This window comes from Mycobacterium appelbergii (assembly GCF_032883035.1).
Classification (GTDB): domain Bacteria; phylum Actinomycetota; class Actinomycetes; order Mycobacteriales; family Mycobacteriaceae; genus Mycobacterium; species Mycobacterium appelbergii.
In genome coordinates, this window is sequence record NZ_JAMQTH010000003.1 from 457263 (window position 1) to 513518 (window position 56256).

Annotated in this window: 59 protein-coding genes (2 of these 59 running past the window's edge); 28 read left to right on the top strand and 31 right to left on the bottom strand. The window is 66.3% G+C overall.

Going from position 1 to position 56256, the window contains the following annotated elements:
• Positions 1-763: the 5' portion of a FadR/GntR family transcriptional regulator gene (locus M1247_RS09535; protein WP_317156029.1), read on the bottom strand. It extends 5 nt beyond the left edge of the window; 763 of the gene's 768 nt are visible here — the first part of the coding sequence; it begins with the start codon at positions 761-763; its stop codon lies off the left edge, out of view.
• A 104-nt stretch (positions 764-867) separates the two neighbouring features.
• On the opposite strand from M1247_RS09535, the gene M1247_RS09540 reads away from it, so the two are divergent.
• A complete protein-coding gene (locus M1247_RS09540; RefSeq protein ID WP_317156030.1) occupies positions 868-1794 on the top strand; it encodes a proline iminopeptidase-family hydrolase in 927 nt (308 codons plus the stop codon).
• A gap of 31 nt (positions 1795-1825) precedes the next feature.
• Entirely contained in the window at positions 1826-3226 is a 1401-nt protein-coding gene (locus M1247_RS09545; RefSeq protein WP_317156031.1) for an APC family permease, read from the top strand.
• A gap of 7 nt (positions 3227-3233) precedes the next feature.
• Here the strand turns inward: M1247_RS09545 and M1247_RS09550 are convergent, their stop codons facing one another.
• The 4 genes from M1247_RS09550 to M1247_RS09565 all read right to left on the bottom strand — a co-directional run bounded on the left by M1247_RS09550 (position 3234) and on the right by M1247_RS09565 (position 6606).
• A complete protein-coding gene (locus tag M1247_RS09550) occupies positions 3234-3974 on the bottom strand; it encodes an SDR family oxidoreductase (protein WP_317156032.1) in 741 nt (246 codons plus the stop codon).
• A 129-nt stretch (positions 3975-4103) separates the two neighbouring features.
• Entirely contained in the window at positions 4104-5303 is a 1200-nt protein-coding gene (locus M1247_RS09555; protein ID WP_317156033.1) for a winged helix-turn-helix domain-containing protein, read from the bottom strand.
• A gap of 14 nt (positions 5304-5317) precedes the next feature.
• A complete protein-coding gene (locus M1247_RS09560; RefSeq protein WP_317156034.1) occupies positions 5318-5809 on the bottom strand; it encodes a dihydrofolate reductase in 492 nt (163 codons plus the stop codon).
• Positions 5806-6606, bottom strand: a complete 801-nt coding sequence (locus M1247_RS09565; protein ID WP_317156035.1) for a thymidylate synthase — start codon at positions 6604-6606, stop codon at positions 5806-5808. The genes M1247_RS09560 and M1247_RS09565 overlap by 4 nt, the downstream gene beginning before the upstream one ends.
• Positions 6607-6647: 41 nt before the next feature.
• Here M1247_RS09565 and M1247_RS09570 point away from each other — a divergent pair, with 41 nt between their 5' ends.
• Positions 6648-7385, top strand: a complete 738-nt coding sequence (locus M1247_RS09570) for a dienelactone hydrolase family protein (protein WP_317156036.1) — start codon at positions 6648-6650, stop codon at positions 7383-7385.
• Between the two features lie 58 nt (positions 7386-7443).
• Positions 7444-8361 (top strand): HpcH/HpaI aldolase/citrate lyase family protein, encoded by a 918-nt coding sequence (locus M1247_RS09575; protein ID WP_458695203.1) that lies wholly within the window; start codon positions 7444-7446, stop codon positions 8359-8361.
• Here M1247_RS09575 and M1247_RS09580 read toward each other — a convergent pair.
• The 9 genes from M1247_RS09580 to M1247_RS09620 all read right to left on the bottom strand — a co-directional run bounded on the left by M1247_RS09580 (position 8355) and on the right by M1247_RS09620 (position 16995).
• Complete coding sequence (locus M1247_RS09580) at positions 8355-8810, bottom strand: hypothetical protein (RefSeq protein ID WP_317156037.1); 456 nt, start codon at positions 8808-8810, stop codon at positions 8355-8357. The genes M1247_RS09575 and M1247_RS09580 overlap by 7 nt on opposite strands.
• A 13-nt stretch (positions 8811-8823) precedes the next feature.
• A complete protein-coding gene (locus M1247_RS09585; RefSeq protein WP_317156038.1) occupies positions 8824-9279 on the bottom strand; it encodes a flavodoxin family protein in 456 nt (151 codons plus the stop codon).
• 2 nt (positions 9280-9281) lie between these two features.
• Positions 9282-9752, bottom strand: coding sequence for a hypothetical protein (locus M1247_RS09590; protein WP_317156039.1), 471 nt, complete (start codon positions 9750-9752; stop codon positions 9282-9284).
• Entirely contained in the window at positions 9749-10486 is a 738-nt protein-coding gene (gene dapB, locus M1247_RS09595) for a 4-hydroxy-tetrahydrodipicolinate reductase (RefSeq protein ID WP_317156189.1), read from the bottom strand. Before dapB ends, M1247_RS09590 begins: the two co-directional genes overlap by 4 nt.
• Positions 10487-10744: 258 nt before the next feature.
• Positions 10745-12466: an L-lactate permease gene (locus M1247_RS09600; RefSeq protein ID WP_317156040.1), complete on the bottom strand. Its 1722-nt coding sequence runs from the start codon at positions 12464-12466 to the stop codon at positions 10745-10747.
• Entirely contained in the window at positions 12459-12785 is a 327-nt protein-coding gene (locus M1247_RS09605; RefSeq protein WP_317156041.1) for a hypothetical protein, read from the bottom strand. The genes M1247_RS09600 and M1247_RS09605 overlap by 8 nt, the downstream gene beginning before the upstream one ends.
• A 108-nt stretch (positions 12786-12893) precedes the next feature.
• Positions 12894-13682, bottom strand: a complete 789-nt coding sequence (locus M1247_RS09610; RefSeq protein ID WP_317156042.1) for an IclR family transcriptional regulator — start codon at positions 13680-13682, stop codon at positions 12894-12896.
• Positions 13683-14278: 596 nt separating this feature from the next.
• Positions 14279-15715 (bottom strand): M81 family metallopeptidase, encoded by a 1437-nt coding sequence (locus M1247_RS09615; protein ID WP_317156043.1) that lies wholly within the window; start codon positions 15713-15715, stop codon positions 14279-14281.
• On the bottom strand, positions 15712-16995 hold the full coding sequence (locus M1247_RS09620; RefSeq protein ID WP_317156044.1) for an MFS transporter: 1284 nt from the start codon (positions 16993-16995) through the stop codon (positions 15712-15714). The genes M1247_RS09615 and M1247_RS09620 overlap by 4 nt, the downstream gene beginning before the upstream one ends.
• A gap of 92 nt (positions 16996-17087) precedes the next feature.
• Between M1247_RS09620 and M1247_RS09625 the strand changes: the two genes are divergently transcribed.
• Entirely contained in the window at positions 17088-18101 is a 1014-nt protein-coding gene (locus tag M1247_RS09625; RefSeq protein WP_317156045.1) for an Lrp/AsnC family transcriptional regulator, read from the top strand.
• 25 nt (positions 18102-18126) lie between these two features.
• Here the strand turns inward: M1247_RS09625 and M1247_RS09630 are convergent, their stop codons facing one another.
• A complete protein-coding gene (locus tag M1247_RS09630) occupies positions 18127-18822 on the bottom strand; it encodes a FadR/GntR family transcriptional regulator (RefSeq protein ID WP_317156046.1) in 696 nt (231 codons plus the stop codon).
• Positions 18823-18983: 161 nt separating this feature from the next.
• On the opposite strand from M1247_RS09630, the gene M1247_RS09635 reads away from it, so the two are divergent.
• From M1247_RS09635 to M1247_RS09650, 4 genes are all read left to right on the top strand, one after another.
• Positions 18984-20357 carry an SLC13 family permease gene (locus M1247_RS09635; RefSeq protein ID WP_317156047.1) on the top strand — a complete coding sequence of 458 codons (1374 nt, stop codon included), beginning with the start codon at positions 18984-18986 and terminating at the stop codon, positions 20355-20357.
• A gap of 191 nt (positions 20358-20548) precedes the next feature.
• Positions 20549-21781: a CaiB/BaiF CoA transferase family protein gene (locus tag M1247_RS09640; protein WP_317156048.1), complete on the top strand. Its 1233-nt coding sequence runs from the start codon at positions 20549-20551 to the stop codon at positions 21779-21781.
• Complete coding sequence (locus M1247_RS09645; RefSeq protein WP_317156049.1) at positions 21778-23295, top strand: carboxyl transferase domain-containing protein; 1518 nt, start codon at positions 21778-21780, stop codon at positions 23293-23295. The genes M1247_RS09640 and M1247_RS09645 overlap by 4 nt, the downstream gene beginning before the upstream one ends.
• Positions 23296-23325: 30 nt before the next feature.
• A complete protein-coding gene (locus M1247_RS09650; protein WP_317156050.1) occupies positions 23326-24087 on the top strand; it encodes an META domain-containing protein in 762 nt (253 codons plus the stop codon).
• Between the two features lie 11 nt (positions 24088-24098).
• Here the strand turns inward: M1247_RS09650 and aldR are convergent, their stop codons facing one another.
• Positions 24099-24614 carry an HTH-type transcriptional regulator AldR gene (aldR, locus tag M1247_RS09655; RefSeq protein WP_317156051.1) on the bottom strand — a complete coding sequence of 172 codons (516 nt, stop codon included), beginning with the start codon at positions 24612-24614 and terminating at the stop codon, positions 24099-24101.
• Between the two features lie 93 nt (positions 24615-24707).
• Here aldR and ald point away from each other — a divergent pair, with 93 nt between their 5' ends.
• From ald to M1247_RS09670, 3 genes are all read left to right on the top strand, one after another.
• Positions 24708-25823, top strand: coding sequence for an alanine dehydrogenase (gene ald / locus M1247_RS09660; protein ID WP_317156052.1), 1116 nt, complete (start codon positions 24708-24710; stop codon positions 25821-25823).
• 52 nt (positions 25824-25875) lie between these two features.
• The gene (locus M1247_RS09665) at positions 25876-26430 is read left to right on the top strand and encodes a DUF4334 domain-containing protein (RefSeq protein ID WP_317156053.1); all 555 of its coding nucleotides are present in this window, start codon (positions 25876-25878) and stop codon (positions 26428-26430) included.
• Positions 26431-26532: 102 nt separating this feature from the next.
• Positions 26533-26976 carry an Hsp20/alpha crystallin family protein gene (locus M1247_RS09670; protein ID WP_317156054.1) on the top strand — a complete coding sequence of 148 codons (444 nt, stop codon included), beginning with the start codon at positions 26533-26535 and terminating at the stop codon, positions 26974-26976.
• Position 26977: 1 nt separating this feature from the next.
• Here M1247_RS09670 and bla read toward each other — a convergent pair whose 3' ends face one another.
• From bla to M1247_RS09700, 6 genes are all read right to left on the bottom strand, one after another.
• Positions 26978-27874, bottom strand: a complete 897-nt coding sequence (bla, locus tag M1247_RS09675; protein WP_317156055.1) for a class A beta-lactamase — start codon at positions 27872-27874, stop codon at positions 26978-26980.
• A 41-nt stretch (positions 27875-27915) separates the two neighbouring features.
• Positions 27916-29247, bottom strand: coding sequence for a M16 family metallopeptidase (locus tag M1247_RS09680; RefSeq protein ID WP_317156190.1), 1332 nt, complete (start codon positions 29245-29247; stop codon positions 27916-27918).
• Entirely contained in the window at positions 29225-31483 is a 2259-nt protein-coding gene (locus M1247_RS09685; RefSeq protein WP_317156056.1) for a polyribonucleotide nucleotidyltransferase, read from the bottom strand. The genes M1247_RS09680 and M1247_RS09685 overlap by 23 nt, the downstream gene beginning before the upstream one ends.
• Positions 31484-31791: 308 nt before the next feature.
• Complete coding sequence (gene lppU / locus M1247_RS09690; RefSeq protein WP_317156057.1) at positions 31792-32292, bottom strand: LppU family putative lipoprotein; 501 nt, start codon at positions 32290-32292, stop codon at positions 31792-31794.
• A gap of 10 nt (positions 32293-32302) precedes the next feature.
• The gene (gene rpsO, locus M1247_RS09695) at positions 32303-32572 is read right to left on the bottom strand and encodes a 30S ribosomal protein S15 (RefSeq protein ID WP_317156058.1); all 270 of its coding nucleotides are present in this window, start codon (positions 32570-32572) and stop codon (positions 32303-32305) included.
• A gap of 104 nt (positions 32573-32676) precedes the next feature.
• Positions 32677-33663 carry a bifunctional riboflavin kinase/FAD synthetase gene (locus M1247_RS09700; RefSeq protein WP_317156059.1) on the bottom strand — a complete coding sequence of 329 codons (987 nt, stop codon included), beginning with the start codon at positions 33661-33663 and terminating at the stop codon, positions 32677-32679.
• Positions 33664-33736: 73 nt separating this feature from the next.
• Here M1247_RS09700 and mntR point away from each other — a divergent pair, with 73 nt between their 5' ends.
• The 3 genes from mntR to M1247_RS09715 all read left to right on the top strand — a co-directional run bounded on the left by mntR (position 33737) and on the right by M1247_RS09715 (position 36962).
• Positions 33737-34441 carry a manganese-binding transcriptional regulator MntR gene (gene mntR, locus M1247_RS09705; protein WP_317156060.1) on the top strand — a complete coding sequence of 235 codons (705 nt, stop codon included), beginning with the start codon at positions 33737-33739 and terminating at the stop codon, positions 34439-34441.
• Between the two features lie 137 nt (positions 34442-34578).
• A complete protein-coding gene (locus M1247_RS09710) occupies positions 34579-35748 on the top strand; it encodes an LLM class flavin-dependent oxidoreductase (RefSeq protein WP_317156061.1) in 1170 nt (389 codons plus the stop codon).
• Entirely contained in the window at positions 35745-36962 is a 1218-nt protein-coding gene (locus M1247_RS09715) for an SfnB family sulfur acquisition oxidoreductase (RefSeq protein WP_317156062.1), read from the top strand. The genes M1247_RS09710 and M1247_RS09715 overlap by 4 nt, the downstream gene beginning before the upstream one ends.
• A gap of 10 nt (positions 36963-36972) precedes the next feature.
• Here the strand turns inward: M1247_RS09715 and truB are convergent, their stop codons facing one another.
• From truB to M1247_RS09730, 3 genes are read right to left on the bottom strand one after another with little or no spacing between them, the layout of a single operon-like run.
• Complete coding sequence (gene truB, locus M1247_RS09720) at positions 36973-37860, bottom strand: tRNA pseudouridine(55) synthase TruB (RefSeq protein WP_317156063.1); 888 nt, start codon at positions 37858-37860, stop codon at positions 36973-36975.
• Positions 37857-38522 (bottom strand): 4'-phosphopantetheinyl transferase PptT, encoded by a 666-nt coding sequence (gene pptT, locus M1247_RS09725; RefSeq protein ID WP_317156064.1) that lies wholly within the window; start codon positions 38520-38522, stop codon positions 37857-37859. Before pptT ends, truB begins: the two co-directional genes overlap by 4 nt.
• A complete protein-coding gene (locus tag M1247_RS09730; RefSeq protein WP_317156065.1) occupies positions 38519-39481 on the bottom strand; it encodes an ACP phosphodiesterase PptH in 963 nt (320 codons plus the stop codon). Before M1247_RS09730 ends, pptT begins: the two co-directional genes overlap by 4 nt.
• Positions 39482-39639: 158 nt before the next feature.
• Between M1247_RS09730 and M1247_RS09735 the strand changes: the two genes are divergently transcribed.
• Positions 39640-40224: a DUF3558 domain-containing protein gene (locus M1247_RS09735; RefSeq protein ID WP_317156066.1), complete on the top strand. Its 585-nt coding sequence runs from the start codon at positions 39640-39642 to the stop codon at positions 40222-40224.
• 29 nt (positions 40225-40253) lie between these two features.
• Complete coding sequence (locus tag M1247_RS09740) at positions 40254-41906, top strand: CocE/NonD family hydrolase (protein WP_317156067.1); 1653 nt, start codon at positions 40254-40256, stop codon at positions 41904-41906.
• A gap of 51 nt (positions 41907-41957) precedes the next feature.
• Here M1247_RS09740 and M1247_RS09745 read toward each other — a convergent pair whose 3' ends face one another.
• Positions 41958-42506 carry a DUF1802 family protein gene (locus tag M1247_RS09745; protein ID WP_317156068.1) on the bottom strand — a complete coding sequence of 183 codons (549 nt, stop codon included), beginning with the start codon at positions 42504-42506 and terminating at the stop codon, positions 41958-41960.
• Complete coding sequence (locus M1247_RS09750) at positions 42503-42769, bottom strand: DUF2277 domain-containing protein (protein ID WP_317156069.1); 267 nt, start codon at positions 42767-42769, stop codon at positions 42503-42505. The genes M1247_RS09745 and M1247_RS09750 overlap by 4 nt, the downstream gene beginning before the upstream one ends.
• A gap of 22 nt (positions 42770-42791) precedes the next feature.
• Here M1247_RS09750 and M1247_RS09755 point away from each other — a divergent pair, with 22 nt between their 5' ends.
• Positions 42792-43643 (top strand): enoyl-CoA hydratase, encoded by an 852-nt coding sequence (locus M1247_RS09755; RefSeq protein ID WP_317156070.1) that lies wholly within the window; start codon positions 42792-42794, stop codon positions 43641-43643.
• On the opposite strand, the gene M1247_RS09760 is transcribed toward M1247_RS09755, so the two are convergent.
• From M1247_RS09760 to M1247_RS09770, 3 genes are read right to left on the bottom strand one after another with little or no spacing between them, the layout of a single operon-like run.
• Positions 43640-44473, bottom strand: a complete 834-nt coding sequence (locus M1247_RS09760; protein ID WP_317156071.1) for a sugar phosphate isomerase/epimerase family protein — start codon at positions 44471-44473, stop codon at positions 43640-43642. The two genes, M1247_RS09755 and M1247_RS09760, sit on opposite strands and share 4 nt — an antisense overlap.
• On the bottom strand, positions 44473-45672 hold the full coding sequence (locus M1247_RS09765; protein ID WP_317156072.1) for a dihydrodipicolinate synthase family protein: 1200 nt from the start codon (positions 45670-45672) through the stop codon (positions 44473-44475). Before M1247_RS09765 ends, M1247_RS09760 begins: the two co-directional genes overlap by 1 nt.
• A complete protein-coding gene (locus tag M1247_RS09770; RefSeq protein WP_317156073.1) occupies positions 45669-46811 on the bottom strand; it encodes a Gfo/Idh/MocA family protein in 1143 nt (380 codons plus the stop codon). The genes M1247_RS09765 and M1247_RS09770 overlap by 4 nt, the downstream gene beginning before the upstream one ends.
• 176 nt (positions 46812-46987) lie before the next feature.
• Between M1247_RS09770 and M1247_RS09775 the strand changes: the two genes are divergently transcribed.
• The 4 genes from M1247_RS09775 (at position 46988) to M1247_RS09790 (ending at position 50906) form a co-directional block, all read left to right on the top strand.
• Positions 46988-48016: a LacI family DNA-binding transcriptional regulator gene (locus tag M1247_RS09775; protein WP_317156074.1), complete on the top strand. Its 1029-nt coding sequence runs from the start codon at positions 46988-46990 to the stop codon at positions 48014-48016.
• Between the two features lie 122 nt (positions 48017-48138).
• The gene (locus M1247_RS09780) at positions 48139-49017 is read left to right on the top strand and encodes an ABC transporter permease (RefSeq protein WP_317156075.1); all 879 of its coding nucleotides are present in this window, start codon (positions 48139-48141) and stop codon (positions 49015-49017) included.
• A gap of 27 nt (positions 49018-49044) precedes the next feature.
• Positions 49045-50070: an ABC transporter substrate-binding protein gene (locus M1247_RS09785; RefSeq protein ID WP_317156076.1), complete on the top strand. Its 1026-nt coding sequence runs from the start codon at positions 49045-49047 to the stop codon at positions 50068-50070.
• 14 nt (positions 50071-50084) lie between these two features.
• Positions 50085-50906, top strand: coding sequence for an ABC transporter ATP-binding protein (locus tag M1247_RS09790; protein WP_317156077.1), 822 nt, complete (start codon positions 50085-50087; stop codon positions 50904-50906).
• 9 nt (positions 50907-50915) lie between these two features.
• Here the strand turns inward: M1247_RS09790 and M1247_RS09795 are convergent, their stop codons facing one another.
• Positions 50916-51359, bottom strand: a complete 444-nt coding sequence (locus tag M1247_RS09795) for a MerR family transcriptional regulator (RefSeq protein WP_317156078.1) — start codon at positions 51357-51359, stop codon at positions 50916-50918.
• Between the two features lie 45 nt (positions 51360-51404).
• On the opposite strand from M1247_RS09795, the gene M1247_RS09800 reads away from it, so the two are divergent.
• From M1247_RS09800 to M1247_RS09825, 6 genes are all read left to right on the top strand, one after another.
• Positions 51405-52025: a class I SAM-dependent methyltransferase gene (locus tag M1247_RS09800; RefSeq protein ID WP_317156079.1), complete on the top strand. Its 621-nt coding sequence runs from the start codon at positions 51405-51407 to the stop codon at positions 52023-52025.
• A gap of 259 nt (positions 52026-52284) precedes the next feature.
• On the top strand, positions 52285-52707 hold the full coding sequence (locus tag M1247_RS09805; protein ID WP_317156191.1) for an acyl-CoA thioesterase: 423 nt from the start codon (positions 52285-52287) through the stop codon (positions 52705-52707).
• 55 nt (positions 52708-52762) lie between these two features.
• On the top strand, positions 52763-53209 hold the full coding sequence (locus M1247_RS09810) for a MaoC family dehydratase (protein ID WP_317156080.1): 447 nt from the start codon (positions 52763-52765) through the stop codon (positions 53207-53209).
• A complete protein-coding gene (locus tag M1247_RS09815) occupies positions 53206-53952 on the top strand; it encodes an SDR family oxidoreductase (protein WP_317156081.1) in 747 nt (248 codons plus the stop codon). Before M1247_RS09810 ends, M1247_RS09815 begins: the two co-directional genes overlap by 4 nt.
• A 28-nt stretch (positions 53953-53980) precedes the next feature.
• A complete protein-coding gene (locus M1247_RS09820; protein ID WP_317156082.1) occupies positions 53981-55198 on the top strand; it encodes an acetyl-CoA C-acetyltransferase in 1218 nt (405 codons plus the stop codon).
• A 4-nt stretch (positions 55199-55202) separates the two neighbouring features.
• On the top strand, positions 55203-56256 hold the 5' portion of the coding sequence (locus tag M1247_RS09825) for a CaiB/BaiF CoA transferase family protein (protein ID WP_317156083.1). Its footprint extends 233 nt past the window's final position; 1054 of the gene's 1287 nt are visible here — the first part of the coding sequence; the start codon lies at positions 55203-55205; its stop codon lies off the right edge, out of view.

The following is a 56256-nucleotide window of genomic DNA, read 5'->3' on the forward strand; positions in this document are numbered from 1 at the left end:
CGGTGAGCACCCCGGCCCGGCGCATCGCGGCGGAGATGTGTTCGAAGTCGATTGCGACGTGGGCGCGGGCCAACGCTTCGGCGTCATCCCCGCGCCCATCGGCGATCGCATCGACGAGCTGGTCGTGGTCATGCAGCGCGCGCAGTTCCATTTGGCGCATGGTCGCGGTCTCGCCCCACAGGTGCGCGGGTGCGCCGATGCTCACCGAGGCCTCCAGCTCCAGCAATACCTGTTTGAGGACGGCGTTGTGCGCGGCGTCCATGATCGCGAGATGCAGCGCGCCGTCGGCCTGCTGCGCGGACAACCCGCTCTCGGCGGCCCGGTATGCCTCCAGGCACTCGCGCAGCACCGCGACGTCGCGGTCTGACCGAGATTCCGCCGCGGCCCGGCAGACCGCGCCGTGCAGCCGGCAGATGGCATCGCACCGGTCCCGGAGTTCATCGATACGCATGGTCAGTGTGCGTCCCACCGCCGCGGTGGACGATTCCGGCCATTGCTGCAGTACGTAGGATCCCCCGCCACGACCCCGCCGGGTTTCGACCAGACCGAGCTCGACGAGCCTGGCCAGCGCGGCCCGCACCGCCATCCGGCCGACCCGCAGCGACCCCGCGAGGTCACGTTCTGCCGGCAACCGGGCGCCCGGCAGATACTCGCCGATCGCGATCGCTGTGACCAGCCGGTCGGTGATCTCGTCGACCCGCGACGGGGACTCGAGCTCGCGGTCCAGCAGGCCGCGCGTGCCCGTACCGCGCACCTGGGTCATCGCGTGGCCCTCCTCTTCCCCGTGCCTCCTCTTGTGGCAACACAGTATCGACATCAATTGTTAAAAACTCATTAATGGTCTTGCGGTGAGACCTTTAACGTTTCATGCTGGCCACCATGCCGAGTTCCACCCACCTGGTGCCGTTCCGCGGACACAAGACCTGGGTCCAGGTCACCACGCCCGAAATCGCACGTGACGCCGCCCTTCCGTTGTTCGTCTTGCACGGCGGTCCCGGGATGGCGCACAACTACGTCGCCAACATCGCCGCGCTGGCCGACGAAACCGGCCGCACGGTCATCCACTACGACCAGCTGGGCTGCGGCAACAGCACCCACCTGCCCGACGCGCCGCGCGACTTCTGGACCCCGGAGCTGTTTGTCGACGAGTTCGACGCGGTGCGGACCGCCCTGGGCATCGGGCAGTTCCACCTGCTCGGACAGTCCTGGGGCGGCATGTTGGGAGCCGAGATCGCGGTGCGGCGCCCGGCAGAGCTGGCGTCGTTGGCCATCTGCAACTCACCGGCGTCGATGCAACTGTGGGTGGAAGGCGCCGCCACACTGCGAGCTCAGCTGCCCGCGGAAACGCTGGCCGCGCTCGATCGCCACGAGGCGGCGGGCACCGTCACCGACCCCGAGTATCTGGCCGCAACCCACGAGTTCTACCGGCGCCACGTGTGCCGCGTCGAGCCGACGCCTGCCGACTTCGCCGACAGTGAGGCACAGATGGAGGCCGAGCCGACGGTGTACCACACCATGAACGGCCCCAACGAGTTCCACGTCATCGGCACGTTGCGCAACTGGAGCATCATCGACCGGCTGTCAGCCATCACCGCACCGGTTCTGGTGGTCGCCGGCGAATACGACGAAGCCACCCCCGCCACCTGGCAGCCCTTTGTGGACCACATTCCCGACGTGCGCAGCCATGTGTTCCCTGACAGCAGTCACTGCACCCACCTGGAGAAACCCGAGGAATTCCGCGCTGTGATCGCCGACTTCCTGCACGCGCAGGATCTGGCCGCCGCCCGGGTCTGAACCCACTTCCCACCGACCCGACAGGATCGCCATGGCCACCACGTCCACCCCGCTCACCACCGGTGAGGGGCAGCGCACCCTCGAATCATTCGGCTACAAACAGGAACTCGATCGTTCCGTCTCCACTGCCGACCTGATCGTCTACGGCCTGATCTTCATGGTGCCGATCGCGCCATGGACCATCTTCGGCACCGTCTACAACAGTTCAGCGGGCATGGTCCCGCTGGTTTACCTGATCGGTGTCGTCGCGATGGTGTTCACCGCCCTGGCCTATGCCCAGATGGCCAAGTCGTTCCCGTTGGCGGGTTCGGTGTTCTCCTACGTCGGCCGCGGTATCCATCCCGGTGTCGGCTTCTTCGCAGGCTGGGCCATCCTGCTGGACTACCTGCTGATCCCGACCCTGCTCTACGTCTTCGCCGCCGAATCGATGGTAGGTCTGTTCCCCGGCACGCCACGGTGGGTCTGGGCCATCGTGTTCGTCCTGGTCAACACGATCATCAACCTGCTCGGGGTTGGGTCGCTGAAGATCGTCAACCGCGTGTTCCTCGCCATGGAACTGGTGTTCGTGGTGCTGTTCGTGATCATCGCGGTGCGTGCCATCAACGGCCAGACCCTGCCCGACATCGGGTGGAGCACGACGCCGATCTGGAACTCCGAGGCGATCAGCGCGCCACTGATCGCCGCCGCATTGTCGATCGCGGTGCTGAGTTTCCTCGGCTTCGACGGCATCTCGACACTCGCTGAGGAATCTACTGGTAAGAAGAATCCGGCCGGGCGCGCGATGATCACCGCCCTGTTCGTGGTCGGGTTCCTGTTCATCACCCAGACCTGGCTGGCCAGCCTGCTCGCCGGCGGCCGGGAATCGTTCAGCGACGACGAGGCGGGCAACGCCTTCTTCCTACTGGTGCAGGCCGCGTCGAGCACCGGCTGGATGAACGCGTTCTTCGTCGTCAACGTGCTTGCCGTCGGGTTCGCGAACGCCATGGCGGCCCAGGCTGCCACCAGCCGGTTGCTGTATTCGATGAGCCGCGACCGTCAACTGCCTGCGTTCCTGTCCACCATCAGCTCACGCAAGGTGCCGATCGCCGCGATCCTGGTGGTCAGCGCCTTGAGCCTGGTGCTGGTGCTGTTCTTCGTCGGGCAGATCGGATTGATCTCCTCCTTGGTGAACTTCGGCGCGCTGTTCGGCTTCTGTCTGCTGCACGTCTCGGTGGCCTGGTACTACCTGGTGCGCAAGAAGTCGAGGAATTACCTGCTGCACCTGGCGGTGCCGCTGATCGGCTTCCTGATCATCGGTTACGTCTTGTTCAACGCCGATGCGCTGGCGAAGATCGGCGGTATCGTGTGGCTGGTCATCGGCGCGATCGTGTTCGCCACCAACGTCTTCCGAGGCCGTGGCGTGCCTGATCTGGCGGAGGAACCCGCCGCTTAGCAGGTGGTTACGCGGTGCGTCCGATGAGGTAATCGGAGCCGCCGACGTAGACGATTCCCGGATGGTAGGGCGACTGGGCCGCGCCGACGATTGCCGTGGCGAACTCGTCGACGGTCGGTAGCGGTGCATGGCTGCGACGAGCATCGACGACGGTGGGGTCGCGACACTCAAGGAGCCTGACGATGATCGTTCCGTCGATCATGTCGCCGGATACCACGGTGAAATGGACGCGGCGTTTGTCGAACTCGTGCCGCATGCCGTACAGCGCCGTCTCGCCGGCCCGCTTGCTCGCGGCGATCGGTCCATAGCCCTTCGGCACCGCCTTGTTGGGATAGAAATGCGCCTGGTGGCTGGTGACGAACACGATGCGGCCTCCGGCCGGCATGAGGGGCAGGGCCAGTTCGACGAGGCGGCGTTGGGCATCGCGGTTGAGCCGCATCGCGTAGCCGGGATCGGCCCCGCGTTCCAGGCCACCGGACGCATTGAGCACCAACACATCCAGCCGGCCGTGACGCCTGCCGATCTCGGCGATCATCGCGGCGGTGGCGGCTTCGTCTGAGATATCCCCCGCGATGGTCGAGGCGGCTCCCCCGGCGGCCCGGATGTCGTCGGCGACAGCGTCCGCCCGCTTGGCCTTTTCGCGGTAGTTCACGATGACGTGGGTGCCGGCAGCGCCGAGTTGACGTGCAACCTCGGCGCCAATGCCACGGGATGCACCGGTCACCAAGGCGATGTGTGGGTCGTGCATATCGGGTCCTTTCGCCGATCGCAACGGCGAAGTATCCGACTGCTCCGCCGTGCGAGCCGTATAGGGCCCAACCGTACACCGAATTTAAGAAAAATAAGAGATATTTAAGGTAACGATGAGGTAGCGGTGCTATCCCAAAACGGCCCGCAACGCCCCCACCAGGTCGCCCGCATCCCCGACCGTCACATCGTCGACGTCCAACCAGGACGCCATCGAGCGCAGCTGCACGGCCAGCGCGGCCGCAACCCGCGACGGGTCCTGACCGTCCTCGGTGAACGCCCCCACCACACGCAGTGCGGTGTCCGTGCGTTTGAGGTCGACCCGCCCGACGAGTTCCCCATCGAGCAAAAATGGCCACACGTAGTAGCCGAACCGGCGCTTCGCCGCAGGCGTGTAGATCTCGATGCGGTAGTGGAAATCGAAAAGCCGCTCGACGCGGGGCCGGAAGAAGATCAGCGGATCGAACGGGCACAGCAGCGCCGTCCCCCGGTCTCGGCGCGGAATCGTTTGCCCCGCCCGAAGATAAGCGGGGGTACCGTCGATTTCCACCGGCTCCAGTTCGCCATCGGCGACCAGCTTGGCGATCGCGGGTTTGACCTGCTTGGCCGCGAGCCGGAAATAGTCGCGAATGTCGGCCTCGGTGCCGACGCCGAGCGCAGTCGCGGCGCGCAGTGTCAACTCCCGGACAGCCTCGTCGTCGTCCACCTCGCGAGCCAGCACCTCGGCAGGCAACACGTTCTCGGTGAGGTCGTAGTGCCGGGCGAAGCCGACGCGCGTGGCCGTCGTCAAGACACCGGAGGCGAACAGCGCCTCCGCCACCCACTTGGTGTCGCTGCGGTCCCACCACGGGCCCTTACGACCGCGCGGTTCGGACTCCAGATGCGCCTCGATCTGGCCGGCGGTCGACGGGCCGACGTCGGCCACCACGGCGACGATGTCCGCGGCCAGTTTGGTGTTGTTCTTGACAATCTCCGTGCCCCACCGCCCATGGGTGTACTCGCGCATGCGCCAGCGCAGCAACGGCCAGTCATCGACAGCCATCAGCGCCGCCTCGTGCGCCCAGTACTCCACCAGCAACCGCGGCGACCGCGCGGTGTGTGCCCAGGCTGCCCGCTCCAGGATGCCGCGGTCATACGGCCCGAGCCTGCTGAACACCGGGGCATAGTGCGCCCGGACCGCCACCGAAACGGAATCCAGCTGCAGCACCTGAATCCGGGAGATCAGCCGCCGCAGGTGCGCGCGTGTCACGGCACCCGCCGGTTTGGGTTCATGAAACCCCTGGGCGGCGACGGCGATGCGACGGGCTTGCGCAGTTGTGAGGGTAGCCACCCTGCCATCGTTCCCTAACCCACCGACAAACCGGCCCGGCGTGTGTAGCTGCAGAACCGGTAGCGCAACCCCGAGCGGCTGGTGAGCCACTCCCCCATGGTCACCGACCAGGACGAGTCGAGCGTCGGTGCCACCGCATCCCGGTCACCGGGCGCAAGTTCGACGTCGATCTCGGTGACCTCGCAGCGATCGGCCAGCGGCAGCGTCAGGGCATAGATCTGTGCGCCGCCGATGACCCAACCGTGCAGGTCGTCGGGCAGTTCGGTGACCACCTCTGCACCCTCGGCCTGATATCCGGCGTCGTGCGTCACCACGACATTGCGCCGGCCCGGCAGGGGCCGAACGCTGCCCGGCAACGATTCCCACGTCAGCCGGCCCATCACCACGGTCTGCCCGAGGGTGAGTTCCTTGAACCGGGCCTGGTCCTCGGGTAGCCGCCACGGGATGCCACCGTCGCGGCCGATGACACCGGCGCTGGACTGCGCCCAGATCAGCCCGACGCTCATACAGCGACGGGGGCTTTGATTGCCGGATGCGGATCGTAGTTCACAATCGCGACATCCTCGTAGGTGTAATCGAAGATCGAATCACGCGGTGCCAGAACAAGTTCGGGGTACGGCCGGGGCTCCCGGCCAAGTTGCAACGCCACCTGCTCGACGTGGTTGTCGTAGATGTGGCAGTCGCCGCCGGTCCAGACGAACTCGCCGACCTCCAGACCGGCCTGCGCAGCCATCATGTGCGTCAGCAACGCGTAACTCGCAATGTTGAACGGCACGCCGAGGAACAGGTCCGCGCTGCGCTGATACAGCTGGCAGGACAGTCTGCCGTCGGCCACATAGAACTGGAAGAACGCATGGCACGGCGGCAGCGCCATCTGCGGGATCTCCCCCACGTTCCACGCCGACACGATGTTGCGACGCGAGTCCGGATCGCGCTTGAGCATGTCCAGCGCGCCCGCGACCTGGTCTATGTGCTCACCCGACGGGGTCGGCCACGATCGCCACTGCACGCCGTATATAGGCCCCAGATCACCTGTCTCGCTGGCCCATTCATCCCAGATCGTGACCCCGTGCTCCTGCAGCCAGCGGACGTTGGAATCCCCCCGCAGGAACCACAGCAGCTCGTAGATCACCGACTTGGTGTGCACCTTCTTGGTGGTGATCAAGGGAAAGCCCTCGGCCAGGTCGTAACGCATCTGATGGCCGAACAGGCTCCGCGTGCCGGTGCCGGTGCGGTCGGATTTCGGCGTCCCACGTTCGGTCACCAGGCGGAGCAGATCCTCGTAAGGCGTCGCGATCGGCACTCACCCAGCTTACGGGCAGCGGTAAGAGTAGAACGGAAGCCATGCCCATCATCAAGGACACCATCACCACGCCCGACGGCGCCTGCCCCGTCACCCTGGCCACTCCGGACGGTACCGGCCCGTGGCCGGGCGTTGTCATGTATCCCGACGCGGGCGGCGCCCGCGCCACGTTCGACGATATGGCCGCGCAGTTGGCCGATGAGGGCTACGCGGTGCTGGTGCCCGACATCTATTACCGCGACGCAGGCTGGAAGCCGTTCGAGATGGCGACCGTGTTCAGCGACCAGAGCGAGCGCACCCGGCTGTTCTCGATGATCCAGAAGGTGACCCCCGACATCATGGCCGCCGACGCGGCGGTGTTCTTCGACTATCTCCAGGCCCGCCCCGAAGTCGTCGGCGAGAAATTCGGCACCACCGGGTACTGCATGGGCGGGCGCACGTCGCTGGTCGTCGCCGGACGCGTGCCTGATCGCGTAGCGGCCGCGATGTCCTTCCACGGCGGCGGGCTGGCCTCCGACGATCCGGGCAGCCCCCATCTCTTGGCGGACAAGATCCAGGCCGCGGTGTACGTCGGCGGCGCGGAAGGTGACGCGTCCTTCACCCCCGCCCAGGCCGAAACCCTGGACAAGGCCCTCACCGCCGCCGGTGTCGAACACACCATCGAAACCTATGCCGCCGGGCACGGTTTCGCGGTGCCCGACAACGCGCCCTACGACGCGACCGCTGCCCAACAGCACTGGGAGGCCATGGAGAGCTTCTTCGGCGCCAGGCTGGGCTAGACGGGTTTCGCCGACCCGGCCGTCGCGGGCCGGCGGCCGGTAGGCGACGATTGACGCCGTGTACGACCAGACCGGCAATCAACCGGACCCCAGCGCGGCGCCCGGATTCCGTATCGACCCCGTCCTGGCGCGGAGCTGGCTGCTCGTGAACGGCGCGCAGTACGAGCGTTTCGGCCCGGCGGCGCATTCCCGCGCCGACATCGTTCTGCTCGACATCGAGGACGCGGTCGCACCCAAGGACAAGGAAGCCGCGCGCGAGCACGTGACGCGGTGGCTCGGCGAGGGCAACACCGACTGGGTGCGGGTCAACGGTTTCGGCACCCCCTGGTGGGCCGACGACCTCGAGATGCTCTCCGGTACTTCGGTCGGCGGGATCATGCTGGCCATGGTCGAATCCGTCGACCACGTCACCGAGACCGCCAACCGGCTGCCCAATGTGCCGATCGTGGCGCTGGTGGAGACCGCGCGCGGGCTGGAGCGGATCACCGAGATCGCCGCGGCCAAGGGGACGTTCCGGCTGGCTTTCGGCATCGGTGATTTCCGCCGCGACACCGGGTTCGGCGACAATCCGGCGACGTTGGCCTACGCCCGCTCGAGGTTCACGATCGCCGCCAAGGCGGCCCACCTGCCCAGCGCGATCGACGGCCCCACTGTGGGCTCCAGCGCACTGCGACTGTCGGAGGCGACCGCGGTATCCGCCGAGTTCGGCATGACCGGCAAGATCTGTCTGACCCCCGACCAGTGCCCCACCATCAACGAGGGGCTTTCGCCGTCACAGGACGAGATCAGCTGGGCCAGAGAGTTCTTCGCCGAATTCCAGCGCGACGGTGGCGAAATCCGCAATGGCTCAGACCTGCCGCGCATCGCGCGCGCCAACAAGATTCTCGATCTGGCCAAGGCCTACGGCATTCACGAAACCGATTTCAGCGACGATCCCGACCACGTGCCCGCGCCGTCGGACACCTATCACTACTGATCGTCGTTGCGGTGCAGGAACGTACGCACCGCCCGTAACACCCCACGGCCCGCGTACACGCCCGCAGCCACCGACAGCACGATCATCGCGATGAACATCACCGTCCAGTTGGCGCGACTGTGGCTGACGTTCCACCAGATGAAGGTGAACAGCAGGGCACAGATGAACACCACGATGTCGCGCCAGTTTCCGCCGTACGACATCGCCGCCTGGCGTAGTTCGCGGCTTCGCTCTCCGGCCGTGATCAGTTCGTCGATGCGCGTATCGATGCTGGCCTGCAGCCGCTCTCGCCGCTCGACCTGCTCGGCCGGGATCCGGTCCAGCAGATCCATGTCCTTGGCGATCAACGCCCGCACGTCCGGTGGTTTGAGATTGCCTGCGACGACACCCAACATGGCGCCACCGGCGATGGGAGCCGCACCCAACGCGAGTTCGGCGATTCCTGGCATCCGTCCCCCTCTGTCACTCCATCAGCGTTGCGGCGAGCGTGCCGCCCAACTCGTACGCGCGCTCGCGGATCCCGGCCTCGAGAGCTCCGGTGACCTCCAGCACGTCGGCCGCCTTGGCCAGCGCGAGTCCGGTGGCAATGCCGTCCACCGCGCGCACCGCCCCGGCAGTGTCATTGTTGCCGTGTACCCATAATCCATACGGCCGACCGGCCACATGGTCAAGGCTCGGGTAGTACACGGTGTCGAAGAAGTGTTTGAGCGCACCGCTCATGTAGCCAAAATTGGCTGTGGTGCCGAACAGATACCCATCGGCGTCCAACATGTCCGGGATGGTTGCCGCAAGTGCCGGGCGGACGAGTACCTCCACCCCGGTGACGTCGGGGTCACGCGTCCCGCCCAGCACCGCTTCAAGCAGCTCCCTGGTTGCCGGCGACGGCGTGTGATGTACCACCAGGAGCGTCTTGCTCATCGTCAGCCCCTGGCCTGTTCCTGCATCCGCACGGCGGTGCGCATGGTGTCGCGGGCGCGGCTGCGGTCACCGGCGTAGTCGTAAGCGCGGGCCAGCCGATACCAGCGCACCCAGTTGTCGGGGTCTTGTTCGAGCTCACTTTTCACGGTCACGAACAGCGCGTCCGCGGCGTCGCGTTCGATGCGTCCGGACGGCCTGCGCGGCAGCGCACTGACGTCGAGCTCCAACCCCTGTTCGCGGGCCAGGCGGGCGAGCCGCTGATGCGCCAGCCCCGCCCGCAACGTGGCGACCAGAACCCAGACGCCGATCAACGGGAAGACCAGCAGAGCGAGTCCCAGTCCGATCGCCGCCGGCCGGCCCGAGGTGATGAACACCAGTGCGGCGCGGCCAAGCATGAGGAAGTAGGCGATCAGCGCCAGGCACATGAAGCCGATCAGCAGTTGGATGCGCAGCGACCGCGCGCTGTCTGTCACGACAGATCGAGCAGCGGCTCAATGCCGATCGTGAGCCCTGGACGCTCGTGCACCTTGCGCACGGCCAGCAGCACGCCGGGCACAAACGAGCTGCGGTCGAGGCTGTCGTGACGGATGGTCAGTGTCTCGCCCTGCGTGCCGAAGAGCACCTCCTGATGGGCGATCAGACCGGCCAGCCGCACGGAGTGCACCCGCACCCCGTCGACATCAGCGCCGCGTGCACCTTCCAGCCCGGTACTGGTGGCATCGGGGTTCGGCGGCAGCCCTTTTCGGGCCTCGGCGATGAGTTTGGCGGTACGTGCCGCAGTGCCCGACGGCGCATCCGCCTTGTGCGGGTGGTGCAATTCGATGACCTCGACGGATTCGAAAAATCGTGCGGCCTGTTTGGCGAAGTGCATCGAGAGGACGGCGCCGATCGCGAAGTTCGGCGCGATCAGCACCGCCGAGCCGGGCTTGTCCTTGAGCCAGCCCTCGACCTGTGCGATGCGCTCCCAGGTGAATCCGGTGGTGCCGACGACGGCGTGAATCCCGTTGTCGATCAGGAATTTCAGGTTGTCCATCACCACGTCGGGATGAGTGAAGTCGATGACCACCTGGGTCGCCGATTCGGTGAGCAGATTGAGCGCGTCACCCGCGTCGACACCGGCCGACAACGTCAGATCTTCGGCGGATTCGACCGCCTGCACCATCGTCGCGCCGACCTTGCCCTTTGCCCCAAGAACGCCAACTCGCATACCGGGGAGCCTACTGCCCGCCGCCCACCCGGCATTCGCGCTGGTCATGAAAAACCTTGGTCTTCACTGTCCCATCTCACCCGGCTCCGGACGATACTGCCAGCGATCCTAGCCAAAATCCTGCCTGAAACTTGAATGCGCACCGGCCTCAGGCGCGCGAAAGCGTCCTTCCCGCAAGGAATGAGGAGATTCTCCGGGATCCATGACCCTCATGGAGGTCGGCTGCCTCGTCGACGCCGACATCCGCGGGGCCGGGGCTCACGGCAGCATCCAGGAAAGCACCGGGGTGGACTGCAGATAGACGAGCACACACATCACCAGCAGGAAGCAAAGTGACCATCCGATCACCTTGCGGAACAGGTCGCCCTCCTTACCGGGCATCGCCGTAGCGGCTGCGGCGATCGCAAGATTCTGCGGCGAGATCATCTTGCCGAGCACGCCGCCGGAGCTGTTACCCGCCGCAACCAGCACCTCACTGAGTCCGGCCTGCTGGGCGGCCGCGACCTGCAGAGTGCCGAACAGCGCATTCGAGGAGGTGTCCGAGCCGGTCACCGCGACGCCCAGCCAGCCGAGTACCGGCGAGAGAAACGCGAAAAAGCTGCCGGTTCGGGCGATCCACTGGCCGATCGTGATCGTCTGGCCCGAGAAGTTCATCACGTACGCCAGCGCGAGGACCGCGGCCACGGTGAGGATGGCCCACTTGAGCTGGTTCAGAGTCGCACCGAACGCCCGCGCCGCCGCAACAGGGCTGAGCCCCAATACCGCCACCGTGATCAAACCGGAAATCAGCAACAGTGTTCCGGCCGAGGACAGCCAGCCGAACGCGAACGTCACGCCCGCCGGCGGCTCCCCGGAAGCCATGACGATGTTCAGGCCCGGCCAGGGAAACTTGACCGCACCCACGCTCAGCAGCTTCTGGACCGCGCTGATCTGCGCGACGGAGAACACCGCGATGATGATCAGGTAGGGCGCATACGCTTTCAGAACTTCCCTTCCGGAGTCGGGCGGCGGCTCGGCACCCTCGGCCGAGCCGCCGCCCGATCCCGTGGTCATCTCGGGGGTGGTGCCATCACCCCGACCGGACTCCGCGGCGTGAGCCGACGACGAGACGGTGGCGACGCGGTCCTGCCCGTTGCCCCCACGTACCCGCTCCACCGCGAGCTCCTCGGCCGGCTGCCAGAACCGCAGCAGGACAACCAGTACGCCCGCGGAGGCAAGCGAGGCGATGATGTCGGTGAGTTCCACCGAAAGGTAGTTGGCGGAGGTGAACTGCGCGATGGCGAACACGACGCCGCAGACGAGCGCGGGCAGCCAGCACTGCCGTACTCCACGGCGGCCGTCGACGAGCAGGACGAGCACCAACGGCACGAACAGCGCGAGGACGGGGGTCTGCCTGCCGACGGTCGCGGCCAGCTCGCCCACCGGCAGCCCGGTGATCTTCGCCAGCGTCGTGATCGGCACCGCGATAGCGCCGAACGCGACGGGGGCGGTATTCGCCACCAGCGCTACCGTCGCGGCCTTCATCGGCGAGAATCCCATCGCGATGAGCATGACGGCACTGATGGCCACCGGTGTCCCGAAGCCGGCCAGGGCTTCCATCAACGCGCCGAAGCAGAACGCGATGATGATCGCCTGGATCCGCTGGTCGGTCGATACCGCGCCGAAGGAACGGCGCAGCACGTCGAAATGGCCGGTCGTCACCGTCATGTTGTAGATCCAGATGGCCGTCACGACAATCCACATGATCGGGAAGATCCCGAAGACTGCGCCCTCTGCGGCGCTGCTGAACGCCTGGCCGACGGGCATGCCGTACACAGCGACCGCCACCACCAGCGAGACTGCGAGCGCGATCAATCCGGCCCATTGTGCTTTCATCCGCACCACACCGAGCAGGACGAAGATCGTCAGCAGGGGCAGCAGGGCGAACAGGGCTGACAACCCGAGCGAGTTGGCCACGGGATCGACGATCTGCTCATACATGGTTGGAGCCTCTCGACGAGATGGGATCGACACCGCGGATTTCCGCGTCGATGAGTTGGACGGGATGCAACAGCGGCACGCGGCAGGCGCAGGCCGCAACGACCGCGGCGACTTCAGCGGTGCACTCCGGGAGCGCCACCAACGCCGGAATCACGCGGTGTCCGGTGATCCCGTCGCACTCGTAGGCCTTGAGCCGGGTCAGATCGGTGACGATCCGGTCGGGTGCGAGATCGCGACAGAGTAGTTCGGCCATGCCGCGGACGAGATCCACCCGGCCAGGCGTAGTCCCCGTCGACACGATGACGTACCAACCTTCCATGATCCGGAATTTAACTATCGACCAATGGAAGAATCCTCGTCGCGAAACGGTGTGTCAACCGTCACAAATCACCAAAATTCTGACGGAAGTATGAACTGACAGTCGGGCTCAGGCCGACGGATCGTCCTGCAGGTCGCGCACGAGGCACTCCGCTACCCGAAGCAGGATTGGAGCGATCTCGACCACCCGCGACGCTGTGATGCGTCCCGACGGTCCCGACACTGATACCGCCGACAGCGTGGGCGCGCCGGGCAGCGGAACAGCAACGCACCGAACCCCGATTTCCTGCTCACCATCGTCCACCGCCCAACCCTGCTCCCGTATCTCGGCGAGTTCAGCGAGGAACGCCCCTCTGTCGGTGTGCGTACGCGCCGTGTTGGCAGGCATCCCGGTGCGCACCAACAAGTCACAGACCTGATCGTCGGTCAGCTGCGAGAGGAGCGCTTTGCCGACACCGGTGCTGTGAGCCGCGACCCGGCGACCCACCTCGGTGAACATTCGCATCGAATGTGCGGATGGCACCTGGGCCACGTAAACGACGGAATCAGCTTCCAGCACAGCCATGTTGGCCGTTTCGCCGATTTCGGCCACCAACGTCGCGAGTCGTGGTCCCGCCCAGGCACCGCCGAGGGTCCGGGTGGCCGATTGCCCCAGCCGAATGAGCCGCGGGCCGAGCGCGTAACGGCGAGAGGTCTCCTGCCGGACGTAGCCGTTGTGTGCGAGCGACCTCAAGAGCCGGTGGATGGTGGGCAGTGGAAGACCAGTGACTTCTTCGAGCTCGGCCAGCCGCATCGCACCGCCTGCATCAGCCAGGTGTTCCAGCAGCGCCAGTGCACGGTCCACCGACTGCACGCCGCTGCCGCCCCGACCGTCAGCCACGGTGCCGCCCTGCCTCATCCCGCCATGTGGAAGGTGCTCATTGATAGTTGATCGCCGACCTCGAGAAGTTAACTTCCGTATTATAGCAGCTAACTTCCGCATTACGGAATTATTTTCGCCGCAGGTCTCATGTGCCATGCCCGGTAACCAGTGCCCCGACACATTTCAACCAGCGGCCCACCGCTTCTCCTGAAAATCAGGGCGGCCAACGGACGTCCGGCGCCATCGACCAGGCGGTGGATCTTGCTGGTCAACCCGCCGCGGGAGCAACCGATGCCGCGGGCCTGCCGCTCGACTGGCCGGATTCGTGAACCTCGACCCGGCCCCGGTGTCCGGCCCGAGGTTCGCATGAGGCGATGAGCGCGGACGCTCGTGGCATCCCCCGACACCCACCGAATCGATGGCCCCGGCGTCGACAACCGCGGCCAGCAACCGTCCCGGTGCGTAGCTATACCGGGGAGTATTCATGCATACGCGCTCTACAGCGAGGTATGCATTTGCTTCCCATTGCAATCGCCGACCTGGCCTTCTGCCCCAAGAACGCCAACTCGCATGATGGGGAGCCTGCTGCCCACCGCCCACCTGGCATTCGCGCTGGTCACGAAAAATTTCGGTCAGCGCCCGCCGGGAGTGATCCTGACCTCCGACGGTAGCCGTGTCCAGGGCAGGTCAGCTGGATCGGCGGCCATGAGCCCGGGAGCCTTTGCGACCAGGATGTGCGCTGCCATCGGTGCGAAGTCTCCGCGGAAATGCACGGAGCTCTTGACCACGATGATGCGCTGTCGTTCAGGCTCGATCCCGACCATCCGGAACAGGTTTCGGTCGAACATCTGGGTCCGCCCAGTGGTGACGCCGATACGCACCGACCCGCTGCGCAGGCACACCGAGGGCCCCAGGTCGATGAGGTTGCCGTGCATCATGGGGCCGTCGAAACGGCAACGGCCATCGGACAAGTGCTCGACCACGAATTTTCCGTGCACGGGGCTGTCACCTGGCACGGCAGGATCCCCGCAGAGATCGAGGGTGATTGTCGCACCGACTCCGGCAGTGTGTGCCGCCGCGACCGCCTCTGGATCGGTGAGCAGGCCGATCGCTGCGGGTCCCGGGTCGGCGGCCAGGAGCGCCTTCAGCAGCCCGGTCGTGCGTGCGGTTCCCCCGGCACCCGGATTGTCCTGGGTGTCGGCGATGACGACCGGCCCGTCGGCGCTGAGCCGGACCGCGTCGGCGATCGCCTGTCGCGGGTCGGGCAGCGACACCGCCCAGCTCTGCTCGAGACCGGTGACGTGTTCGTGAACGCGGTCGACCTGCTCGTCCACACCGTGGTCGCCGTAGCCGAACACCACAGGTCCACAGTCGGGGATATCCGCGGCCGGGAATCCGGCGGCAAAAGACAGTCCGTCGGACAGCCCGCGGTAGACCGCTTTCGCAGGTTCCAGGTCGGTGCAGCCCGCGTTGATCGGGATGAGGAAAGGCACCCGCCGCCATGACAGCTTCGGCCGCTCCCCCGCGATCCGGCGCATGAGCAGCTTCGCGGCGCGGCGGCCGGTCTCGGCCATGTCGACGTGCGGGTAGGTGCGGTAGGCGATCAAGGCATCCGCGGTGGCGAACATCTGCTCGGAAAGGTTGGCGTGCAGATCCAGGCTGGCCACGATGGGCACGTCGGGCCCCAGGACACCGCGGAGTCGGCTCAGCAACTCTCCTTCCCCGTCGTCGTGGTGCTCGGTGACCATGGCCCCATGCAGATCCAGGTACACCGCGTCGGGGGCACCGGCGCGGGCCGCGTCAAGGATCTCGCCGGTGATGCGTTCGTACGCCTCGGCCGTGACCGGCGCGGACGGTGAGGCCGCCGCCCAGATCACCGGTTGCACGGTGACGTCGCGCATCGCGGAGAGGAAGCCGCCGATCGGAAGGTTCACGTGCGCCAGGCCCAGCACGTCCTCGCCGCGCCGCAGCGCGGGAAAGCCTTCTCCGTTCACGAAATTCGCGTAGTCGGCCGGGGTGTGCGCGAACGTGTTGGTCTCGTGCTGGAAACCGGCAGCCAGTATTTTCATGATGCGTCCTCGCCAAGCTTGGTGAACAGGATGAGCAGGCCGCCGAGCACCAGCAGGACGACCATCGACAACAGGCCGGCCTCGGTGCTGCCGGTGACCTGTTTGACGTAACCGATCAATGTCGGGCTGAAGAACCCGCCGAGCAGGCCGATGCTGTTGATCAGCGCGATACCGCCGGCTGCGGCCGTATTCGTCAGATATCCCGATGGAATGGCCCAAAAGATCGTGTAGGAAGTCCACATCGTTGCAGTGGCGATGACGAGCGCGACCATCGACACCGCGAATATGTGGCCGCTCACGGCCGCGACGCCCAGTGCCGCCGCGGCAACCAGTGCCGGGACTGCGCTGTGCCACCGGCGTTCACCGCGCCGGTCCGACCGGCGGGACACCACGAACATCATGGCCAACGCGCAGATATAAGGAACCGTCGTCCAGAGCCCGATCTGAAGCGTGCCGGACACACCGTTGTCCGCGAGGATGGTCGGCAGCCAGAAGCTCACCGCGTACAGACCGCTGATGAGGCAGAAGTAGCCGCCGGCCAGTGCGTAGATCTTCGGATCAGCCAGCACGCGTCGGAAACTGTGCTCTCGCTCGGCCGCGGGTAGAGCCACATCCTGGATGATCTGGTCCTTTTCGGGCGTCGTGAGCCAGCCCGCGTCGGCGGGCCGGTCCGGCAACACCTTCCACACGACCCAGGCCAGCGCGACACACGGCAGGCCTTCGACAAGAAACATCCATTGCCAACCGGCCATCCCGTGTACGCCGTCGAGCGACGTCATCACAAACGTGGACACCGGGCCGCCGATCATCGAACCGAGCGGCCCCGGAATCATCAACACCGACATGGCCGCCGCCATCCGCGCCCGGGGGAACCACAAGGTGAGGTAGAAGATGATGCCCGGCGCGAAACCGGCCTCGAACACACCGAGCAGGAATCGCAGGATGAAAAAGCTCGTCGCGTCGTGCACGAACAGCATGGCGGCTGAGGTCAGCCCCCACAGCAGCATGATCCGGAAAATTGTTTTGCGGGTACCGATCCGCTGCAGCAGCAGGTTGCTCGGAACCTCGAAGAGGACGTAGCCGAGGAAGAAGATGCCTGCGCCCAGCCCGTATGCAAATTCGCTGAGCCCGACGTCTTCGGCCATCTGGAGCTTGGCGAATCCGATATTCACCCGGTCGATATAGGCGAAGACATAGCAGACCACGAGAAGCGGAAGGATCCGCCAGGCGACCTTGCGGTAAAGCACATCTGGCGCGACCCTGTCGCTGATGTCGACCATTGCCACTCCCTTCCGAAGGAATTCAAGTACCGTGCACGAGATTCCGGAGTGTCCCTGGAAAACGATGGATACCGGCATAAGAGGCATCAAAAATGTGGGATAACGACACCAAGCTGCTCGATGAAACCGACCTCGCGCTGGTGGACGCACTACAGGTCAACCCGCGGGCCAGTTGGACAAGCCTCGCCGAAGTGCTGGATCTCGCACCCATCTCTCTCGCACGGCGCTGGCAGCAACTGACCGACACCGGCTCGGCGTGGGTGACGGTGGCCCTGAGCAACAGCGAGATGCGGGGTGCGCTGCTGGAATTGACGTGCCGACCCGGCACCGCCGAACAGGTCGCGCTGAAACTGGCCACGGTGCCGAACGTGTCGACGGTCGGGGTGACCACCGGAGAATTCCAGGTATTCGCACTCGTGCTGGCGCCGAACCTGCCCGGCATCGCCGACCTGCTTCTGCGCACACTGCCGATTCCGTCGGAGGTCACGACCGTTCGATCTCACGTCTACAGCGGACTTTTCGGCGGAGTGGTATGGCGTCTCGGTGTGGTGAACCGCGCACAGATCGAATCGGTCCGCGAGCCCGTCGGGCCGTCGCCGGGCCAGATCCGGCCCTTCGGCCCATCAGACCGCGCGCTGTTCCTGGCGCTCGGATACGACGGTCGGCGCCCCTACACCGAGTTGGCCAAGGAGCTGGGAACCTCGCCCCAGGCGGTCAAGAGGCGACTCGACCGCCTGCGCAGACACGGCGACATCACATTCCGCTGCGACGTCGCGAGACCGCTGACCGGCTGGCAGTCCATGGCGCTGCTGTGGCTCACGGTCCCGGACCTGATGGTGTCCACGGTCGGTCAGCGGCTGGGCGCCTGGCCGGAGACGCGGCACTGCTCGGCGATTCCGGGTCCGGCGAATCTGTCGCTGATCGTGAGTTTGCGTTCCCTCGATCATCTGGGCGAGTTGCTGGTGCGTATCGCGCGAGCACATCCGGAGGTATCCGTCGTCGATCGCAGAATTGTCCTGCGGCAGATCAAAGTTCACGGCCGGATCGTCGACGATCTGGGCCGCAGTGTCCAAGTTCTGCCCGTCGATCCGTGGTACGGCGGCTGACCACCGCCCCAGCCCTACAGCGCCCTCAGTCGATCGCGCGCAGCAGAGCGACGTCGGAGACCAGCCGGATGTGGTCGGCCATCGCGCGGGACGCTTCACGGGAATCCTGGCGCCGCACCGCGTCGGCGATCCGGCGATGGCCCTCGAGTGAGGCCTGCGGCCGATCTTCCTGCGACAGCGATTCGATGCGGGTCTCGCTTATCAGTCCCGAGATCTCGTGCATGAGCTTGGCGAGCAGCGACGAGTGGGCCGCAACGATGATCGCCTCGTGAAACATCTCGTCACCGACGACCCCGCGGTCGCCATCGGCGATCTCCGATTCCATTTTCGCGATCGCCCCATCGATGGCGGCCATCTCCTCGTCGGTGCGACGGGCCGCGGCCAATCCGGCGAGCTTCACCTCGAGCGCCTCGCGGGCCTCGATGACATCGGGTATCCGGTCGGCGTGCTCTCGCAGCGCCTTGATGGCGCGCTCCTCGATGGGCCGTCGCACGAGGAGGGTCCCGTCGCCATGGCGAACCGACAGCACGCCCTGCACTTCGAGGGCGACCAACGCCTGGCTCAGCGACGCCCGGCTGACACCCAGCTGAGCTGCGAGGTCACGCTCGGCGGGCAGCCGGTCGCCGGGGGTCATCTCGTTGTCGGACATGTATGCGCACAACTGCTCGACGATGACTTCGTACAGTCGTGGACGGGTTACCGGCTTGAGTTGCTCTACCACTGACTCACCTGCTCTCTGCTCCAGAGGATACTCAGGGGCCATCTCGATCTGCGGTAACCACATTCACAGTGCATATTGACAGTGATACGCCTCACTGCTTAACTGGCTAGGCCATTGCTCCACTAGGTCAGTGGGCCTGCCCGAAGAGTGCGGAGACCTGAATGCCCCTCGAACTGATTCCGATCCTTGCCCTCGTCGCGATGTTCGTCGCGGCGACGCTGTTGCCGATCAACATGGGCACGCTCGGTTTCGTTGCCGCCTTCCTCGTGGGGACAGTCGCCGTAGGAATGAAAACCGACGACATCATCGCCGGATTCCCCAGCGACCTGTTTCTCACGCTGGTCGGCGTTACCTACCTGTTCGCGATCGCGCAGAACAACGGCACGATCGACCTGATGATCCGCGGCGCCATGCGCCTGGTACGCGGGCGCGTGGCATTCATTCCGTGGGTCATGTTCGGCATATCCGGCGTGCTGACCACATTCGGGGCACTCGGCCCTGCGGCGGTGGCAATCATCGCGCCGATCGCGCTCGGCTTCGCCAGGCAATACAAGATCAACGCCCTGCTGATGGGCATGATGGTGATCCACGGCGCCCAGGCCGGCGGTTTCTCACCGATCAGCGTCTACGGCGTCACCGTAAACAGCATCGTGGCCAAGGCCGGCCTGCTGAACAGCCCGATGGCCCTCTTCCTGGGCAGCCTGGTGTTCAACGCCGCCATCGGGGTGGGGCTGTTCGCCTTCCTCGGCGGACGGTCGCTTCTCGGCCGCAAGGTGCATGACATCGACCATGACGCTGTCGACGGTGACGCGTCCGGCGGATCGGCGACCGGCGCCACCGGCGCGTCACCTCGCCCCGACGGTGGTTCCGTGGCGACCGCGACACTCGCGACGCCGACCAGCGTCGCCGCGCCGGACGCCAAGCCCCTGCCGCAGCGCGCCACGTTCGATCAGATCCTGACCCTGATCGGCCTCGGGGCGCTGGCCGTCTTCGCGCTGGCTCTCGATCTCGACATCGGCTTCGTGGCGATGACGGTGGCCGCGGTTCTCGCCCTGGCCTCCCCGAAGGCGCAGAAGGGGGCGATCGCCCAGATCAGTTGGTCGACCGTGCTTCTGATCGGCGGCGTGCTGACGTTCGTCGGGGTACTCCAGGAGGCGGGCAGCGTCGAGTGGGTGGGCAATGGCGTCGCCCAACTGGGCATGCCGATGCTGGTCGCACTGCTGCTCTGCTACCTCGGTGGCATCGTGTCGGCCTTCGCGTCGTCCGCGGCCATTCTCGGCGCCACCATCCCGTTGGCCGTGCCGCTACTGCTCGCCGGCGAAATCAGCCCGGTCGGAGTGGTTGTCGCGCTTGCGATCTCGTCGACCATCGTTGACGTCAGCCCGTTCTCCACCAACGGCGCCCTGGTGCTCGCCAACGCACAAGACGTCGACCGCGACCGTTTCTATCGGCAGATCCTCAAATACAGCGCGCTGGTCGTGGCAATCGGTCCGGCCATCGCGTGGGCAGCTCTGGTGCTGCCCGGATGGCTCTGACACCCCGTAATCCGTCCCCGGTACCGCCGACCCCGTCACGGGTCGGCGGTACAGACGTGTCTCCACACTGCGCCCGCGCAGCGGTCACATCCACTTCTTAGAAGACATGCATTGACTTCCCCGGTCTACGCATGTTTTCGTAAATTGGCTAGGCCACTAGTTCAGTGAGCCATTAGTCCGAAAGGTGGACCATGACCTTGTCAGCTCCCACGTCAGCTCCCACGTCAGCTCCCTCGCCCCCCGGGACAGATCCGGCCGGCCCTCTCGCCGGCCTCCAGGTGCTCGATCTCACCCGCGCGCTGGCCGGGCCGCACGCGGCGATGATGCTGGGCGATCTCGGGGCCGAGGTGATCAAGGTGGAGAACCCGGCCGGCGGGGATGACACCCGCGGATGGGGCCCGCCGTTCGTGACCCCCGCGACCGGCGAACCCGAATCGACCTACTTCCTGTGCACCAATCGCAACAAGAAGTCGGTCACCCTCGACCTCAAACAACCGGCCGGCAGGGTTGCGCTCGAGTCGCTGCTGCGTGGATCCGACGTCCTGATGGAGAATTTCCGGCCCGGAGTCCTGTCCCGCCTCGGGTTTTCCCATCAGCACCTGGCCGAGCTCAACCCTCGCCTTGTCATCCTGTCCATCAGCGGATTCGGCCACGACGGTCCCGAGGCCGCACGGGCCGGCTACGACCAGATCGCGCAGGGCGAGGCGGGCCTGATGTCCGTCACCGGATCGGGCCCGGCCGATCAGCAGCGCGTCGGCGTGCCGATCGCGGATCTGCTGGCCGGCATGTACGGCGCCTTCGGCGTCCTCGCCGCCCTTCAAGAACGCGAACGAACCGGACGGGGTCAGGTGGTTCGCGCGTCATTGCTGGCCGCCGTCGTGGGCGTACACGCATTCCAGGGCACCAAGTGGACAGTGGCCGGACAGGTCGGTGAGCCGACCGGCAACCATCATCCGTCGATCTGCCCCTACGGCCTGTTCGATACCGCCGACGGGGCCGTGCAGATCGCCGTGGGCAGCGAGGGACTGTGGCAGCGCTTCTGCGAGGGATTCGATCTCGATCCCGAAAGTCCGGGCATGGCAACCAATCCGCAGCGGGTAGCGAACGGCAAGCGCGTCAACGAACTCGTCCAGAGCGTGTTCGCGCTGCATCCCACCGACGAGCTGCTCGCGACCCTCGACCGAATCGGTGTGCCGGCCGGGCGGATTCGGACCATCCGTGAGGTGTACGAGTGGGAGCAGACCCGGTCTCAGGGCCTGCTTGTCGAGGTGGATCACGCCACCTTGGGGACCATCTCCCTGCCCGGGCCTCCCCTGCGGTTCTTCGATACGGACGGTGCCGAGCTCACCCGTAAACGGCACACCGCTCCGCCGGTCCTCGGCGCCGACAATGGGCTCCTCACCTCGCCGCAGGAGCACCGATGACCAGGATGGGTGCACGCGAGCTGATCGAAGTTGTCACCGACAACGGGTCATGGCAGTCATGGGATGCGGCGCTGCCCGTGATGGCGGCCGGCGATGATTACGCCAGGGAGCTCGCGTCCGCCCGAGCCAGAACCGGCCTCGACGAGTCGGTGCTCACCGGGTGTGCCCTGATACGCGGGCACCGGGTGGCAATCTTGGTGTGCGAGTTCGGCTTTCTGGGCGGATCGATCGGCGTCGCCGCCGGCCGCCGCCTGGCCACCGCCGTCCGGCGCGCCACCGCCGAACGCCTGCCCGTGCTGGTGCTGCCCACCTCGGGCGGCACCCGGATGCAGGAGGGCGCCACGGCATTCCTGCAGATGGTTCGCATCACCGCCGCCATCAACGAGCACAAGGCGGCGCGACTGCCCTACCTGGTCTACCTTCGCCATCCCACCACCGGCGGCGTATTCGCATCATGGGGATCGCTCGGCCATCTGACCTTCGCCGAGCCCGGCGCCTTGATCGGATTCCTGGGACCACGGGTTTATGAAGCCCTGTACCGGTCACCGTTCCCACCCGACGTGCAGACCGCTGAAAATCTGTACGAGCACGGCATCGTCGACGGGGTATGCCCGCCAGATGACCTCCGCGACATGGTGGCCGACGTACTCGCCGTCGCGTCCCGACAGTGCACCCGTAGTAGGCACCCGGCCGCCACCGACCACGCCGACCGGCGCGACATTCCGGCGTGGACCTCGGTCCTGGCCACCCGCCAGCCAGATCGTCCGGGCGCCCTCGACGTGCTGGACACCGCGATCCGCGCGGTCCCGCTGCACGGAACCGGGCAAGGCGAGGCGGACCGCGCGGTGATCGTGGCGTTGGCACAGTTCGGGGAGGCGTCGTGTGTGGTGCTGGCTCAGGACAGAAAGGCGCAGGCCGCAGGCCGGCTCATCGGCCCGGCCGCCCTGCGTCAGGCCCGGCGCGGGATGCGGCTGGCCGCCGAGTTGGGCCTTCCGCTGGTCACCCTCGTCGACACGCCCGGCGGCGAATTGTCCGCAACGGCCGAAGAACGCGGCATGGCCGGGGAGATCGCCAGGTGCATCGCCGACCTGCTCGCCCTCGAGGTTCCGACGGTATCGGTACTGCTCGGGCAGGGGGCCGGGGGCGCGGCCCTGGCCTTGTTTCCCGCAGACCGGATGCTCGGCACCACCCACGCCTGGCTGTCACCGCTGCCGCCGGAGGGGGCGAGCGCAATCCTGTACCGCACCACCGAACACGCCCCCGAAATGGCGGCCCGCCAAGGCATCCGTGCGGCCGACCTGCTCGCACACGGCGCGCTCGACGACATCATCGCCGAACGTCCCGATGCGCGAAAGGAACCCGCGCAGTTCTGTCACCGCGTGGCAAACGCCATCGCCGACGAGCTCTGGTCGCTGGCCGGCGTCGCCCCGGCCAGTCGGTTGAACCGGCGCATCGAGCGGTTCGACCGGCTGACCACAGAGTCGGCTGTACCAATGATCGCTGAGAGCGCATGAAGTCGGCGGCGCCCACCTACCGTGAAGGACATGCGCCTGAGCCCACTCGTATTCGCCGCCCTCGTCCTGGCGGGCTGTTCGGCCAATGCCAGCCCAGATGACGCGACACCCGATGGGCGCACATTCGTGTCGGTGGCCGTGGACGGCGAGCCGATTCCGGGCGGCGGACCGCTGACCGTCGGCTTCGACCACAACCAGATCAGCACATTCGCGGGTTGCAACCACGGATCCGGGACAGCCGAGTTGGCCGATGGGCGGATCGTCACCCAGTTGGCCACCACCATGATGGCGTGCGCGCCACCGCTCGGCGACGCGGACGCCTGGGTGTCGCGGTTCTTCGATGCGCAGCCGTCGTGGTCGCTGGACGGTGACACCCTCACCCTGCGTACCGACGCCGCAACGGTGAAGCTGCAGGACAAGAATGTGGTCTACCCCGACCGATCGCTGACCGACACCACCTGGCAGGTGCAGAGCCTGGTGTCCGCCCAGGCGGTTTCGACATCGCAGGCCCTCGAGCAGGCCCGGCCTACACTGAAGATCGCGGCCGACGGCGCCGTCAGCGGATCAACCGGATGCAACCAGATCACCGGTCACGCAACCGTTTCCGGCACCCCGGCAGTAATCGAATTCGGCCCGCTGGCCACCACCAGGAAAGCGTGCCCGGGCGAACTCGGCGAAGTCGAGCAGGCCGTGCTGCGTGTCCTCGACGGGCGGGTCCAGACGGCAATCGATTCCGATGAGCTGCGGTTGACCCGCGAGGACGGCAACGGATTGATCCTGCGGGCCCAATAGCCGCGCGCAAGTTACAGCGGTGATGCCCCACGCAGATGCTCGAAGATCAGCGACGTCTGGGTACCGGCCACATCGGCGTCCGCGTTGAGGTTCTCGACCACGAACGCCCGTAGATCGTCGATATCACGCGCGGCGACGTGCAGGATGAAATCGTCACCGCCGGCCAGGAAGTAGACATCCATCACCTGCGGCCGCTGGCGGATGTGGCCGATGAAGCTGCGAATCTTGCCGCGCGCGTTCGACTGCAGGCTGACCGAGATCATCGCCTGTAACCCCAGACCGATTGCCGCCGGGTCGATATCGGTGTAAAAGCCGCGAATCACCCCGATGTCCTGCAGCCGGCGCACCCGCCCGTGGCAGGTCGACGCCGCAATGCCGACAGCCTCGGCGAGCGCGCTGTTGGAGATGCGCGCGTCCGCGTGCAGCGCCAGCAGAATGCGCCGGTCGATGTCGTCGAGCTCAGCCGGCCGAACATCCTTCGGCGGGCGGGCCACACGCGCCGCATTGACCGCCATTTCTTCGCCCATTCAGCCACCCTATCGAATCTTGAACAGAGATATTGCCCAGTAATCGAAGGTTCTTCACAATTACTTCAGCAATCCCACATTGAAGGAGCGATCATGCGCGTCGGCATCCCGACCGAGGTCAAGAACAACGAGTACCGCGTGGCCATTACACCGGCAGGCGTGGCTGAACTGACCCGACGGGGTCACGACGTGATCATCCAGGCCGGCGCGGGTGACGGCTCGGCCATCTCCGACCGCGATTTCAAGGCCGCGGGCGCCGAGATCATCGCCACCGCAGATGAGGTGTGGGCCGAGGCCGACCTGCTGCTCAAGGTGAAGGAGCCCATCGAATCGGAGTACTCGCGCATGCGCGAGGGCCAGACGCTGTTCACCTACCTGCACCTCGCGGCCTCCAGGGCGTGCACCGATGCGTTGCTCGCGTCCGGCACCACCTCCATCGCCTACGAGACCGTGCAGACCAGCGACGGTGCACTGCCACTGCTGGCCCCGATGAGCGAGGTCGCCGGCCGACTCTCCGCACAGGTCGGCGCCTACCACCTGATGCGCAGCCATGGCGGCCGCGGCGTGCTCATGGGCGGCGTCCCCGGCGTGGCCCCGGCCGAGGTGGTCGTCATCGGCGGCGGCACGGCCGGTTACAACGCCGCTCGCGTCGCCGCCGGAATGGGCGCTCAGGTAACGGTTTTCGACCTGAACATCAACAAGCTACGGGAGGTCGACGGCGAGTTCGGCGGCCGCATCCAGACCCGCTACTCGGCGACCCTGGAACTCGAGGATGCCGTCAAGCGTGCCGACCTGGTGATCGGCGCGGTGCTGGTCCCGGGCGCGAAGGCCCCCAAGCTGGTGACCAATGCGATGGTGGCGCACATGAAATCAGGTGCGGTCCTCGTCGACATCGCCATCGACCAGGGTGGCTGTTTCGAGGATTCCCGGCCCACCACCCACGACGATCCGACGTTCAGCCTGCACGACACCCTGTTCTACTGCGTTGCCAATATGCCTGGCGCCGTGCCGCGGACGTCGACCTTCGCGCTGACCAACGCCACCATGCCGTATGTGCTCAAGCTCGCCGACAACGGTTGGCAGGCAGCCTGCGCGAGCGATGCCGCACTGGCCAAAGGCTTGTCGACCCACCAGGGGGCACTGCTGTCCGAGCAGGTCGCTGCCGACCTGGGTTTGCCGTTCACCGATCCGGCAACGGTCCTGAGCTGAGCCTGCCGTTGCCCATTGGCCGCTCTTGACACCTGTCAAGTACGCTGGCCGCATGCTGCTGCAGGAGTTATTGCCGGACCCGCCGTCGAACACCGCCGGGGCCCTTGAGCTGTTCGACGCCTCGGCGCCGGTGGATCCGGAGTTCATGATCGGCACCTGGCAGGGCGCCGAACTTCCCACCGGTCACCCGATGGACGGCCTACTTGCCGCCAGCGGCTGGTGGGGCAAGCAGTTCGTCGACACCGAGACGGTGCACCCGCTGTTGTTCCCAGCCCGGGACGGCGCCTCGCTCTGGGCACTCAACCCGCTGCCCGCATTCGGCGGGTTGGGTGTCTCGACAAGGCTTCCCGGGCTCAGAACCCTGTCGGTGGCCCGGCCGATCACTGCGTTGCGGCCACTGCTGCAAGCGCGGTCGGCCAAGGCGCGCCTGCGCACCACGCGGTACCGCGGCGTCGACACCGCAACCATGATCTACGACCAACTCCCGATCAACGATGTATTCCACCGGCTGTCCGACGATGCCGTGATCGGCGCGATGGATCTGCGCGGATCGCGGCGGCCCTACTTCTTCGTGCTGCGACGCAATGATTCGATGCCGGTGGCTTAGCAGCCGCGCGTACTTGCGGTGTTCACCGCGCATTCGGCCGACGGCTCCACGACGGTGCTTGGATCGAAAGAGCAAGCGTCCCAATGGACTTAGGAGTAACCAGTGGTTAACCTGCCCGTCGCGCACCAGCCCCGCCCGTTCCTGCCCGAGCTCTCGGAGTTCTTCGCCGGGATCACCCCGTTCGCCAGCCTCCGCCCGATCTTCGAACGCAATCTCATGCGTATCGAGGACGAGGTGACCGAGGACCACTACGAGTTACGCGCCGAGATACCCGGCATCGACCCGGCCCGCGACGTCCACATCACCGTGAACGACGCCCAGCTCACGGTGAAGGCCGAGCGCACCGAACGCGCCGAGGTCAACGCACGCTCGGAGTTCTCGTACGGTGCGTTCCTGCGCACGGTGACCCTGCCGGCAGGCGCCAACGAGGACGACATCACCGCCAGCTATGACCGCGGCATCCTCACCGTCCGGGTTCCGCTGTCGCAGAATCCGTCCGGCGCCCGGCAGATCGCGATCCAGGGCAGCGAGGACAACGCGGGATAACTCAGTTCGTCCCCAGCAGTGACGGCAGCACCAGTGTCGTCAGCTCACCGATGAGCGGTCGCAGGCCGGCGGCCTCCGGGTCATCGGCCCGTGACCGTGTCATCACCGCCAGCAGTACCCGCTGACCATCGGGGCCGTACGCGATGCCGACATCGTTGGTGCTGCCGTAATCGCCGCTGCCCGTCTTGTCAGCCGTGGTCCAGCCTTCCGGAAGCCCGGGCCGCATGCTCGAGGTCTGGTTCCCCCGCATCCAGTCCTCGAGCTGCTGACGTTGCGGCGGGCTCAGCGCGTCACCCACCAGCATCGCCCGGTAGCCGCCGGCCAGCGCCGTAGGTGTCGAGGTGTCGCGCGGATCGCCGGGCACCGCGGAATTCAGTTCGGTCTCCCAGCGGTCCAGCCGTGTGCGGTCATCACCGATACTGCGGGCGAACGCGGTGATCGCGGGGGGTCCGCCGATGGTCTTCAGCAGCAGATTGGCCGCGGTGTTGTCGCTGCGCTGCAACGCGGCCTGGCACAACTCGGCCAATGTCATCTCACCGCCGGCTCTCGTTTCGGTCACCGGCGAGTTGGCGACGATCGCTGCAGGGTCGACGAACACCCGGTTGTCCAGCGACAGTTCGCCGCGACCGACCTGTTGCAGCACCCGGCCCGCCGCGTAACCCTTGAACGTCGAACACATGGCGAACATCTCATCGGCACGGTGACTCACTGTGCGATCCGAGCCGAGATCGGCCCCATAGATACCGATCAGCGCGTTGTGCTGCTGTTCCAGCGCACCGATCTGCCGGTCGATCGGCGCCACCGGCTCGGCCCGGGCGGCAGGTTTGCTGCTCAAGCCGGCAACAGCCAAACCCGCCAGGGAACCGATCAGAACGTTGCGTCGCGAGAGTCCGGTCACCGGGCCAAGGGTACCGATGATTGGTCGGACTGCAACGACCGTCAGCCCGCGATGACCTGGAGCCGTTGTGGTAGCGAGGATTTCGTCCGATGCGGGCCGAGCACCGCGGCACCGTAGTCGCGGGTCAGAAGCTCCCGCGCCACCGCGTTGACCTCGTCGAGGGTGACCGCTTCGATCTGGGACAACGTGTGTTCGATGCTGCGTTGCTCTCCGTAGTTGAGCTCACTGCGGCCCATGCGATGCATCCGCGAGCCCGAATCCTCCAGCCCGAGCACCAGCCCACCGCGTAACGAGCCCTTCGCGATACGGCATTCATTCTCGGTGATCCCGTCGCGGGCAACGCCTTCGAGGACATCGGTGGTCACCCGGACCACCTCGTCAAACCGCTCCGGCAGGCATCCGGCGTAGATGGACAGGGCGCCGCTGTCGGAGAACGTGTCCACCGTGGAGTACACCGAGTACGCCAGGCCTCTGGTTTCCCGGATCTGCTGGAACAGTCGGGAACTCAGGCCACCGCCCAACGCGGTGTTGAGGACTGACAGTGCCCAGCGGTGCTTCCAGCGTCGTCCGGGAGTCCGTACCCCCATCGACAGATGGGTCTGCTCACCGTCACGCTCGACCACCTCCAGTGCGGGCCGGCCCGACACCCGACCTGAACCGGTGCGGGGTGGCACCGCGGTACGACCGGCGACCAGCCGTGGCCCGAAGTGCTCGCGCACCAAACCCACCACCGTGTCGTGGTCGACATTGCCTGCGACCGCTACCACCATCCGTTCGGGGGTATACCGGCGCGTGTGGAAGGAATGCAGTTGGGTCCGGGTCATCGCCGTGATCGATTCGATGCTGCCGATCACGGGGCGTCCGACCGGGTGATCACCGAACATCGCCGACAGGAACACATCTCCGAGGGTGTCCTCGGGGTCGTCGTCGCGCATCGCGATCTCTTCGAGCACGACATCGCGTTCCACCTCGACGTCCTGTGCCGCGCAGCGCCCGTTCAGCACCACGTCGGCGACCAGGTCGATGCCCAGCGCCACATCGGTGTCGAGCACATGGGCGTAATAGCAGGTGTGCTCGCGTGCGGTGAATGCGTTGAGCTCACCGCCGACGGCGTCGACAGCTTGCGCGATGTCGACCGCGGTGCGCGTCGGAGTCGACTTGAACAGCAGGTGTTCCAGGAAGTGGGCGGCCCCCGCGACGCTTCTACCTTCGTCGCGGGAACCGACACCCACCCACAGGCCTACCGACGCCGAATGCACCGACGGGATGTACTCGGTGACCACCCGCAGTCCGCCGGGCAGTGTCGTCCGGCGGAAATGCGAGGTGTCAGGAGCGGAGGCGGCCGACGTCTCAGGAATCGGCGGTCGCAACATCGGCGGGTGCGGGGTCACCGGCGGCGGGAGCTTCCGCGGCCTCGTCTTCGGCAACCAGCACCAGCGAAATCTTGCCGCGGTTGTCGATGTCGGCGATCTCCACCCGGAGCTTGTCACCGACCTTCACCACGTCCTCGACCTTGGCGATGCGCTTGCCGCGACCCAGCTTGGAGATGTGCACCAACCCGTCGCGGCCCGGGAGCAGCGACACGAACGCACCAAAGTCAGTGGTCTTTACCACCGTGCCGAGGAACCGCTCACCGATCTTGGGCAACTGCGGGTTGGCGATCGCGTTGATCTTGTCGATCGCCGCCTGCGCCGACAACCCGTCGGCGGCACCGACGAACACCGTGCCGTCGTCCTCGATGGAGATCTGGGCGCCGGTCTCCTCGGTGATCGAGTTGATCATCTTGCCCTTGGGCCCGATGACCTCGCCGATCTTGTCGACCGGGACCTTGATCGTGGTGATCCGCGGTGCGTACGGGCTCATCTCGTCCGGGGCGTCGATGGCCTCGGCCATCACCTCAAGGATGGTCACCCGCGCATCCTTGGCCTGGGCCAGCGCGCCGGCCAGTACCTGCGAGGGGATGCCGTCCAGCTTGGTGTCCAACTGCAGCGCGGTGACGAAGTCCTTGGTGCCCGCGCACTTGAAGTCCATGTCACCAAAGGCATCTTCGGCACCGAGGATGTCGGTCAGCGTGACGAACCGGCGCTCGGTCTTACCGTCAACTTCAATGTCATCCGAGACCAGGCCCATCGCGATACCCGCGACCGGAGCCTTCAGCGGCACACCGGCGTTCAGCAGCGAGAGGGTCGATGCGCACACCGAGCCCATCGACGTCGAACCGTTGGAGCCCAACGCCTCCGACACCTGGCGGATCGCGTACGGGAACTCCTCGACGCTCGGCAGCACCGGCATCAAAGCCCGCTCGGCGAGCGCACCGTGACCGATCTCGCGGCGCTTCGGCGAACCGACGCGGCCGGTTTCACCGGTCGAATACGGCGGGAAGTTGTAGTGGTGCATGTACCGCTTCGACGTCTCCGGCCCCAGCGAGTCGATCTGCTGCGCCATCTTCACCATGTCCAGTGTGGTCACACCCATGATCTGGGTTTCGCCACGCTCGAACAGGGCGCTGCCGTGCGCCCGCGGGACGACGGCCACCTCGGCCGAGAGGGCACGGATGTCGGTGACGCCACGCCCGTCGATGCGGAAATGGTCGGTCAGGATCCGCTGGCGAACCAGCTTCTTGGTCAGCGACCGGAAGGCCGCACCGATTTCCTTCTCACGGCCGGCATAGGTCTCGGCCAGACGCTCCAGCACCTCGGCCTTGAGCTCGTTGGTGCGGTCGTCGCGCTCTTCCTTGCCTGCGATGGTGAGCGCCTCGGACAGTGCGTCGGTGGCCACCGAGGACACCGCGTAGAACACGTCGTCCTGGTAGTCGGGGAACACCGGGTAGTCGGCGGTCTCCTTACCTGCGGCCTCGAACAGCTCCTGCTGCGCGGCACACAATGCGGCGATGAACGGCTTGGCCGCCTCAAGACCCTCGGCCACCACGGCCTCGGTCGGTGCGCCCGCACCTCCGGCGATGAGCTCGATGACCCGATCGGTGGCCTCGGCCTCGACCATCATGATCGCGACATCGTCGGCGGTCTTACGGCCGGCGACGACCATGTCGAACACCGCCCCCTCGAGCTGCTCGACGGTCGGGAAGGCGACCCACTGGCCGTCGATGAGTGCGACACGCACGCCGCCGACAGGGCCGGCGAACGGCAGGCCCGAGACCTGGGTGGACGCCGATGCGGCGTTGATGGCCAGCACGTCGTACAGATCCTTGGGGTCCAGGCTCATCACCGTGACGACGACCTGGATCTCGTTGCGCAGACCCGATACGAACGTCGGGCGCAGCGGCCGGTCGATCAGGCGGCAGGTCAGGATCGCGTCGGTTGACGGCCTGCCCTCGCGACGGAAGAACGAGCCGGGGATGCGCCCGGCGGCGTACATGCGCTCTTCGACATCGATCGTCAGCGGGAAGAAGTCGAAGTGGTCCTTCGGCGTCTTGCTGGCCGTTGTGGCCGACAGCAGCATGGTCTCGTCGTCGAGGTATGCGACGACCGAGCCTGCGGCCTGCTTGGCCAACCGCCCGGTTTCGAAGCGAATGGTGCGGGTGCCGAAGCTCCCATTGTCGATGACAGCGGTGGATTCGAACACGCCGTCTTCTAGTTCAACTACAGACATCTAGTCCGGTGGCCTCTCTGAATTCATTCAGCTATTTCGCGTCGTCACACTCAGACTTGCCACAGGCCTGGATACGGCTACGGCCGTCGATCGAAGCTGCCGGACATCCCACTGCGGGGTTCCCGGCAGCCACTACCGAAGACCGCCCGACCAGGCGGGCCCTGATAGGACTCGCAGGAGCGGCGCCCGCGGTTCTGCGGATACCGCACCCATTCGTTCGAATTGTCGGCGTGCGAATAGCAGGCATCGACTGACGAACGCCCTCATGTTACACGGCAGCAACAGCCCAGCAGCCAATGCGGCGCTGCTTAGGACACGTCCTCCACGCATACGGTGAACTGGCGTTCATCGTATGCGTAGCCCACGCCGCTGCCGCACTGGTCGACGTTGGAAACACCCTGCAGGATCTGGGTGGCCCGCTGCCGGTGCGGCGCAGCCGAATCGCCGCAATCCACCCGCACCGGGTCCTTGTCGTTCTCCGGGTCGATGCTCATACAGCTGTCGACGATCCAGTCGATGTCCATACAGATCGTCTGGGATTCATCGCGCAGCGGGCTGCTCATCGAAAAGTACGAATCGACGTCCATGGGACATTGATCGCTGTCCGTGACCGTGGAGACCACTCTGAAGTTGGACTCCATGCTGCCGCACACTGCTTCGGCGGCGTCGGGCCGTTCCACCGTGCCGCCGATCCTCAGACAGTCCCCCGTCTGCATGTCCGCGGCTGCCGCGGACGAACACCCTGTCACAACGCCAGCTGCGAGTACCGCGGCCGCCCCCACAATCACGGCCGCCGGCAGGGATGCCACCGATGCGGCGTCAGCGACGCAGCCCGAGGCGCTCGATCAGCGAGCGGTAACGCGCAACATCGACCTGCGCGACGTACTTCAGCAGCCGGCGGCGCCGGCCGACCAACAGCAGCAGTCCGCGCCGCGAGTGGTGGTCATGCTTGTGCACCTTGAGGTGCTCGGTGAGATCGATGATCCGCTTGGTCAGCAGGGCAACCTGCGCCTCGGGTGAACCGGTGTCGGTCTCATGCAGGCCGTATGAGCCCAGGATCTCTTTTTTCTGCTCGGCTGTAAGCGCCACGAAATTAACTCCATCAAATCGGTCCGCGATCAAGATTCTCGAACATGGCCGCCGCGAACTGCAGCACACGCTGGATCGCCGGAAAGTCTAGCAGTGCACGCTGCTCAGACAGAATCGCGCAGGATCGTCCTTGCCCGCTCGGTATCGGCCTCCATCGCGACCACCAGCTCCTTGACCGAGTCGAATTTCTCCTGGCCACGGATGCGTCCGACGAAGTCGACCGCGACGTGCTGGCCGTACAGGTCGGCAGTGGCGTCCAGAACAAAGGCTTCAACGGTGCGGGTACGACCCGAGAAGGTCGGATTGGTGCCGACCGACACGGCAGCCTGATACCGCTCGCCGGGTATCACCTCGCCCATCACCGGGCCATGGCCCAGCACCGTGAACCAGGCCGCGTACACGCCGTCGGCCGGAATCGCGGAGTACATCGGCGGCGCCACGTTGGCGGTAGGAAAGCCCAGCACCCGGCCGCGGCCGTCGCCACGCACCACCACACCCTCGACCCGATGTGGCCGGCCCAGCGCTTCGGCAGCCGCCACCACATCGCCTGCGTCGACACACGAGCGGATGTAGGTCGAGGAAAAGGTGACCGCGTCGTCGCGCTGGCGCTCCGGCACTTCGGAGACCAGCGACATGCCCTCGACCGCGAATCCGAACCGTTCACCGGCTTTGCGCAGCATGTCGACGTTTCCGGCCGCCTTCTTACCGAAGGTGAAGTTCTCCCCCACGACCACCTCGAGCACATGCAGGTGCTCCACGAGCAGCTCATGGATGTAGCGCTCGGGGGTGAGTTTCATGAAGTCCGAGGTGAACGGCATGACCAGGAACACGTCGACACCGAGTTCCTCGACCAGCTCGGCGCGCCTGGTCAGAGTGGTGAGCTGCGCGGGATGACTACCCGGAAACACCACTTCCATCGGATGGGGGTCGAAAGTCATCAGCACCACGGGTACTCCCCGCGATCGGCCCGACTTCACCGCATGGTTGATCAACTCCGCGTGTCCACGGTGAACACCGTCGAACACTCCGATGGTGACAACACACCTGCCCCAGTCCGTGGGGATCTCATCCTGCCCACGCCAGCGTTGCACAGAAGCAAGCCTACGACCCCACAGTCCGCTCTAGATCCCCAGACCAGGTGATGATTGCCTAAACTTCCCTACTGTGAGTCCCGACGGTAACCATCTCGACCTCTCGTCGGTTGCCCAGGACTATCTGAAAGTCATCTGGACAGCCCAGGAATGGTCACGCGAGAAGGTCAGCACCAAGCTGCTGGCCGAGCGCATCGGGGTTTCGGCGTCCACCGCGTCGGAATCCATCCGCAAGCTGGCTGACCAGGGCCTGGTCGACCATGAGAAGTACGGCGGGGTGACACTGACCGACGCAGGCCGTCGGGCCGCGCTGGCGATGGTGCGTCGGCATCGGCTGATGGAAACGTTCCTCGTGTCGGAACTGGGATACAGCTGGGACGAGGTGCACGACGAAGCCGAGATCCTTGAGCATGCGGTGTCCGACCGGATGCTCGAGGCCATCGACGCCAAACTGGGCCATCCCACCCGCGATCCCCACGGCGATCCCATCCCCGCCGCCGACGGGCAGGTGCCGACACCGCCCGCCCGGCAACTCTCGGCGTGTCAGGACGGCGATGCCGGCACGGTGGCGCGCATCTCCGACTCCGATCCGGAAATGCTGCGCTACTTCGACAGCGTCGGGATCAGTCTGGATTCACGGCTGCGGGTACTGGCTCGGCGCGATTTCGCGGGCATGATCTCGGTGGCCGTCGAGAAATCAGGGACAACCGGAGATCCCGAAGCCACCGTGGATCTGGGCAGCCCTGCCGCAGAGGCGATCTGGGTCGTCGCCAGGTAAGTAAGCGCGGCCGCCGCGTATGTGAAGCCACTGCGAAATGAGGCAGGATTTCTCGCGCACGTTGCACGCTCGCGGCTGCGATCACGACGATTCTTACCCGTGCGCCGCGACCGATTCAGCACCAGGATGACCTGTTTGTGACTGTCTCATTGCATTGGTTCCTGCCCACCTACGGCGACAGCCGGTCAATCGTCGGCGGTGGCCACGGCACACCGGCAGGAGCTGCCCACAGTGACCGCGACGCCAGCATCGACTACCTGGCCTCGATCGTGCGGGCAGCCGAGACCTTCGGATTCACCGGCGCGCTCATCCCGACCGGAGCCTGGTGCGAGGACGCGTTCATCACCGCCTCGCTTCTGGCCCGCGAGACCACCTCGCTGGCCTTCCTGGTGGCCTTTCGTCCCGGCCTCGTGAGCCCGACGCTGTCGGCGCAGATGGCCGCCACGTTCTCCCGGCACGCGCCGGGCCGCATCCTGCTCAATGTCGTGGTCGGTGGCGAGGCCCACGAGCAGCGGGCTTTCGGCGACCACCTCGACAAGGATGCCCGCTACCAGCGCTGCGATGAATTCCTCGATGTGGTGCGGCGGTTGTGGGCCGGTGAGACGGTGACCCATCGCGGTCAGTACATCGATGTCGAGGAGGCGTCGCTGGCCACCCCGCCGGTTCCGGTGCCGCCGCTGTACTTCGGCGGCAGCTCAACGGCGGCCGGACCGGTGGCGGCCCGGCACTCCGACGTCTACCTGACGTGGGGCGAGCCGCCGGAGGCGGTGCGCGCGAAGATCGACTGGATCAGGACGCTCGGTGAGGAGCAGGGACGCAAGCTGCGCTTCGGCATCCGGTTGCACACCATCTCCCGCGACAATTCCGCAGAAGCCTGGGCCCAGGCCGACCGGTTGGTGGCCGCGCTCGACGAGGAGACCGTCCGCAATGCCCAGGAGGGCCTTGCGCGCAGCCAGTCCGAGGGGCAGAAACGGATGCTGGCGTTGCACGAGGCGAACCGGCTCGACAACACCTGGAGTGATGCCCGCAGCCTCGAGATCGCGCCCAATCTGTGGTCGGGAGTCGGACTGGTGCGCGGCGGCGCGGGCACCGCCCTGGTGGGTAGCCACACCGAGGTGGCCGACCGGATCACCGAATACGCGGAGATCGGGATCGACGAGTTCATCTTCTCCGGCTACCCCCATCTGGAGGAACTGTTCTGGTTCGGCGAAGGCGTCATACCGATTCTGCGGGAGCGCGGCCTGTTCGAGGGAGGCGCCAGTGGTGCAGGGCCTGCCTCCATACCGTTCGTCGGGGCCTCCCGATGACCGATCTTGCCGGCCTTGCCCGGATCACCTCGACGGATCAGGCCCTGGTGACCGCGGCGCGGCTGTCCGCGACGTTCGCGGCCGGGGCGAGCGCGCGGGACGTCGACCGCGCGCTGCCGCACGAGCAGATTCGTGCGCTCAAGGACTCCGGACTGCTGGCATTGACCGTGCCCGTGGAGTACGGCGGACCCGACGTGCCGACCCTGGTCCTCGCCGAGGTGTTTCGCCTACTCGCACACGGTGATCCGTCACTCAGCCAGATTCCGCATTCACATTTCACGTTCCTGGAGGCGTTGCGGCTGCAGGGCACCGAGGCGCAGCAGGCGTTCTTCTATCGCCTGGTACTCGACGGCGCGCTGTTCGCCAACGCACAGTCCGAGCGTGGCCCGCACCCCATCGACGTCGATGCCACCACGCTGTTGCCCTCCGACGACGGATACGTATTGAGCGGCCGCAAGTTCTATTCGACCGGGGCACTGTTCGCCGACTGGCTGATCATCCGTGCCTCGCTGTCCGACGGCTCCGGCACGGTGCCGACCGCCGCGACACCCAAAGCCATCGCGTTCGTACCCCGCGACGCGGCCGGACTGACGATCCTCGACGACTGGGACGGTATGGGTCAGCGGACCACCGCATCCGGCACCGTCACGTTGGACAGCGTCGGCGTCCCTGCCGAGCACGTCGTGCCCTTCACCCCGATCTTCCAGCAGCCCACGCTGTATGGCGCACGGGCCCAACTGCTCCACGCCGCGATCGACGTGGGCATCGGGACCGCCGCCCTCGACGAGGGCGTGCGTCAAGCCGCCAAGGCCCGCCCGCACTTCGAGGCCGGGGTGTCCGACGCCGCCGACGACCCGACATTGGTTCAGGTCGCCGGGGAACTGACCGTGGCGGTCAGAGGTGCGCAGGCCCTGCTGGCCGAGGCCGCCCGTCAGGTCGACACTGCCCGCGCTGATCTCACCGCGGACTCTGCGGCGGCAGCCTCGATCGCGGTGGCGGTCGCCAAGGTGTCGGCCGTCCGGACCTCACTCGAGGCATCGACCACATTGTTCGAGCTCGGCGGCACCCGCAGCGCGTCGGCCACCGGAAACTTGGCCCGGTACTGGCGCGACGCCCGCACCCACACATTGCACGACGCCACCCGCTGGAAACTGCACCACGTCGGCCGCTACACCCTGTCAGGCACCAACCCCCCACGGCACGGCCAACTCTGAGGCTGCAGCCCTACAGTGTGGCCGGCCGCAACACGACGACGTTCTTGGTCCGGGCCGCGCCGTCCTGCAATAGGGCGATGACCTGTCCATCAGGTGCGGTGGCCGCGTACACGCCGTCGATGCCTGCCGGCGCCAGGGCCCTGCCGTGTCGGGTGTCCTCGGTTTCCTCGGCGGTCAGATCACGGCGCGGGAAGGCCAACAGGCAGGCCGCATCGAGGCTGTAGCTCAGCTGCGCCTGCTCGGTGAGGTCGTCGAGGATGCGTGCCTCGTCCAGGCCGTACCGACCGACCCTGGTGCGCCGCAACGCAGTCAGGTGTCCCCCGACACCCAGCGCCGTACCGACGTCGCGGGCCAGTGCCCGGATATAGGTACCCGATGAGCAGTCCACGTCGACGTCCACATCGACGAAGGGGTCGGTACGCCGGATGTCGAGCACGTCGAACCGGTCGATGCGTACGGGCCGGGCCGCCAGCTCGACGGTCTGGCCTTCGCGGGCCAGCTTGTAGGCCCGCTGGCCACCGATTTTGATGGCGCTCACCGCCGACGGGACCTGAGCGATGGCGCCGCGCAGCGCGGCAACCGCAGCCGAAATCTGATCGTCGGTCACCTGGGAAGCCGGAATTGTCTGCAGGACTTCGCCTTCGGCATCGTCGGTCGAGGTGGCCTGACCGAGCCGGATGGTGGCGGCATACGACTTGTCGGTCGCGGTCAGCAGACCGAGGATCTTGGTGGCGCGTTCGATGCCGATCACCAGTACCCCGGTGGCCATCGGATCCAGCGTGCCTGCGTGCCCGACCTTGCGGGTACCGAACAGCCGGCGGCACCTTCCCACCACATCGTGACTGGTCATTCCGGCCGGCTTGTCGACGATGACCAGGCCGGGAAGGGGTGCGGTCACAGCACGATCGCCGTCAACGTCACGCCGTCATGCACCGACCAGCGGCCTTCCAGGGCGGTCAGCGGCGGGCCGTGTTCGGCGGCCGGGTCGATCAGGATCTGCGAGCGGAAACCGCCGGCCGTACCGGAATCGTCGACGGCGAACGTGATGTGGGCATCCTCGAACCCGAGCCAGCGATGGGTCAGCGGGTACCACGCCTTATAGGTCGCTTCCTTGGCGCAGAACAGGATCCGGTCCCAATGCAGATCTCCCGGCAGCCCGCCGAGTTCCATGCGTTCGACCGGCAGGCTGATCGCGCCGAGCACACCGTCGGGTAGCACATCATGCGGTTCGGCATCGATCCCGACCGAACGGACCTCACCCACCCGACCGACGGCTGCACCGCGGAACCCCTGAGTGTGCGTCAGGCTGCCCACCACCCCGTCAGGCCAGCACGGTTCTCCCTTGTCTCCCTTGAGGATCGGGGCAGGTCCGATACCCAGCTCCCCCAGTGCCTGACGCGCACAGTAGCGCACCGTGACGAACTCGTTGCGCCGCTTGGCGACCGACCGTGCGATCAGCGGTTCTTCGTCGGGCAGCGGCACCAAATCCGGCGGGTCGTCGTATAACTCGGCCGATGCGACCTGTCCCGGCAACACCCGGCCCAACAGGGTTCCCGTCACGACCGCCTGGCCTTGATGCGGTCCTGCATCTGCTTGGCGTTGGCACGCATCTCGGCGGTGATCTCGAAATGGCCACCGAACTCGTTGAGATAGCCGGGCGCGTACTCGGGATTCGGCAGGATCTGACGCAACCAGCGATAGGGTTTGCGGCGGCGCCATTCCCGCGGATAACCGACCGAGACTTCTTCAAAGCGCACATCGTCGTACCAGGTGGTGCGCGGGATGTGCAGGTGGCCGTAGACCGAGCAGATCGCGTTGTAGCGCGTGTGCCAGTCCGCGGTCGCTGTGGTGCCGCACCACAGCGAGAATTCGGGGTAGAACATCGCCTCGCACGGTTCCCGGACCATCGGGAAGTGGTTGACGAGCACGCTCGGGGTCATCCAGTCGAGATCCTCGAGTCGCTTGCGGGTCGCGGCCACCCGATCCCGGCACCACGCGTCGCGGGTGGCATACGGCTCACAGGACAGCAGGAATTCGTCGGTGCCCACCACGTTGCGTTCCCGCGCGATGGCCAGACCCTCGGCCTTCGTGGCCGCACCCTCGGGTAGAAAGCTGTAGTCGTACAGCAGGAACATCGGGACGATGGTGGCCGGACCGCCCTGCTCGGTCCACACCGGGTACGGGTGCTCAGGGGTGATCACTCCCATCTGATCGCACATGTCGACGAGGTAGTCGTAGCGGGCCCGCCCGAAGATCTGCATCGGGTCCTTGTTGGTGGTCCAGAGCTCATGGTTGCCCGGCACCCAGATCACCTTGGCGAAGCGCTTGCGCAGCAGATCGAGCGCCCAGCGGATCTCATCTGTCCGTTCACCGACATCGCCCGCGACGATCAGCCAATCGTCGGGCGAAGCCGGATACAACGACTCCGTGACCGGCTTGTTGCCGTTATGGCCGGTGTGCAGATCGCTGATCGCCCACAGAACCGGCTGCCGGTCTCGTGACTCCTGGTCCGTCACCACAGTTGCACCACCACAACCGACCAGCCTAACCGCGCGCCGACCGGGGCAGGGTCCGGCAACTAGAACATGTTCTCATTTATGGTCGAGTCCGTGGCGGCCGACCGCTACACTCCCCGCAAGCCGGGGAACATGTCTCATTGAGTCTGCTAGGGGGTTTGATGGCCGCCAGAGTGCGCCTGCTATCAGCATTGTCTGCGCTGGTTGCGGCGGTGATCGTGGTCTGGCAGACCGGTCCGTCGGCGGGATCGGGCACTGGGGTGCTGCACCTGGACGCAACTGACCTCCCGATGACCAACGTGTCGACGACCATCAAGTGGCCGGTGATCGAAACCACAGACCCGTCCCCGTTCGACCCGTGCCGGGACATTCCGCTCGACGTGGTCCAGCGGATCGGCCTGGCGGCCACCCCGCCGACGCCCGAGGACAGCCTGCGCTGCAAGTACGACGCCGGTAACTACCAGATGGCGATCGAGGCGTTCGTGTGGCGCACGTATGACCAGACCATCCCGCCCGATGCGCTGGAGATGGACATCGACGGTCACCGGGCCGCGCAGTACTGGATCATGAAGCCCACCGACTGGAACGACCGGTGGTGGATCACCTGCATGGTCGCCTTCGAGACCAGCTACGGCGTCATCCAGCAGTCGCTGTTCTACTCGCCGATCTACTCCGAGCCCAATCCCGACTGCCTGCAGACGAACATGCAACGGGCCCACGAGTTGGCGCCCTACTACAAGTTCTGACCACTGGCGTCGGGCCGTAGCCTGGTGCGGTGACACGCTTCCGTCGCTACGCCGGTCAAACGCTGGGCCGCGTGCTCGGCCTTCCCCCGCACCAGTCCGACTACACCGTCACGCACGGATTGCGGGTTCCGATGCGCGACGGTGTCGAGCTCGTCGCCGACCATTACGCACCCAACACCGTCGCGCCTGCGGGCACCCTGCTGGTGCGGGGGCCCTACGGTCGCCGGTTCCCGTTCTCGGCGTTGTTCGCCGACGTCTACGCCGCACGCGGCTATCACGTCGTGCTGCAGAGCGTGCGTGGGACGTTCGGTTCGGGCGGCGAATTCACGCCGATGGTCCACGAGATGCGGGACGGCGCAGACACGGTGGCCTGGTTGCGCGATCAACCGTGGTTCACCGGCTCCTTCGCCACCGTCGGACTCTCCTACCTGGGGTTCACCCAGTGGGCTCTGCTGGCCGATCCTCCGCCGGAGATGAAGGCCGCTGTCATCACCGTCGGGCCGCATGACTTCAGTGCGTCGGCCTGGGGCAGCGGTTCGTTCTCACTCAACGACTTCCTGGGGTGGAGCGCCATGGTGGCCCGGCAGGAGGAACCCGGTGCGCTGAAGGCGATCGCGCGGCAGGTGCGGGGACCCGCCGAGTTGGCCCGCGCCACCGGAAAGCTGCCGATGGGAGCGGCGGGACGGGAACTGCTCGGCGCAGGCGCGCCATGGTACGAATCGTGGTTGGAGCATCCCGAACGCACCGACCCGTTCTGGGACGAATTGCGCTTCGAGGAAGCACTCCACCGTGTCGAAGTGCCGATTCTGCTGCTGAGCGGATGGCAGGACCTGTTCCTCGACCAGACGCTCGAACAGTACGAGCAGTTGCACCGGCGCGGTGTGCCCGTCGCATTGACCGTCGGTCCGTGGACCCACACCCAGTTGATGACCAAGGGTGCGCGGACCGTGATCGGGGAATCGCTGGACTGGCTCGACACCCACCTGGCCGGTCGCGGCGACACAACCCGCAGCGAGGTGCGGATTCACGTCAACGGATCGGGCTGGGTCGACCTTCCGGACTGGCCGCCGGTGATGGGTGAACACGAATTGTTTTTGCAACCGGCCGGGCGGCTGGCCGAGGCCGCACCGTCGGACACCGCGCCGGCGTCGTCGTTCACCTATGACCCGGCCGACCCGACACCGACAGTCGGTGGCCGGTTGCTGGCCGCCGAAGGCGGTTACCGTGACGACAGCGGGTTGGCGCGCCGCCCCGACGTGCTGACCTTCACCGGGGACCCGCTGCCCACCGACCTCTACGTCGTCGGCACCCCGACCGTGGAACTCGCGCACAGCTGCGACAACCCGAACCACGATGTCTTCGTCCGCGTCAGCGAGTTGGATGCCAAGGGCCGGTCCCGCAACGTCACCGACGCGTTCGTTTCGCGTCCGCAGGACTCCGGCACCATCGAACTCCAACTCGACGCCGTCGCCCACCGCTTCACGGCGGGCTCACGTATCCGGGTGATGGTGGCGGGCGGTTCGCACCCGCGGTTCGCCCGCAATCTGGGCACCGACGAACCACCGGTCTCCGGATCCCGGCTGGCTCCGGCCACCCACACCGTGCGCCACGGTGCGGGCGGCGTGTCGCGGCTGGTGCTGCCGGCCGGACCGCGTCCGCCGGGTAGCGCACCGCGAGCGTGAACGTATTGCGAAGAATCCGTTGACTTTTCGCAATACCTTCACATTGGCCGGCTAGCCGACCGCGCGACGCACCCGTCCGGCAATCTCATTCAACGTCGCCTCATCGTGTACCGGGTCACCCCACTGCCGGGCCTGCACCGGCAGATCCACCCAGCTTTTGCAGCCCCCGTACTCCGGCGCGCGGGGCAGGCGGATCGGCGGCATCGGGCTGACCTGCACCACCAGCACCGTCAGGCGGTGTCTGGGGCGGAAGTCCAGTCGGTCTGTGCGTACCGATTCAGCCGTCCAGATATGCAGCGGCGCCAGCTCGTCGATCGCTTCGGGTCGACCAACCTCAACGGCTGCAATCACTGTGGCACCCGCGCGCAACACCAGCGCGTCCTCGGTACTGTCCGCGACCGCGGCGTCGAGCAGGTCACGGTGTTCGGGGCGGACACGTTCCGCGTGGCTGTGCGCGACTGTCGGGAACAGTAGAAACCGGGACGCGTTCACCTCGAAACGCTTCTCGTGGATGCCGCCCTTGCGCAGCAGCACGGTCTGACGACCGTCGAGCAGCGCATGCACTGCGGCGCTCCACTCCTTGAGCGCCGTCACGGTCATTTCGCGGCCAGCCGGGCCCTCACCTCCGGCCGGCGCAGCGGCGGGACCGTCTTGGGTGGTTGCCGCCGTGGTGCGAGCCCGCTGAGCAACCGCATCGTGGTGGCGGTGACCTCGGCGACCGCGACCTCGAACGCATCGACATTGGCCCCGGTCGGACGGGTGATGCCGCTGACCTTACGGACGTACTGACGGGCGGCGGCCTCGATTTCTTCGTCGGTGGCGGCGGGCTCCAGCCCGCGCAGCTCGGTGATGTTCCGGCACATGTGACCACGATAGGTTGATCGAATGATTTCCGACGAGCGCTCGCGCGAGGAGCCGACCGATTCCGACGAGCGCTCGCGCGAGGAGCCGACCGATTCCGACGAGCGCTCGCGCGAGGAGCCGACCGGTGCCGTACTACTGATCGACACCACCGACCGGGTCCGCACCCTGACGTTGAATCGGCCGCAGTCCCGCAACGCGCTGTCGTCCGCGTTGCGCACCGCGTTCTACGGCGCGCTGCGCGACGCACAAGCCGACGACGACGTCGACGTGGTCATCTTGACCGGCGCTGATCCGGTGTTCTGCGCGGGTCTGGACCTCAAAGAACTGGGTGACACCACCGAGCTGCCCGACATCTCCCCGCGGTGGCCGGCGATGACCAAACCGGTCATCGGCGCCATCAACGGTGCTGCGGTCACCGGCGGTCTGGAACTCGCGCTGTACTGCGACATCCTGATCGCGTCCGAGCAGGCCCGCTTCGCCGACACCCACGCGCGGGTCGGGTTGTTACCGACGTGGGGCCTGTCCGTGCGGCTGCCGCAGAAGGTCGGTGTGGGGCTGGCCCGGCGGATGAGTCTGACCGGCGACTATCTGTCGGCCGCCGATGCCTTGCGGGCCGGGTTGGTCACCGAGGTGGTCCCCCACGACGACCTGCTCCCCGCCGCGGGCCGGGTCGCGGCCTCGATCGTCGGCAACAACCAGGCCGCCGTGCGCGCGCTGCTGGCCTCCTATCACCGCATCGATGGATCCCAGACCAATGAGGGCCTGTGGATCGAGGCAGCCTCGGCCCGGGAATGGATGAGCAGCGCCACCGGCAATGACATCGCCGCCAACCGTGATGCCGTACTGCAGCGCGGCCGCGACCAGGTGCGTTAGGCCAACGTCGGCAACACCAGGTCCCGGTACCGTTCTTTCATGGTGTCGATGACGGCGTGGCCGTCACTCGCCCAGACCTTTTCGTTGAAGATCTCGACCTCGACGTCGCCCTGGTAGCCGGCGTCGCGCACCAATGCGGTGATCGCCGCGAAGTCGATCACGCCGTCGCCCATCATGCCCCGGGACAGCAGCGGATCCGGTGTCATCGGAACCAGCCAGTCGCACACCTGGAATGAGCTGATCCGGCCCTGCACACCGGCAGCGGCGATGCCTGCGGCCAGATCGGGGTCCCACCACACGTGGAACGTGTCCACCACCACGCCCACGGACCGGGCCGGATACGGTGCGGCCAACTCCAGCGCCTGGCGCAGGGTGGAGATCACCGCCCGGTCGGCGCAGAACATCGGGTGCAGCGGCTCCAGTGCCAGCCGTACGTCGCGATCGGCTGCGTAGGGCACCAATTCCGAGAGCCGGTCCGCCAGCCGTCTGCGCGCGCCGGGGAGGTCACGGTCCGGGATACCGCCCGCGACCATCACCAGTTCACCGGTGCCCAGGGTGGCTGCCTCATCGATGGCTCTGCGGTTGTCGTCGAGCGCGCCACGCGCGTCGTCCACGCCGGTCAGGAAACCACCGCGGCACAGACTGGAAACACGAATACCACAGTCCCGCACCGCCTTTGCCGCGTTGTCGACACCCAGCTCGGCGACCCGGTCACGCCACAGACCGATGGCGGGCAGACCGGCCGCCGCCACGGCGTCGACGGCTTCGCGCAGCGACCAGGTTTTCGTCGTCATGGTGTTCAGCGACAGCCGGGTGAACGCCTCGGGCATCAGGTCACCCCGTTCACCGTGAGGTACATGCGCATTCGCTGTGCGGCCAGATCGGGGTCGGACAATAGCCCGGCCCGGTCGGCGAGGGTGAACACCTCGCACAGATGTGCCACCGAACGCCCCGACGCCAGCCCACCGACCATGGTGAATCCTGGCTGCCGCCCGTTGAGCCAGGACAGGAACGCGATGCCGGTCTTGTAGTAGTAGGTGGGTGCGGCGAAGATGTGCCGCCCGAGTGCGCGGGTAGATTCCAGGATCTCCAGGGCGCGTTCGGGATTGCCGGCATCCAGCTCCTGCAGCGCAGTCGACGCGGCCGGATATATCGCCGCGAAGATGCCCAGCAGCGCATCGGAATGCCCCTCGCCGTCGCCGACGATGAGCTCGGGATAGTTGAAATCGTCTCCGGTGTACAGCCGCACACCGGAGGGCAGCGCACGACGCAGTGCCACCTCGTGACCGGCGTCGAGCAGGGACACCTTGACCCCGTCGACCTGCCCGGCATTCGCCGCCACGAGCTCGCGGAACACCGTTGTGGCCGTGCCGATGTCGTCCGATCCCCAGTACCCGCGCAGCGCCGGGTCGAACATTTCACCCAGCCAGTGCAGGATCACGGGACGGTCCGCCTCGGCGAGCAGCGCGCCGTAGACCCTCAGGTAGTCCTCCGGCGTGGCGGCGACGCGCGCCAGCGCCCGCGACGCCATCAAAATCACCTGTGCACCGGCACCACGGACCACGTCGATCTGTTCCCGATAGGCATCGGTGATCGCCGTCAAACCTGCTGCGCCGGAGGGCACATCCTCCGGCCGGAGCTGATCGGTACCTGCGCCACAGGCGAGCCGACCGCCCACCGCGGTGGCTTCGCGTCCGGTGCGCCGGATCAGCTCACGGGTAGCCGGCCAGTCCAGACCCATACCCCGTTGCGCGGTGTCCATCGCGTCGGCCACCCCGAGACCGTAGGACCACAGCTCGTGGCGATACGCCAGCGTGGCGTCCCAGTCCAGGTCGGCGGGTGCGCCCGGACTGGTGTCGGCGAGCGGCCTCGGCACCACATGTGCTGCGCCGTAAGCGATCCTGGATCGGATCTCGGTGGAGGGCCGGCGCCAGGGGCCCGGCTCACCGAGCTGATGGCGCCGCAGGCCGTCGTCGCCGGGAAGATCGACGGAGATGTCCGTCGCAAGTCCGGTCGCGTGGCTGCTCACAGGACGATCTTCGGCACTTCGATACGGCGTCCCTCAGCCGAGCTGCGCAGTCCCAATTCGGCCAACTGCACCCCGCGCGCCGCCGACAACAGCCCGAACCGGTGCTGCCTGCCCGCCACCGCATCCCGGAGGAACTCTTCCCACTGCAGTTTGAAGCCGTTGTCTTCCTCGGCGTTGGCCGGCACCTCCAGCCACTGGTCGCGGAACTTCTCGGTCGCCGGGATATCGGGGTTCCACACCGGTTTCGGCGTGTGGGACCGCTGCTGGGCGACACAGCGCCGCAGGCCCGCGACGGCCGAGCCGTGCGTTCCGTCGATCTGGAATTCCACCAGCTCGTCGCGGTAGACCCGGACCGCCCAGGACGAGTTGATCTGCGCGATGATGCCGCCCTCGATTTCGAAGATGCCGTAGGCGGCGTCGTCCGCGGTGGCGGTGTAAGGCTCGCCGGCCTCATCCCACCGGGTCGGAATGTGGGTGACGGATCGGGCGGTGACCGCCCGGACCGACCCGAGCAGCCCTTCCATGACGTAATTCCAGTGACAGAACATGTCGACCGTGATGCCGCCACCGTCCTTGGTGCGGTAATTCCAACTCGGGCGTTGGGCCGGCTGACCGTCGCCCTCGAACACCCAGTACCCGAACTCACCCCGCAGCGACAGGATGCGTCCGAAGAAGCCCTCATCGACCAGTCGCCGGAGTTTGACCAGGCCGGGTAGGTACAGCTTGTCGTGCACCACCCCGGCGACGACACCGGAATTTTCTGCCATCCGTGCGAGTTCGACTGCCTCCGAGAATGTCTCGGCGGTCGGCTTCTCGGTGTATACGTGTTTGCCCGCCTTGATCGCCGCGGTCAGCGCCTCCACGCGGCGCGAAGTCACCTGAGAGTCGAAGTACACGTCGACGGTCGGGTCGGCGATCACCGACGCGACGTCGGTGGTCCAGTGCTCGATGTCGTGCGCCGCGGCGAGTTCGGCTAGCTTGTCGGCGTTGCGCCCGACCAGGATCGGCTCGACGTCCACCCGGGTGCCGTCATCGAGCACCAGACCCGTGTCCCGCAACGGCATGATGGATCGAAGCAGGTGTTGGCGGTAACCCATCCGCCCGGTAACGCCGTTCATGGCAATGCGCAGTGTTGTCATCGAGGAAACCTCTGTCTTGAGCCGGCGTACCGGCGAGTGCTGTCGATGGAGTTGCATCGCCACCCACCCGGCAAAGAGGAGTCGGCGATGTCAGCACTTCGGAATGCGCTTTCCACGGTAAGCTGTCCGAACAATCCGGTCAAGCCCGGCCGGAACCGCAACATGGGAGTGCGCTGATGGCCGCGGTGAGATTGCAGGATGTGGCCACGCGGGCGGGGGTGTCACAGGCCACCGCGTCACGCGTGCTCAACGGCTCGACCCGGGTGCCGGGCGAAGGCGTGGCCGACCGCGTCCGCGCGGCTGCCCGCGAGTTGGGCTACGTCCCGAACGCCCAGGCCCAAGCGCTGGCGCGGGCGTCCACCGGACTACTCGGCCTGATCGTGCACGACATCGCCGACCCCTACTTCTCCTCCATCGCGCGCGGCGTGCAGACCGCAGCCCGCGCGGCCCGCAAGCAGGTATTGCTGGCCAGCACCGACCGCGACTTCGACATCGAACGGGACTCGGTCAGCACGTTCATCGCCCAGCGTGCCGACGCGATCGTGCTGGCCGGCTCGCGCCAGAGTGGTGACCTCGATCGCGAATTGGAAAGCGAGTTCGGCACCTACCGCGCCAATGGCGGCAGACTGGTCGTGATCGGCCAGCCACTGGCGTTCGGCGGCGCCGTCGAACTCGAAAACCACTTCTCCTCAGGAGAATTGGCCGAGTCGCTGATAGCGGCCGGACATCGGCAGTTCGCGATCATCTCGGGCCCGGGCAGCATCCGTACGGCCGTCGACCGCCGCAACGGGTTTGTCGAGGCGCTCGGTAGGCACGGGCTCACCCCGCTGGTCGAGGTGTCGGGCGAGTTCACCCGCGACGGCGGCTATGCGGCGGCACGCCGGCTGGCCGCGGCGCTCGACCTGGAACCGGGCGCCGCGGCGGTCCCGGTCTGCGTTTTCGCCGTCACCGACGTGATGGCGATCGGGGCCATCGCGGCCTGGCGAGATCTCGGTCTTTCGATCCCCGCAGATCTGTGTGTCGCGGGGTTCGACGACATCCCGACCCTGCGCGATCACACCCCGAGCCTCACCACCGTGGCACTGCCCCTCGAAGAGATCGGGGTATGCGCCGTCGAGCTGGCGCTGCGCCCCGAAAATGACGACAAGCTGCGGGAACGCGTCGGCGGGCGCGTGGTGCTACGCGACAGCACACGCTTGCGCTGACGGAATCCGACGCCGCACCGTTGACAGTGTGCGCTGGGTCACGTTAGGGTCGGGACGCTTCGGAAAGCGCATTCCCAATCGGGCCCACGGGCCCGTGCCACTGCGAACATCTAGGACTCTCCATGGCGGTAACCGCTTCGGCCGGCCCGCGCCCCGGGGCTCCCACCTCGGGGTCGGGCTCGCCACGACCTACCCGGTTCAGGGGGCCGACCTTTTCCGCTCGCCGCACGGCGGCGAGCCTGTGGCGCCCGTTGGTGCTCGTCGCCGCACTCCTCGTCGCCTGGTGGGCGGTCACCGCAACGGAACTCGTCGCGCCCTACATCCTGCCGTCGCCAGGTGACACCTGGCGCACCGCGCAGGAGAACGCGGCCTACCTGGCCGAGAACACCTGGGTGACCACCTGGGAGACGGTGATCGGCTTCCTCATCGCCGCGGTGGTCGGCGAATTCGTGGCGGTGATGATGGTCTACTCGGCGAGCCTCGAGAAGACCGTGTACCCCCTGATCCTGTTCGCCCAGGTGGTTCCCAAAATCGCGATCGCACCGCTGTTCATCGTGTGGCTGGGGTTCGGCCCGTCCCCCAAGATCCTGATCGCGGTGCTGATGGCGTTCTTCCCGATCGTCATCTCCGGTCTTGCCGGCCTGCGGTCGGTGGACCCCGAGATCCTGGAGTTGACCTCCACCATGGGCGCCAGCCGGTTCAAGACGTTCATGAAGATCCGGTTCCCGGCGTCCCTGCCGCAGCTGATGTCCGGGCTCAAGGTGGCGGCCACCCTCGCCGTCACCGGCGCAGTGGTCGGCGAGTTCGTCGGCGCCAACGAGGGACTCGGCTATGTCATCCTCCAGGCCAACGGGAATGTCGACACCGCAATGTTGTTCGCGGCGCTGATCATCATGTCCGTTCTGGGCATCGTGTTGTTCGCGATCATCGAAATCGCCGAGAAACTGCTCATCCCGTGGCATTCGTCGCGTCGTATCACCAAGTCCGCAACCTCCGCCTGACTCATCGACCGCTAGGAGCCACGAGCAATGACATTCTCTCGACGCGTGCTGATCGCCGGTACCGCCGCGATGCTGGCACTGGCCGGCTGCGGGGGTGGCGGCGACGAAAAGTCGCCCGCCGCTGACGGTTCCGGTACGCCTACCACCCTGATGCTGAACTGGTACCCCTACGGTGAGCACGCCCCGTTCTATTACGGAGTGTCCGAGGGCATTTTCGCCAAGCACGGCATCGACCTGACCATCGACGCGGGCCAGGGCTCCACGAAGACCACGCAGGCGGTCGGGTCCCAACAGGTCGATTTCGGGTGGGCCGACACCCCGGCGGTGCTGAGCAATATCGACAAGGGCGTCCAAGTCAGGAGCACGGGAGTGTTCCTGCAGACCACGCCCTCCTCGGTGCAGGTGTTCGCCGACTCCGGCATCAATGAACCGAAGGATCTGGCCGGGCGCACCATCGCGGTATCGGCGGGCGATGCCCCCACCACCACGTTCCCCATCTATCTCGACAAGGTCGGGGTGCCCGCCGACCAGGTGACCCAGCAGAGCCTCGATGCCGCAGGCAAGATGGCCGCCATGCTGTCCGGCCGCGTCGACGGCCTGATCGGTTTCGCGCACGACCAGGGCCCGACCGTGGCGAACAAGAGCGGGCGCGAGGTGCGCTACCTGCGCTATTCCGATGCCGGCCTGAACTTCTACAGCAACGGGCTGATCGCCAACACCGCCACGATCGCTGACAACCCCGAACTGGTGCAGTCGATGGTGGACGCGACCAGTGAGGCGTTCGCAGCCGCAGCCGCCAACCCGGACGCCGCGGTCGACGCGATGGCGGGCAAGGATCCGCAGCTGCCACCGCGCGAGGTCCTGCTCGAACAGTGGCAGCAGACCATCCCCTTGCTGTCCACCCCCGCGACTGCCAACCAGGCTCCCGGCACCAACGCCGAGGAGGACTGGACCACCACGATCACCACACTGACCGACGCCGGGCTGCTGAAATCCGCGAAAGCTCCAGGCGAGTACTGGGATTCGTCATTCGCCCCGAAGCCCCAGCCGTAGGAAGGCCAGAGGACATGACCACTGCCACCATCTCTGCACCGAGGACCGCCGTGACCGACGAAGCCTCCGATACCATCGCGATCGAGAACCTGACCGTCACGTTCGTTTCCAAACGTGCGACCGTGACCGCGCTGGAGAACATCGACCTGCGGGTCTCCGACGGCGAATTCGTGTCGATCGCGGGGCCGTCCGGGTGCGGCAAGTCGACGCTGCTCAAGGTCGTCGCCGGCTTGACCGATGCGACATCGGGTGACGTACGTCTGCGCGGCAACCGGGTTCGGGGCCCGCAGCGGGAGATCGGCTACGTGTTCCAGCGCGCGGCATTGCTGGAATGGCGCTCGGTGCGTAAGAACATCCTGCTGCAAGCCGAGATGCGGGGCATGCCCCGACAGGCCGCCGCGCGACGCTGCGACTATCTGATCGAGATGACGGGTCTGAGCGGATTCGAGAACGCACTCCCCCATGAGCTTTCCGGCGGTATGCAGCAACGGGTTTCATTGTGTCGCGCGCTTCTGCACGAACCCGATGTACTGCTGATGGACGAACCCTTCGGCGCGCTGGATGCGCTGACGCGCGAGAAGATGAACGTTGAACTGCACCGGATCTGGCGCGAAACCGGAACCACCGTCGTGCTGGTGACGCACTCCGTCGCCGAGGCCGTCTATCTGGCCAACCGGGTGGTGGTGATGAGTCCCAGGCCGGGCCGGATCGTCGAGACGCTCGATGTCGACCTTCCCGCCGAACGCGATTACGCCGAAACCATGGAGCGCCCGGAGTTCATCCGGGTGGCCAACCGCGTCCGAGACCTGCTGGGCAGCTCCACCGCCGCCGACTGACGGCGCCGCTCAGTCGGTGAGCCAGCCGGTTCCGGTCTGATCGACGGCGAGCTCCTCGACGCTCATCCCGTCGACCAGCCGATCCAGCGCGCCGATCATCATGGCGCAGTCACGAGCGGGATGCTCGGCCGGGCAGCGCAGGGCGTGAACGAGGAACAGCTGCGCCCCCTGCGCCTGTGCGATGACGCGATCAAGCTCGTCGATCTGCTCGCGGACGGTCTGGCGCCACTGGTCGCTCGGCGCGTCGAGTACGGCCGCGGCGGTATCCAACGGCAGGCCCAGCCGGTGGATGATCTTGAGCAGCGCGAGGCGGCGCAGTTCCTCGGGGCCGTACATCCGCCGCCCGGCTCGACGCATCGTCGGGGACACCAGCCCACGCTCGTCGTAGTACCGCAAAGCAGAAGGACTCATCTGCAGCCGCGCGGCCGCCTCACCGATCGAGATCACGTCCATGCCCACATTTGACTTCAACCCGGGTTGAACCGGCAAGGTCTACCTATGAGCGATTCGTCGTCTCCACTTGCGGTCAACCATCACGCCGACCATCCCGGCTTCGCCGGGCCGACAGCTATCCTGTGCGGCCTGGTGTTCCTGCTCGCCGGACGGGCCAAGGCCAAGTTGGCGGTGGAACTGGCCGACGTCTCGGCCGGTGATCACGTCGTGGACGTCGGCTGCGGGCCCGGCACCGCCGCCCGGAGAGCAGCAGGCCGCGGCGCGCGGGTGACCGGCGTAGACCCGTCCACCGCACTGCTTCGCCTGGCCCGCGCCCTCACCCCCAAGCGTGCCGGCATCACCTGGAGTGAAGGCACCGCGGAAGATCTGCCGGTCGCCGACCGGACCGCGACGGTGGTGTGGGCGCTGGCGACGGTGCACCACTGGAAGGACGTCGACAAAGCGGTTGCCGAGGCACACCGCGTGCTGAGCGCCGGCGGGCTGCTGATCGCCGTCGAGCGTCAGTCCCCACCCGGCGCCACCGGGCTGGCCAGCCACGGCTGGATCCAGCAGCAAGCCGAGTCCTTTGCCGCCCTGTGCCGCAGCGCGGGTTTTGACAAGGTGGCCGTGACCCCGAGCGGGAACGGCCGCCAAGCCGTGTGGGTGGTTACCGGCGCGCGCCGGTAACCACCCCTCGCCGAGTGTGCGGCTCGGTGGCCCGCCACGCCGTGCGGCACCGGTATTTTCCGCACGCTCGCGCAGAGGATGTCCAATTTTCACCGTCGTCTGATGGCTCCAGAAGTCTGCTTTCCCAACATATTCCGCTGTCGTCGAAGCCACTTGACGGCGCACCGGCCACCTTGAGATCAGTGTGACGGTTGACACCTTCGGCCACTCCGGCTAGTTTTTGCATATTGGCCAGTCAAAATACTGAAGGGAGGCCGACATCCAGGCCGACACCGGACAGCCCCGCTCCCACTGCGTCGTCCCACTACGCTGGAGGGACCTGGACCACCAGGGGCACGTCTATCACGCGACACTGTTGACATTGCTGGACGAAGCACGGACACAATGGATTTCGCAGGTACTCCGTTCGGAGGTGCCCGACTCCTACGTCGTCGCCCGAATCGAACTCGACTATCGCCGCGAACTGCGCAAGGAAGATGACGCGGTAGCGGTGACCTTCTCCGTCAACCGGGTCGGCAACACCAGCCTGACACTCGACGAGCAGGTCCGGTCCCAGGCCAGCGGGGCCCACATCGCCGAGGCAAAAGCCACGATCGTCTTCTGGGATCGAGCATCTCGATCCCCGCGTCCGATGACATCTGCTGAGCGCCAGTGCATTTCGACTTCGCACTCGCAGAGCTGACCCTGCACATTCCGTGTCCGAACCTTCCGGAGACAAACCGATCAGAAAGCAATTCATGCCGCTGTTCTTTGACGAACTCGAGATCGGCACCAAGTACACATCTCGAGGCCGAACGATCACCGAGAGCGACATCGTCGCTTTCGCTGGTATCTCGGGTGATTTCAATCCGCTTCACACTGACGAGATGTGGGTCCGCGAGAACACCGGATTCTCGGGGCGTATCGCACACGGACTGCTCATCTTGTCCATCTCGAGTGGTCTCGCCACCCCCGACCTGGACGAACTCGACATCCACGCCTACTTGGAAACCCAGCGCAGAATGGTCGCACCGACGTACCCCGGCGACACCGTGAAGGTCATCCAGACCGTCGCCGACCTACGTTCCAGTTCGTCGCGTCCGGAGTCGGGAATCGCCACGTTCGACGTCCAGGTGAGCAATCAGGACGGCACCACTGTGCAACACGGCACCGACGTCTATCTCGTGGGAAGAGGGCACGCGTGACGTCGTCGCAGAACAACCCCGTCTACATCGTGACCGGGGCAGGGTCAGGGATCGGCAGGGCCACCGCGCAGCGACTGCACACCGACGGCCGACGCGTGGTCCTGGCCGACACCGACCATGCAAGTGTCAAGACGCTGGCCGCGGAACTCAACGACATGAGGGACGGCTCGGCCTACCCGGTGGAGCACGACGTGACCCTCGCCGACTCCTGGGCTGCTCTCTGTGAGCAGGTCTCGAGCTTCGGCACGATTCACGGACTGGTCAACAACGCGGGCATCACGCGCGACAAGTCGATGCTGTCCATGACCGAAGCCCAGTTCGATGCCGTGGTCGACGTCCACCTCAGAGGTGCCTGGCTCGGCTGCAAATCGGTCATTCCGACGATGAGGGCAGGCGGCGGCGGCGCTATCGTCAACATCTCGTCGTCGAACCGGCACGGGGCTTTCGGCCAGACAAACTACTCCGCGGCCAAGGCCGGAATCGTCGGACTCACCAAGGCGGTCGCCGCTGAGCAGGCGAAGTACGGCATCCGCTGCAATGCCGTTGCACCGGGTGCCATCAACACCCCGATGATCGGTGACGTGCCCGACCGCGTCAGGCAGCAATGGATGGAATCCATCGCGCTGGGACGCCTGGGTGAACCGGCGGAGATCGCGTCGGCGATCGCGTTCCTATTGTCCGACGCCGCTTCCTATATCACTGCTGCGCTTCTCGACGTCAATGGTGGCGAGCAGCACCTGTAAACCGTCCATCCGACACGAGGATTTCACAATGCCTGATGCCGTCATCGTTTCCGCCACCCGGTCACCGATCGGTCGCGCGGTGAAAGGGTCGCTCAAGGATATGCGGCCCGACGACCTCACCGCGCAGATCGTCAAGGCTGCCCTGGACAAAATCCCTGCACTGGATCCACACGACATCGACGACCTGATGCTGGGCTGCGGAAACCCGGGCGGAGAGCAAGGATTCAATATCGGCCGCAACGTCGCGATCGCGCTGGGGTACGACTTTCTGCCCGGGACCACGATTACCCGCTACTGCGCATCGTCGCTGCAGACGACGCGGATGGCCATGCACGCCATCGCCGCAGGTGACGGTGAGGTGTTCATCTCCGCCGGAGTCGAGACCGTTTCCCGGTACTTCAAAGGTGAGTCAGATTCGCTGCCCGATACCCAGAATCCGGTTTTCGACACCGCGCAGGCACGAACCGCCAGGCGCGCCGAGGGCGGCGAGCCGTGGACCGACCCACGCGAGACCGGCGACCTTCCCGACCCGTACATCGACATGGGGCAGACCGCCGAAAACGTCGCCCAGCTCACCGGGATCAGCCGCGACGACCAGGACCTGTGGGCCGTTCGTTCCCAGAACCGTGCCGAATCGGCTGCGGCACAAGGCTTCTTCGATCGCGAGATCAGTCCGGTGACTCTTCCGGACGGATCAGTTGTGCGCAATGACGACTCGCCCCGGCACGGCACCACATACGAGGCGGTCAGCCGTCTCAAGCCGGTATTCCGGCCTGACGGGACGGTGACTGCCGGAAATGCGTGTCCGCTCAACGACGGCGCCGCGGCGTTGGTGGTGATGTCCGACATCAAGGCCAGAGACCTCGGCCTCACTCCACTGGCCCGCATCGTGTCCACCGGCGTCTCTGGATTGTCCCCGGAGATCATGGGACTGGGTCCGATCGAGTCCACCAGGAGGGCACTGGCGCGGGCCGGGATGACGGTGGCCGATATCGATCTCTTCGAGATCAACGAGGCTTTCGCCGTTCAGGTGCTGGCGAGCGCCAGGGAACTGAAGATCGATGAGGACAAGCTGAACGTCTCCGGCGGTGCCATCGCGCTCGGACATCCGTTCGGCATGACAGGCGCGCGGATCACGGCAACACTGATCAACAATCTGCAGACCCACGACGCGCAGTTCGGGGTCGAAACGATGTGCGTCGGCGGTGGGCAAGGCATGGCAATGGTCGTCGAGCGACTCGACTGATCGCATGCGGAAGACCAATACCAGCCTGACGCACCAGAACACAAAAGAACTACTGGAGATGAACATGCAGCCCAACGCAAGCGCACTGCAGGGACTGAAGGTCCTAGAAGTCGGCAACTACATTGCCGGCCCGTACTGCGGCACCCTGTTGGCCGACCTCGGCGCGACCGTCACCAAAATCGAAGACCCGCGCGAGGGAGACGTGGTGCGCGGGTTCGCACCGATGAATGAAGCCGTCGGCGAAAGTTCAGCATTCGTCACGCTCAACCGCAACAAACGTTCCATCGCACTCGACCTGAAATCCGAACGCGGACGGGAGATCTTCCTGTCGCTTGCCCGCACTGCGGACGTCATCGTCGAGAACATCCGCCCCGGCGCGATGAAACGGCTCAGACTCGATTACGACACACTCTCGGAGCACAATCCCGGCTTGATCTACCTGTCCGCATCCGGCTGGGGCCAGGATGGACCGCTGGCGGCCAATGCCGGACTCGACATCATGGCGCAGGCCCGGTCAGGGCTGATGAGTGTCACGGGCACTCCCGACGGTGACCCGGTCAAAGTGGGGGTACCCGTCTGCGACATCGGGTGTGCGATGTACGGCGCGATCGCGGTACTCGCCGCGGTGAATCATCGGCATCAGACCGGTGAAGGTCAGCGCATCGACGTCTCTCTGTTCGAGTCGGGGGTGTCGTACGCGATTTGGGAGTTCGCTCGGTACAACGCATCCGGTGAGATACCGATGCGACGCGGATCCGCCCATCAGACCGCTGCCCCCTACCAGGCGATCAGGGCAGCCGACGGCTGGTTCACCATTGGCGCCGCCACCCCGAAAACTTGGTTGGCATTCTGCGCGGCGTTCGAGTTCGAATGGATGCTCGACGACGAGCGCTTCGCGACCAACACCGCCCGGATGGACAATCGTGCCGCATTGATCGAGTTGATCGAGGCACGAACGCTGGGCAACACCCGGGCCCATTGGCTGCAGCTCCTGGACGAGGCAGGTGTCCCCGCTGCCCCTATCAACGACTACAGCCAGGTGTTCGCCGACGAGCACC

Excerpts from the sequence above, each read along its gene's own strand:
- M1247_RS09540 (WP_317156030.1), top strand. The coding sequence starts at position 868 with ATGCTGGCCACCATGCCGAGTTCCACCCACCTGGTGCCGTTCCGCGGA.
- M1247_RS09545 (WP_317156031.1), top strand. The coding sequence starts at position 1,826 with ATGGCCACCACGTCCACCCCGCTCACCACCGGTGAGGGGCAGCGCACC.
- M1247_RS09550 (WP_317156032.1), bottom strand. The coding sequence starts at position 3,974 with ATGCACGACCCACACATCGCCTTGGTGACCGGTGCATCCCGTGGCATT.
- M1247_RS09560 (WP_317156034.1), bottom strand. The coding sequence starts at position 5,809 with ATGAGCGTCGGGCTGATCTGGGCGCAGTCCAGCGCCGGTGTCATCGGC.
- M1247_RS09570 (WP_317156036.1), top strand. The coding sequence starts at position 6,648 with ATGCCCATCATCAAGGACACCATCACCACGCCCGACGGCGCCTGCCCC.
- M1247_RS09580 (WP_317156037.1), bottom strand. The coding sequence starts at position 8,810 with ATGCCAGGAATCGCCGAACTCGCGTTGGGTGCGGCTCCCATCGCCGGT.
- M1247_RS09585 (WP_317156038.1), bottom strand. The coding sequence starts at position 9,279 with ATGAGCAAGACGCTCCTGGTGGTACATCACACGCCGTCGCCGGCAACC.
- dapB (WP_317156189.1), bottom strand. The coding sequence starts at position 10,486 with ATGCGAGTTGGCGTTCTTGGGGCAAAGGGCAAGGTCGGCGCGACGATG.
- M1247_RS09600 (WP_317156040.1), bottom strand. The coding sequence starts at position 12,466 with ATGTATGAGCAGATCGTCGATCCCGTGGCCAACTCGCTCGGGTTGTCA.
- M1247_RS09605 (WP_317156041.1), bottom strand. The coding sequence starts at position 12,785 with ATGGAAGGTTGGTACGTCATCGTGTCGACGGGGACTACGCCTGGCCGG.
- M1247_RS09610 (WP_317156042.1), bottom strand. The coding sequence starts at position 13,682 with ATGAGGCAGGGCGGCACCGTGGCTGACGGTCGGGGCGGCAGCGGCGTG.
- M1247_RS09615 (WP_317156043.1), bottom strand. The coding sequence starts at position 15,715 with ATGAAAATACTGGCTGCCGGTTTCCAGCACGAGACCAACACGTTCGCG.
- M1247_RS09620 (WP_317156044.1), bottom strand. The coding sequence starts at position 16,995 with ATGGTCGACATCAGCGACAGGGTCGCGCCAGATGTGCTTTACCGCAAG.
- M1247_RS09625 (WP_317156045.1), top strand. The coding sequence starts at position 17,088 with ATGTGGGATAACGACACCAAGCTGCTCGATGAAACCGACCTCGCGCTG.
- M1247_RS09635 (WP_317156047.1), top strand. The coding sequence starts at position 18,984 with ATGCCCCTCGAACTGATTCCGATCCTTGCCCTCGTCGCGATGTTCGTC.
- M1247_RS09640 (WP_317156048.1), top strand. The coding sequence starts at position 20,549 with ATGACCTTGTCAGCTCCCACGTCAGCTCCCACGTCAGCTCCCTCGCCC.
- M1247_RS09645 (WP_317156049.1), top strand. The coding sequence starts at position 21,778 with ATGACCAGGATGGGTGCACGCGAGCTGATCGAAGTTGTCACCGACAAC.
- M1247_RS09650 (WP_317156050.1), top strand. The coding sequence starts at position 23,326 with ATGCGCCTGAGCCCACTCGTATTCGCCGCCCTCGTCCTGGCGGGCTGT.
- aldR (WP_317156051.1), bottom strand. The coding sequence starts at position 24,614 with ATGGGCGAAGAAATGGCGGTCAATGCGGCGCGTGTGGCCCGCCCGCCG.
- ald (WP_317156052.1), top strand. The coding sequence starts at position 24,708 with ATGCGCGTCGGCATCCCGACCGAGGTCAAGAACAACGAGTACCGCGTG.
- M1247_RS09665 (WP_317156053.1), top strand. The coding sequence starts at position 25,876 with ATGCTGCTGCAGGAGTTATTGCCGGACCCGCCGTCGAACACCGCCGGG.
- M1247_RS09680 (WP_317156190.1), bottom strand. The coding sequence starts at position 29,247 with ATGTTGCGACCGCCGATTCCTGAGACGTCGGCCGCCTCCGCTCCTGAC.
- M1247_RS09685 (WP_317156056.1), bottom strand. The coding sequence starts at position 31,483 with ATGTCTGTAGTTGAACTAGAAGACGGCGTGTTCGAATCCACCGCTGTC.
- M1247_RS09715 (WP_317156062.1), top strand. The coding sequence starts at position 35,745 with ATGACCGATCTTGCCGGCCTTGCCCGGATCACCTCGACGGATCAGGCC.
- M1247_RS09735 (WP_317156066.1), top strand. The coding sequence starts at position 39,640 with ATGGCCGCCAGAGTGCGCCTGCTATCAGCATTGTCTGCGCTGGTTGCG.
- M1247_RS09745 (WP_317156068.1), bottom strand. The coding sequence starts at position 42,506 with ATGACCGTGACGGCGCTCAAGGAGTGGAGCGCCGCAGTGCATGCGCTG.
- M1247_RS09750 (WP_317156069.1), bottom strand. The coding sequence starts at position 42,769 with ATGTGCCGGAACATCACCGAGCTGCGCGGGCTGGAGCCCGCCGCCACC.
- M1247_RS09755 (WP_317156070.1), top strand. The coding sequence starts at position 42,792 with ATGATTTCCGACGAGCGCTCGCGCGAGGAGCCGACCGATTCCGACGAG.
- M1247_RS09760 (WP_317156071.1), bottom strand. The coding sequence starts at position 44,473 with ATGCCCGAGGCGTTCACCCGGCTGTCGCTGAACACCATGACGACGAAA.
- M1247_RS09770 (WP_317156073.1), bottom strand. The coding sequence starts at position 46,811 with ATGACAACACTGCGCATTGCCATGAACGGCGTTACCGGGCGGATGGGT.
- M1247_RS09775 (WP_317156074.1), top strand. The coding sequence starts at position 46,988 with ATGGCCGCGGTGAGATTGCAGGATGTGGCCACGCGGGCGGGGGTGTCA.
- M1247_RS09780 (WP_317156075.1), top strand. The coding sequence starts at position 48,139 with ATGGCGGTAACCGCTTCGGCCGGCCCGCGCCCCGGGGCTCCCACCTCG.
- M1247_RS09785 (WP_317156076.1), top strand. The coding sequence starts at position 49,045 with ATGACATTCTCTCGACGCGTGCTGATCGCCGGTACCGCCGCGATGCTG.
- M1247_RS09790 (WP_317156077.1), top strand. The coding sequence starts at position 50,085 with ATGACCACTGCCACCATCTCTGCACCGAGGACCGCCGTGACCGACGAA.
- M1247_RS09795 (WP_317156078.1), bottom strand. The coding sequence starts at position 51,359 with ATGGACGTGATCTCGATCGGTGAGGCGGCCGCGCGGCTGCAGATGAGT.
- M1247_RS09800 (WP_317156079.1), top strand. The coding sequence starts at position 51,405 with ATGAGCGATTCGTCGTCTCCACTTGCGGTCAACCATCACGCCGACCAT.
- M1247_RS09810 (WP_317156080.1), top strand. The coding sequence starts at position 52,763 with ATGCCGCTGTTCTTTGACGAACTCGAGATCGGCACCAAGTACACATCT.
- M1247_RS09820 (WP_317156082.1), top strand. The coding sequence starts at position 53,981 with ATGCCTGATGCCGTCATCGTTTCCGCCACCCGGTCACCGATCGGTCGC.